Origin of the sequence: Cohnella thermotolerans DSM 17683, assembly GCF_000429825.1 — a bacterium.
GTDB lineage: Bacteria > Bacillota > Bacilli > Paenibacillales > Paenibacillaceae > Cohnella > Cohnella thermotolerans.
Map to the genome: position 1 here is coordinate 39,501 of NZ_KE386963.1, position 45,789 is coordinate 85,289.

38 protein-coding genes, 1 pseudogene and 1 riboswitch are annotated in these 45,789 nt (G+C 59.6%); of the genes and pseudogenes, 2 read left to right on the top strand and 37 right to left on the bottom strand.

Features of this window, described 5'->3' with window-relative positions; all coding sequences use genetic code 11:
• Positions 1 to 128: 128 nt before the first annotated feature.
• The 5 genes from G485_RS27890 to G485_RS0122810 form a co-directional block, all read right to left on the bottom strand.
• On the bottom strand, positions 129 to 1,649 hold the full coding sequence (locus tag G485_RS27890; protein ID WP_338027793.1) for a DEAD/DEAH box helicase: 1,521 nt from the start codon (positions 1,647 to 1,649) through the stop codon (positions 129 to 131).
• Between the two features lie 459 nt (positions 1,650 to 2,108).
• A complete protein-coding gene (locus G485_RS0122795; RefSeq protein ID WP_027094435.1) occupies positions 2,109 to 4,136 on the bottom strand; it encodes an ABC transporter ATP-binding protein in 2,028 nt (675 codons plus the stop codon).
• A 52-nt stretch (positions 4,137 to 4,188) separates the two neighbouring features.
• Positions 4,189 to 5,937 (bottom strand): ABC transporter ATP-binding protein, encoded by a 1,749-nt coding sequence (locus tag G485_RS0122800; protein WP_027094436.1) that lies wholly within the window; start codon positions 5,935 to 5,937, stop codon positions 4,189 to 4,191.
• Between the two features lie 544 nt (positions 5,938 to 6,481).
• Positions 6,482 to 6,649 carry a CxxH/CxxC protein gene (locus tag G485_RS29575; protein WP_084423460.1) on the bottom strand — a complete coding sequence of 56 codons (168 nt, stop codon included), beginning with the start codon at positions 6,647 to 6,649 and terminating at the stop codon, positions 6,482 to 6,484.
• A gap of 16 nt (positions 6,650 to 6,665) precedes the next feature.
• Positions 6,666 to 7,958 carry a S1C family serine protease gene (locus tag G485_RS0122810; RefSeq protein ID WP_027094437.1) on the bottom strand — a complete coding sequence of 431 codons (1,293 nt, stop codon included), beginning with the start codon at positions 7,956 to 7,958 and terminating at the stop codon, positions 6,666 to 6,668.
• Positions 7,959 to 8,135: 177 nt separating this feature from the next.
• Between G485_RS0122810 and G485_RS0122815 the strand changes: the two genes are divergently transcribed.
• Complete coding sequence (locus tag G485_RS0122815) at positions 8,136 to 8,336, top strand: hypothetical protein (RefSeq protein ID WP_027094438.1); 201 nt, start codon at positions 8,136 to 8,138, stop codon at positions 8,334 to 8,336.
• Here the strand turns inward: G485_RS0122815 and G485_RS0122820 are convergent.
• The 31 genes and pseudogenes from G485_RS0122820 to G485_RS0122970 all read right to left on the bottom strand — a co-directional run bounded on the left by G485_RS0122820 (position 8,331) and on the right by G485_RS0122970 (position 42,220).
• Positions 8,331 to 9,134 carry an MBL fold metallo-hydrolase gene (locus G485_RS0122820; protein ID WP_027094439.1) on the bottom strand — a complete coding sequence of 268 codons (804 nt, stop codon included), beginning with the start codon at positions 9,132 to 9,134 and terminating at the stop codon, positions 8,331 to 8,333. The two genes, G485_RS0122815 and G485_RS0122820, sit on opposite strands and share 6 nt — an antisense overlap.
• Before the next feature lie 117 nt (positions 9,135 to 9,251).
• A complete protein-coding gene (yycI, locus tag G485_RS0122825) occupies positions 9,252 to 10,046 on the bottom strand; it encodes a two-component system regulatory protein YycI (protein ID WP_027094440.1) in 795 nt (264 codons plus the stop codon).
• A gap of 64 nt (positions 10,047 to 10,110) precedes the next feature.
• On the bottom strand, positions 10,111 to 11,394 hold the full coding sequence (locus G485_RS0122830) for a YycH family regulatory protein (RefSeq protein ID WP_027094441.1): 1,284 nt from the start codon (positions 11,392 to 11,394) through the stop codon (positions 10,111 to 10,113).
• Positions 11,391 to 13,220, bottom strand: a complete 1,830-nt coding sequence (gene walK, locus G485_RS0122835; RefSeq protein WP_027094442.1) for a cell wall metabolism sensor histidine kinase WalK — start codon at positions 13,218 to 13,220, stop codon at positions 11,391 to 11,393. Before walK ends, G485_RS0122830 begins: the two co-directional genes overlap by 4 nt.
• On the bottom strand, positions 13,217 to 13,963 hold the full coding sequence (gene yycF, locus G485_RS0122840) for a response regulator YycF (protein ID WP_027094443.1): 747 nt from the start codon (positions 13,961 to 13,963) through the stop codon (positions 13,217 to 13,219). The genes walK and yycF overlap by 4 nt, the downstream gene beginning before the upstream one ends.
• A gap of 510 nt (positions 13,964 to 14,473) precedes the next feature.
• Positions 14,474 to 15,877: a peptidoglycan DD-metalloendopeptidase family protein gene (locus G485_RS0122845; RefSeq protein ID WP_169732356.1), complete on the bottom strand. Its 1,404-nt coding sequence runs from the start codon at positions 15,875 to 15,877 to the stop codon at positions 14,474 to 14,476.
• 320 nt (positions 15,878 to 16,197) lie between these two features.
• Entirely contained in the window at positions 16,198 to 16,962 is a 765-nt protein-coding gene (locus G485_RS28650; RefSeq protein ID WP_156922556.1) for a hypothetical protein, read from the bottom strand.
• A 97-nt stretch (positions 16,963 to 17,059) separates the two neighbouring features.
• Entirely contained in the window at positions 17,060 to 18,088 is a 1,029-nt protein-coding gene (locus G485_RS0122855) for an ABC transporter permease (RefSeq protein ID WP_027094446.1), read from the bottom strand.
• Positions 18,078 to 18,965: an ABC transporter ATP-binding protein gene (locus G485_RS0122860; protein ID WP_027094447.1), complete on the bottom strand. Its 888-nt coding sequence runs from the start codon at positions 18,963 to 18,965 to the stop codon at positions 18,078 to 18,080. Before G485_RS0122860 ends, G485_RS0122855 begins: the two co-directional genes overlap by 11 nt.
• Positions 18,940 to 19,101 (bottom strand): hypothetical protein, encoded by a 162-nt coding sequence (locus G485_RS31125; protein ID WP_240489251.1) that lies wholly within the window; start codon positions 19,099 to 19,101, stop codon positions 18,940 to 18,942. The genes G485_RS0122860 and G485_RS31125 overlap by 26 nt, the downstream gene beginning before the upstream one ends.
• Positions 19,102 to 19,186: 85 nt before the next feature.
• Positions 19,187 to 19,351 (bottom strand): annotated as a pseudogene (locus G485_RS31130) (GntR family transcriptional regulator); the annotation flags it as partial.
• A 339-nt stretch (positions 19,352 to 19,690) separates the two neighbouring features.
• The gene (locus G485_RS0122875; RefSeq protein ID WP_027094449.1) at positions 19,691 to 20,977 is read right to left on the bottom strand and encodes an adenylosuccinate synthase; all 1,287 of its coding nucleotides are present in this window, start codon (positions 20,975 to 20,977) and stop codon (positions 19,691 to 19,693) included.
• 297 nt (positions 20,978 to 21,274) lie between these two features.
• A complete protein-coding gene (locus G485_RS0122880) occupies positions 21,275 to 22,900 on the bottom strand; it encodes a PucR family transcriptional regulator (RefSeq protein WP_027094450.1) in 1,626 nt (541 codons plus the stop codon).
• Positions 22,901 to 22,944: 44 nt separating this feature from the next.
• On the bottom strand, positions 22,945 to 23,625 hold the full coding sequence (locus G485_RS0122885; protein ID WP_027094451.1) for a cysteine hydrolase family protein: 681 nt from the start codon (positions 23,623 to 23,625) through the stop codon (positions 22,945 to 22,947).
• 12 nt (positions 23,626 to 23,637) lie between these two features.
• Positions 23,638 to 24,324, bottom strand: coding sequence for a cupin domain-containing protein (locus G485_RS27905; protein ID WP_240489248.1), 687 nt, complete (start codon positions 24,322 to 24,324; stop codon positions 23,638 to 23,640).
• A gap of 18 nt (positions 24,325 to 24,342) precedes the next feature.
• Positions 24,343 to 24,576, bottom strand: coding sequence for a hypothetical protein (locus G485_RS30720; RefSeq protein WP_027094452.1), 234 nt, complete (start codon positions 24,574 to 24,576; stop codon positions 24,343 to 24,345).
• A gap of 24 nt (positions 24,577 to 24,600) precedes the next feature.
• Entirely contained in the window at positions 24,601 to 25,794 is a 1,194-nt protein-coding gene (locus G485_RS0122900; protein ID WP_051318503.1) for a BMP family ABC transporter substrate-binding protein, read from the bottom strand.
• Between the two features lie 54 nt (positions 25,795 to 25,848).
• Positions 25,849 to 26,763 carry an ABC transporter permease gene (locus tag G485_RS0122905; RefSeq protein WP_027094454.1) on the bottom strand — a complete coding sequence of 305 codons (915 nt, stop codon included), beginning with the start codon at positions 26,761 to 26,763 and terminating at the stop codon, positions 25,849 to 25,851.
• Positions 26,760 to 27,824, bottom strand: coding sequence for an ABC transporter permease (locus G485_RS0122910; RefSeq protein ID WP_051318504.1), 1,065 nt, complete (start codon positions 27,822 to 27,824; stop codon positions 26,760 to 26,762). Before G485_RS0122910 ends, G485_RS0122905 begins: the two co-directional genes overlap by 4 nt.
• Positions 27,821 to 29,359 carry an ABC transporter ATP-binding protein gene (locus tag G485_RS0122915; protein ID WP_027094456.1) on the bottom strand — a complete coding sequence of 513 codons (1,539 nt, stop codon included), beginning with the start codon at positions 29,357 to 29,359 and terminating at the stop codon, positions 27,821 to 27,823. Before G485_RS0122915 ends, G485_RS0122910 begins: the two co-directional genes overlap by 4 nt.
• 218 nt (positions 29,360 to 29,577) lie before the next feature.
• On the bottom strand, positions 29,578 to 31,338 hold the full coding sequence (gene atzF, locus G485_RS0122920; RefSeq protein ID WP_027094457.1) for an allophanate hydrolase: 1,761 nt from the start codon (positions 31,336 to 31,338) through the stop codon (positions 29,578 to 29,580).
• Positions 31,339 to 31,387: 49 nt separating this feature from the next.
• Entirely contained in the window at positions 31,388 to 32,074 is a 687-nt protein-coding gene (biuH, locus tag G485_RS0122925; RefSeq protein ID WP_027094458.1) for a biuret amidohydrolase, read from the bottom strand.
• A 302-nt stretch (positions 32,075 to 32,376) separates the two neighbouring features.
• A complete protein-coding gene (dnaB, locus tag G485_RS0122930; RefSeq protein ID WP_027094459.1) occupies positions 32,377 to 33,738 on the bottom strand; it encodes a replicative DNA helicase in 1,362 nt (453 codons plus the stop codon).
• A gap of 4 nt (positions 33,739 to 33,742) precedes the next feature.
• Positions 33,743 to 34,186 carry a 50S ribosomal protein L9 gene (gene rplI, locus G485_RS0122935; RefSeq protein ID WP_027094460.1) on the bottom strand — a complete coding sequence of 148 codons (444 nt, stop codon included), beginning with the start codon at positions 34,184 to 34,186 and terminating at the stop codon, positions 33,743 to 33,745.
• The gene (locus G485_RS0122940) at positions 34,183 to 36,153 is read right to left on the bottom strand and encodes a DHH family phosphoesterase (protein ID WP_027094461.1); all 1,971 of its coding nucleotides are present in this window, start codon (positions 36,151 to 36,153) and stop codon (positions 34,183 to 34,185) included. The genes rplI and G485_RS0122940 overlap by 4 nt, the downstream gene beginning before the upstream one ends.
• 94 nt (positions 36,154 to 36,247) lie before the next feature.
• The gene (locus tag G485_RS0122945; RefSeq protein ID WP_051318505.1) at positions 36,248 to 37,153 is read right to left on the bottom strand and encodes a DUF2232 domain-containing protein; all 906 of its coding nucleotides are present in this window, start codon (positions 37,151 to 37,153) and stop codon (positions 36,248 to 36,250) included.
• Between the two features lie 5 nt (positions 37,154 to 37,158).
• A complete protein-coding gene (locus tag G485_RS0122950) occupies positions 37,159 to 37,461 on the bottom strand; it encodes a MazG-like family protein (protein WP_027094463.1) in 303 nt (100 codons plus the stop codon).
• Positions 37,462 to 37,670: 209 nt separating this feature from the next.
• On the bottom strand, positions 37,671 to 39,665 hold the full coding sequence (locus G485_RS27910; RefSeq protein WP_051318506.1) for an amidohydrolase family protein: 1,995 nt from the start codon (positions 39,663 to 39,665) through the stop codon (positions 37,671 to 37,673).
• Between the two features lie 63 nt (positions 39,666 to 39,728).
• Complete coding sequence (locus G485_RS0122960) at positions 39,729 to 40,169, bottom strand: CBS domain-containing protein (RefSeq protein ID WP_027094464.1); 441 nt, start codon at positions 40,167 to 40,169, stop codon at positions 39,729 to 39,731.
• A gap of 120 nt (positions 40,170 to 40,289) precedes the next feature.
• Complete coding sequence (locus G485_RS27915; RefSeq protein ID WP_051318507.1) at positions 40,290 to 41,333, bottom strand: LCP family protein; 1,044 nt, start codon at positions 41,331 to 41,333, stop codon at positions 40,290 to 40,292.
• Positions 41,334 to 41,455: 122 nt separating this feature from the next.
• Positions 41,456 to 42,220, bottom strand: a complete 765-nt coding sequence (locus G485_RS0122970) for a helix-turn-helix transcriptional regulator (protein ID WP_240489249.1) — start codon at positions 42,218 to 42,220, stop codon at positions 41,456 to 41,458.
• A gap of 116 nt (positions 42,221 to 42,336) precedes the next feature.
• Between G485_RS0122970 and pyk the strand changes: the two genes are divergently transcribed.
• On the top strand, positions 42,337 to 43,755 hold the full coding sequence (gene pyk / locus G485_RS0122975) for a pyruvate kinase (protein ID WP_027094466.1): 1,419 nt from the start codon (positions 42,337 to 42,339) through the stop codon (positions 43,753 to 43,755).
• 154 nt (positions 43,756 to 43,909) lie between these two features.
• Here the strand turns inward: pyk and G485_RS0122980 are convergent, their stop codons facing one another.
• Complete coding sequence (locus tag G485_RS0122980) at positions 43,910 to 45,091, bottom strand: KamA family radical SAM protein (protein WP_027094467.1); 1,182 nt, start codon at positions 45,089 to 45,091, stop codon at positions 43,910 to 43,912.
• Positions 45,092 to 45,282: 191 nt separating this feature from the next.
• Positions 45,283 to 45,424, bottom strand: a riboswitch (cyclic di-AMP (ydaO/yuaA leader).
• Positions 45,425 to 45,789: the final 365 nt, after the last annotated feature.

Below are 45,789 nucleotides of genomic sequence, written 5' to 3' on the forward strand. Positions count from 1 at the left end.
GATGGGCGAATGTAGCTCAGAATCTGAGCCTCTTGGGCCGACGTTCGGCGGAATCGAGCAAGGGGCTGTCCCAGACGTCGATTTACACCTTCTGGGACAACCCCTTTGCTGCGCGCCCCACTATCGGACTAACGCGACCGCCTGCTTCTGCCGCCGCCGCGCAGGCCGCGGGAAGATGGCGCCGCACCGCGGCCCGCCTTGCTCTTGCCTCGCGGCGAGGCGAAGGCGCCGGGTCCCGGCGTCCTGCCGGCGCGGGCTTGCTGCCCGGTGCGCCCCTCCGGACGGCCCCCTTGCCGGCCCGCCGCAGGACCGGCGGCGCGGCCTCGGCCGTCCGCGCGCGAGCGGGGCGCCCCCGCTCCCGCTCCCTTCGCCGCCATTGCGCCCGCACTTCGCCCGGCCCCGGGCCGGCCCGCTTCGAAAGCGCGCCGGCTCTTGTCCGCGGCGGGCTTGCGCGGCGATACGCTCCCGCTCTTCCCACTAGAGCGGGAGCCGCCGCTCCGCCCGGAGGCCTCCTCTTCGCCTCCGCCGAGGCGCGAAACGCCGGTCGTCCGGCGTTCGATGCCCATGCCGATGCCGCTCTCGATCTTCGCCAGCTCCGGGCGGTCCTTCGGCGCCACGAACGTGATCGCCATGCCGGACTCGCCGGCGCGGCCGGTCCGCCCGATACGGTGGATGTAGCTCTCCACATCGTGCGGAATGTCGTAATTGTAGACGTGGGTGACGCCTTCCACGTCGAGGCCCCGCGCCGCGATGTCGGTCGCGACAAGCAACTGCAGCTTCGCTTCGCGGAACCGCTTCATGACCTGCTCCCGCTTCGCCTGCGACAAGTCGCCGTGCAGCTCGTCGCACGAATAGCCGGCCGCCTGCAGCGCTTCGTTCAACGTGCTGGCCCGCCTTTTCGTCCGGCAGAAAATCATGCCCAAATACGGCTGCGTCTCCTCGATCATCTGCTTCAACGCCGCCTGTTTGTTGCGATCTGTCGTCTCGACGACGAGTTGGCGGATTTCCTTCACCGTCACCTGCCGACCCCGTACGGTCACTTCCTCCGGCTTGCGCAGAATGCGGGACGCCAGCTGCCGGATCGGGCCCGGCATTGTCGCAGAGAACAGCAGCGTCTGCCGCTGCGACGGCGTGTTCCGCAAAATCTCCTCGACCTCGTTCAGGAAGCCCATATGCAGCATTTGATCCGCTTCGTCCAGCACGAGCGTCCGGACGCTGAACAGCTGCACCGTCTCGCGGCGCAAATGGTCGAGCAGCCGTCCCGGCGTCGCGATAATCAAATGCACGTTGCCCTTCAGCTTGGCCAGCTGCGCCTCGACATCCTGCCCGCCGTAGACGGCTAGCACGCGGATGCCCTCCTCCTTGCCGATGTACCGTTTGACCTCTTCCGTAATTTGGAGCGCCAGTTCGCGGGTCGGCGTCACGATCAGCCCCTGAACTTTATCCGAACGGACGTTGATTTCCTCCAGCATCGGCAGCACGAACGCGAGCGTCTTGCCCGTGCCCGTCTGCGCCTGCCCGATGACGTCCTTCCCCTGAAGGATGAACGGAATGGCCATCTCCTGCACCGGAGTCGGCTTCTTTATGCCTTGAGCGGACAGCATCGCCACGCGTTCCGCCGAAATTCCCAATTGAGCAAAGCCTGACACATCAGCACCTCATTCGCTTGATTACCCTGGATTCCCACTTATCGTACCATAATGGCGGCCGTTGGGAAATCGGGCGAACCGGGGCCCCTGAATTGTTCGTGGAGAACGATCTCGACTGAGCAGAGGGGATGAGCCTACAAATGAGGAGAAAAGAGGGGCTAGCGTCACGAACATGCCAAAACCTCCCGTCCCGCGAAGACGAGGGGCTTGCCATTTACCAAACAATCCTCAGCCGGCACCGGCCCGCTCCACTTCTCTTGCGTCCGTCGCCTGGGCCGGGAAGCGCGAGACCGCAGTTCGTTAAGCCGCTTGGAATCGCCAAAGAGGCTGCATCCCGCGGAACGTTCCGCTCGGGATGCAGCCTCTTTCTTGCCGATTCGGCGTCGGTGGCGCTTCTTCGGCACCCACGGACGCTGAAGAAGGCGTTGTTGCTTGCGCCCTCCTTGCCGCAAGCCGCGGTCACGCGGTCAGCACCGAAGCGGCGGCTCCGCCCTGCTGAAGCTGATACATGGCGTAGTATTTGCCCTTCAGCTCCATCAGTGTCTCGTGGTTGCCGCGCTCGACGATCTCGCCGTGGTCCAGCACGAGAATCTGATCCGCCTGACGGATCGTCGACAGCCGGTGCGCGATGACGAACGTCGTGCGCCCTTTCTTCAAGACGTCGAGCGCCGCCTGGATGATCGCCTCCGTCTCGGTGTCGATGCTGGCCGTCGCCTCGTCGAGGATAAGGATTGCCGGGTCGTAGGCGAGCGCCCGCGCGAACGAGATCAGCTGCCGCTGACCGGCCGACAGTGTGCTGCCCTTCTCGATGACCGGCTCGTCGATGCCGCCGGGCAAGCTGGCGAACATCTCGTAAGCGCCGACGTCGCGCAGCGCCTGCTCCACCTTCTCCCGGCTAATGGCCGGATTGTCCAGACTGACGTTCGAAGCGATCGTGCCCGTGAACAGGAACGGGTCCTGGAGCACGATGCCCATATGCTGGCGCAGAAGCTGCCTCGGAATGTCGCGGACGTCGGTGCCGTCGATCGTGATGCTGCCCTGTTCCACGTCGTAGAAGCGGAACAGCAGGTTGAGAATCGAGCTCTTGCCCGAGCCCGTATGGCCGACCAACGCGACGGTCTGGCCTTGGCGGGCTTCGAACGAGATGTTCTTCAACACGTACTCGTCGTTCTTGTAAGCGAAGGTGACGTTTTTGAACGCCACGTCGCCCTTGTACCGGTCCAGCTTGCCCGTCGCCACTTCGACGCCCGGCTCGTCGAGCAGCTTGAATACCCGCTCCGCGGATACCCGCGCCGTCTCCAGGTTGGCGAGCTGGTTGACGATGCCGACGATCGGCTGGAACATCCGGTTCATGTAATCGACGAAGGCGTACAGCACGCCGACGGTGACGACCGAGCCGAGCCAATCGCCCCAGAACAGCCAGATGACCGCGATAAAAATAATATTTCGGATGACGTTGACCAGATTGTGCGAGGTGATCGAGTTCAAGCTGAGCATCTTGTTCTGGTACGTGAACAGCTCCTTGTTGTGCTCCTCGAACTCCTGCATCGTCGCCTTTTGCCGGCGGAACGCCTGAATGATCGTCATCCCGTTGATCGATTCGTTGATCATCGCGTTGATGTCGCTCAGCTTCGTGCGGATGACGTCGTTATACCGGGCCGCGAAACGGCGGTACACGACGATCCAGGCGATGAGAATCGGCACGAGCGGTAGCGCGAACAGCGCGAGCTTCGGACTGAGCAGGAACAGCGCCCCGAGGATGGCGGCCATGTAGATGATGCCGGAGAAGAAGTTCGCGAGCACCGCGACGAAAAGCTCCCGTACCGCTTCCGTGTCGTTCGTGATCCGCGAGACGACTTTGCCGGCCGGCAAATTGTCGAAGTACTGCACCGGCAGCCGCTGCGTATGCGCGAACACGTCCTCGCGCATACGCTGCACGATGCGGTTGGCCGACGTCTGAAGCAGCAGCCGCTGCCCGTAGGTGAAGACGGCCGCCAACAGCAGCAGCCCGAAGTAGGCGGCCGCCAGCGTCAGCAGATCGGGAATTTCCGGCTTGTAGAAGCGGAACAGCTCCGCCCTGGTAAGTTTGACAGCAGGATAAGTTACCGTCTGGCCGTCCTTCGTCGTAATCGTCATCGTGCCGTCCGTCACCTGGCGGGAACCGTCCGGCACGTCCTTAACCTCCAGCCAGTAATAGCTCCGGCCGGCTTGCAGCACTCTCGCCGCGGCTCCTTTGCTCTCGTCCGCGGAGAAGCGGTCTTCCCGCTTGTAGGTTTTGCCCTTGTATTCGACCGTCCGGCTGCCCGAATCTTGCGTCTCGTACCAGACCTTCTCGATGCCGAGAATGTTCTGGTCGATCATCCGCTTGGCGATGAACGGCCCGATCAACTCCACGCACACCGCCAATGCCAGCAGCGCAAGCGCGAGCAGAATCGGTCTCTTGTAGATCATGGCATATCGAAATAGCCTCTTGCCCGTCGTTCCCATGGAGGTTGAGCACCTTCTTTCGTAATCGAATGGCTTCGGTCGGCTTCCGTTCTCAGGAGGCTTCGACCATCGCCTCCAGCTGCTGCCGGTCGAACTGCTCCTTGTACCAGCCGCCGGCCGCGAGCAGCTGCTCGTGCGTGCCTTGCTCGACGATCCGGCCTTCGTCCAGCACGAGAATCCAGTCCGCGTGCTGCACGGCGGACAGCCGGTGCGTCGTGATGAGCGTCGTCTTGCCCGCCCGCTCGGTGCGGATGCCCTCGATAATCTCGGCCTCCGTCTTGGCGTCGACGGCCGACAGCGCATCGTCGAGGATCAGAATTTCCGGGTCGGCGATGAGCGCCCGCGCGATGCTGACCCGCTGCTTCTGCCCGCCGGACAGCGCCACGCCCTTCTCCCCGACCAGCGTCTCCAGGCCGTCCGGGAGATAGCGGATGTCCTTCGCGAACGAAGCCCGCTCCAGCGCGCGCCGCATCTCCTCTTCGGTCGCGCCCTCGCGCCCGAACAGGATGTTCTCGCGAATCGTGCGCGAGAACAGAATCGGCTGCTGCGGCACGTAACCGATCCAGCTCAGCAACCGGTCGATCTCCATTTCTTCGAGCGGCACGCCGGAGACGGCGATCTCCCCGCTGCCCAGCGGATATTCGCGCAGCAGCTGCTTGAGCAGCGTCGTCTTGCCGCTTCCGGTCCGGCCGACGATGCCGAGCGTCTGTCCGCGCTTAAGCGCAAACGAGATGTCCACCAGATTGTCGATGGAAGAGCTCGGATAACGGAACGTGACGCTCTTGAATTCGATGGTCTCCGGCGTATCGACCCGGACGAGCTTGGCGCCGTCTTCGACGTCCGGCTTGTAGCCCAGCGTCTCGCTGACCCGGTCGAGCGACGCGTTGCCCCGCTGCATGACGTTGATCAGCTCGCCGATGGCGAACATCGGCCAGATGAGCATCCCGAGGAACACGTTGAACGACACCAGCTCGCCGAGCGTAATTTCGCTGCGGAACACAAGGTATCCGCCGTAACAAAGCCCGATGATATAGCTCAGGTTGACGAGCACCTTGTTCGTCGGCTCAAACAAGGCGTCGATTTTGGCCACCGCGATGTTCTTGTTCAGCACTTCGTTCGTCTTCGCATGGAACCGGCCGCGGTCCGCCTCCTCCTGCACGTAGGCACGAATGACGCGCACGCCGGATACCGACTCGAGCACCTGGTCGTTCAGCTCGCCGAACGCGTCCTGCGCGCTCATGAAGCGCTCGTGGATCCGCTTCCCGAACTTCGCCATGAGCACCGCCATGATCGGCAGCGGCAGCAGCGCCGCGAGCGTCAGCTTCCAGCTGATCAGCACGACCATCATGAACAGGATGGTGAGCATGAACAGCGACGAATCGATCAGCGTCAGAATGCCGAAGCCCGCCGTGTTCGAGATCGCCCACAGGTCGTTGGTCGAGCGGGCCATCAGATCGCCCGTCCGGTTGCGTTCGAAGAAGGTCGGCGTCATTCGCAGGAAGTGCCGCATGAGGCGCTTCCTTAGCAGCCGCTCCAGCAGGAAAGCCCCGCCGAACAGCTGATACATCCATACGTAGGTAATCACGTAGCTGGCGACCGTCAATCCGGCCCACAGCCAGATCGATTGGAAAAACCGTCCGTCCCCGAGCGTGCCCTGGTGAATGCCGTCAATCAAGTAGCCGATCAACTTGGGCGGAATGACCTCCACCACGCCGACCAGCGCAAGCAGCACGACCGCGATCGAATAACGGCGCCAATGCTGCTTGAAAAACCAGCCCAACTTGCTCAAAACGGTCAACATTCGTTTTCTTCACACCTTTCCTCGCCATACCCGCCGTAACCAAACAAAAAGCGTACCGCCGCAAGCGATACGCCTCTCTCCGCCGTCCAAGAACGTATGTTCTCTTCTTGCGGATAAGAAAGGCGCACGATTACGGGGACGTAATCATGCGCCTTGGGATGTTAGACCAAGTTAGTGTGGCGCAATCGGATTACGTCCGGACAGCCGGCGGCCGCGATCGTGAAACGTTGGAACCATCATCGAGATAAGCATCGGACGCAATCCTCCTTTCGATTTGTGAAATCTATTTGACACTTTACCATTGCCAGGAAATGCTGTCAATCGGTTTTGCGCGATTTTACAAGACTTTGATGTTGAGCCCGCTCCGCTTTTTTGGGATCGCCGCCGGACCGGTATATTCCCTTCAGACGCCATACCGGCAATCCCGCGTCCGGCTGGAACGGACGCCGGAATGCCGTACGCCTTGCCATCCGCCGGGAGATCGACGTCGATCCGCAAAATCTTGCCGAGCGGCGAATGCTTGTTCCGCCCGTTGCCGCGCAGCCTACACGACCAGAATTTCGGCCGGGCCCTCGCACCATTCGCAGCGCTCCGGCGGTGTCCAGGCGCTAAACTTGGTCTTGGACAAGTTCACCAGGTCCGGTGCATCTTCATACTCGTCGACAAACTTGTCGATCGCTAATTCGACATGTTCCTTGCAGACGCAATACATTCGAGGCGTTTCCTTCCTATTCTTCGTCTTCGCTCTTCTCGACGAGCTTCACGCTCAGGTCATGCGTCTTCCCGTCTCGGTAATACGTTACCGTAAGCGATTCCCCGATTTTTTTCGAATTATACAAGTACTTCCGCAGCTCCATCATGCTGCCGATCGGCTTGCCGTCCAGCTTGACGATAATGTCGTTCAGCTTCAGTCCCGCTTCCTTCGCCGGACCGACGGCTTCCAGCACGAGAACGCCCTTCTTCACGCCTTCAGGTACGACCAATGGCGGCGCGTCCGTCTCCGGCGCGGTGCCGGAATCCTCCCCGCCATCGGCGCTCTGCCCGACGTCGAGGCTGTCCAAATACGATGACAAATCCATCGCATAGACGCCGAGATACGGGCGCAGCACCTTCCCGTGCTCCATAAGCTGCTGCACGACCGGCATCGCGTCGTCGATCGGAATCGCGAAGCCGATTCCTTCGACGCCCATATCGGCCACCTTCATGCTGTTGATGCCGACCACTTCGCCGTCCAGATTGACAAGCGCTCCTCCGCTGTTGCCGGGGTTGATCGGCGCGGAGATCTGGATGACTTCCTCTTCCCAATCGTAATTGCCGTCTTGATTCAACGACACCGGGATGACCCTTCTCAGATTCGAGACGATACCGTCCGTCAGCGAATCGCTAAGCCCGAGCGGATTGCCGACGGCAATCACGGTCTCGCCTTCGCGCAATCGGTCCGACTCGCCGATGTCCGCGACCGTGTCGATGCCTTTGTCGTCGACCTCCAGCACCGCCAGATCGGTAATCGTGTCCTTGCCGACAATCTTCGCTTCCTTCTGGTCTCCGTTCACCGTCACGATCTGCAGACTGCCCGAATTTTCCACGACATGCGCATTCGTAATGATGCGGGCTTTGCCGTCTTGCTTCTCGAAAATAACGCCCGAACCGAGGCTGGCGTTCTCCGGCGTCTCTGCGTCCGACGAATCGCCGCTCTGCCCTTCCCGCTTGGGGCGGTTAATAATGCTGACGACCGCGGGGCGGATTTTCGCGGCGGCGGTAATGATCCTCTCGGACGTCTCCACGATCGGCTGCCCGCTCGCCATCGCCGGACGGCTGGCCGGTTCGGAATGGCGGTCGATCACGAAGCTGAAGAGGATCGCCACCAGCAGCGAGCTGGTCAACGATGAGACGAGCGCGACGCGGAGCATCGACCCCTGCCGGAAACTCCGCCCGCCGCCAAAGACCGGCCGAGAACCCGCGTCTCTGCGAACTCTCCGCTTTACCCGCGTGGAATAGAAATCGTCATCGAAGAAGCTCATGCGCTGCACCGCCCTTTTCCCCAAGAAACCCTGGATCCGCCGCCGCTATTCTCTATTGAATCGTCCAGAAAATCCGAATAGATTTGTCGGTTTTGACTAAAATACTAATAGAATTGCCAAAGGGAAGCAAGAGAATACTCCCGATCCACCGATATGTAAAGAAAGGAAGAGGTCCCAATGAATCCTTATCCGAATGGCAACCCGCTGCTCGATCTCGCCGCACGCTTCTCCGGCCTGAAGGAGGATAACTACCGCCAGATGCTGGCGCTGAGCGTCCTCATCGAATTGCTGGTGGAGAAGGGCATCGTAACGCCCGAGGAAATCCGCCGCAAAGCTGCCGAGATGGAAGCCGATCTGGAACGGGAGCTGCTTCTATGATTTGACGAGGTCCCATGGCGTCGGACGGTCGTAATAAGTTTCGCACAGGGCGAATTCGTGCTTGTGATAGAAAAATCCGTTGTCTTCCAATATTGTATTCACCGTCAGCTTAGCCAAATCCATCTGATTGTGCTCCTGGCTCAGATGAGCCAAATAAACGCGGCGCGTTCCGCCGTCCAGCAGCCGGCACAGCGCCTCGCCCGCCGCTTCGTTCGACAGATGGCCGGTGTCGCCCAGAATGCGCCGCTTGATGTTCCACGGATACCGGCCCATGCGCAGCATGTCGACGTCGTGGTTCGATTCCAGCACGAGCACGTCCGACTGCTGCAGCTGCTTCATCACCTTGTCGCTCACATACCCGAGATCGGTCGCCAGACTCAGCTTGACGCCGCCGGAATAGAAGCAGTAGCCGACAGGCTCGGCGGCATCGTGCGAGATGGCGTACGATTCGATCCGCAGATCGTAAAGCTCCATCGTGCTGTCGGTCGGCATGATCTTCCGCTGCTCTTCCGCCAGCTCCCCGATCCCTTTGTGCATCGCCGCCCACGTCTTCTCGTTCGCATAGACGGGCAACTCGAATTTGCGGGCGAGCGCCCCGAGCCCCTTGATATGATCGGAATGCTCGTGCGTCACGAAGATCGCGTCCAGATCCTGCCCGGACACGTCCCGTTCTTTCATTAATTCTTCGATTTTCTTGCCGCTCAGGCCTGCGTCGACCAGCACGGTCGCCGCGTCCGAAGACACGATCGTCGCATTGCCGGTCGATCCGCTCGCCAATACCGTAAATCGCAATCCCATGTTGTCAACCTCTCGTTTCTCCTGCTCTCCCAAGCAAAAACATCTTCGCCTTCTGACAAATACTGATCGATCCAGCATCGGCACGCCTGCCGCCGGGCCATTCTCTCCGGCTTATTTTCACGTGTGGCCGGCGTTCGCCGTCGCTTTGCCCGGCTTCTGCGCGCCCGAAGAGGCGTCTCCCTGATCGGTCACCGCTTCGCCGCTGATGGCGTGTACATAGAACACTTCGCCGTCTTCGAGCAAAACCCTCCACGAAGGCGCCGAAACCTGCGTCTCCGAATCGAAAATCTGCCCGTGGTAGCCGAGCTGGATCTCCTTGATGACCGAGCCCGCGGGCAAGTAGTTCCGGTCGATCAGGTTGGCCACCGCCTTCGTGGCCGGCAGCACCTTCTGCAGCTTCGCCTCTCCGTAAGGAAGAATCTCGATCCGGTCCTGGTGGTATGCGGTGATTTTCTGGTCCTTGTAGAACAGCTCGATCTTCACGTCGAAGATCGGCCAGCCGTCCACCATCCGGTTCAGCACGAACATCTTCTCGTTGCTTCCCAAATTGTCGAAGCGGTATTCGGACAGCTCGGGGATGGCTCCGCCCAGCGCCTGCTGAAGCTCTTCGGGGGCGAAGACGACCCTCGTGTTCGGCTGTGACTCGAGCGGGATCGGCGAACCGGACCCGCCGTCCGGGTTCTCCAGCAGCCGGTACGTAATCTCCCGCATCTCCGGCGTCTCGGTCGGAATCTCCGCGTCCACGCGGATTCCCTTATTCGTCATGATCTGCCGGGTCTCCGGCGGCAGCGAGGTCCAGTCGACGGACGAATCGATCCGCTCCTGCCATTCCAGCCACAGCTGATAGCCCAGAACGATATTCAGCAGCAGAAAAGCCAATATCAATACGTTTTTCGCCCGTCCCCAGTCCACCTGCTCACCTCCTATCGTCCGACGTTTGTGGAAATAGCCGCCGCTCCGATTTGCCGCCTTATTCTTATTCGACCTTGCGCACTTCGCCGTCCGTCAGGCGGATCGCCCATACCGGCTGCAGCTTCACGGCATCTTTCGTCAGAGTCGCCTGATACGCCGGGAAAACCGACTCGACGACCGACCCGCCGGCCGTCCGCCGGATCATCGCCCGAAGCGACTCGCCCGCGGGCAGCTTCACTTGCGTGGCGGATGTTTTGCTTTTCTCGTCCAACACGATCATCGAACGTTCGTACGAGGTGACGACGCCTTGCTGAATCGTAAGCTGCATATAGCCGAATTTGAAGCTTCCGCCGGACAGAATCGGCAGCCCCTTGTAATACTGCTGGAACCGGATGCCGCTGTCGTTCACCGATCCTTCGCCGCTGACGAGCCGATGCGTTCCGTTCCATCCCCCGTGCTGATTGACGAACTTGACCGCCGCCGAGATGTTGTCGCTCAAGTCGTTCTGGCTGTCGGTCGGCGCGACGAGGTCGGTATACGACAGCCAACCCGAATCCTGCTCGATCTTGAGCCCCCGCTTGCCGTCGGTATAAATCCGGGTTCCGTCCTGACGATCCTGAATCATGCGCGTCGTGCCGGGATCGATGAACAGATTCCGCTGGATCTGATCCGGCGTGTACCGGCTGAACGGAACCTGGACGGCATCGTACGGCCGGGTCTTCTCGGGAACGTAAACGCCGCCGTCCAAGTGCGCGAACGGGGTCCAGTATTGGCCGAAGCCAACGCACTGCTGGACGTCCTGAACCGTCAGGTCGGCGCGCAGCGCTTCGTAAACGTTGCGGCCGTCCGCGCTGAAGAAGAAGGTACGGACTTCCTCGCGGTCCTTGCTCGCGAAGATCCAGATCCGGCTGACCGAATCGGCGGAGAACAGGAAGTTCGAATCGATCTTGAACACCTGCTCCAGCAGTTCGAAAGGAACGGCTCGGCCGAAGCGCACCTCGACGCCGATATCCTCCTTGCGAACCTGCTCCCAGTCGACCGAATCGATCGTATCCTGCTGAAAGCCCTTGAATTCCCTCCCCTGCAGCTTGCCGAGAACCAAATCGTAGAACGAATCGTTCGGGTAGAAAACGGTATGCTTATCCGCGCCCAGATGCAGGACGAGCTGCTCGGGCAACAGCAGCTTGCCGACTTGCTCCTCCGGTCCGAGCGGGTCCGTCTTGACGTAATCCTGCTCCGTCCGGACCTTGGCTTCCATGCTGGGCATGCTGTACGCCAGGAAGTAGCTCTGCACCAGGCTGACGGCGATCAGCAGCGCCAGCAGCACCGATTTCGCTCTCTCCATCATGCGGATTCGCTCCCTTCCTGATCGATCGGCAGCGTCACCGTAGCCGTCGTGCCCTGGCCGGGCTCGGAATCGAGCGTGATGTGCCCGCCGTGGGCACGCACGATTTCCCGGGCAATGGACAGGCCGAGCCCGGTGCCGCCCATGCTGCGCGAACGCGCCTTGTCGACGCGGTAAAAGCGCTCGAAAATGCGTTCGAGATCTTTCTTCGGAATGCCGATCCCCGTATCCTTGACGTTAATCGTCAGCTTGCCGGCGTCGTCCAGCCGCGCGGACAATTGGACGGAGCCGCCGTCCATCGTGTATTTGATGGCGTTGGACACGAGATTGTCCAGCACCTGATCGATGCCGTCGCGGTCCAGCCATACCTTCTTCAGCTTCAGCTCCGGCTCCACCTGCACTTTGGCGGTAATCGCCTTCTGCCGCAGCTGAAGCGAGAAGCGGTCGACGACGTCCTCCATCATCTCCGCGACGTCGGTCATCTGCCGCCGAAGCTGCGACTGGCGCGAATCGAACCGCGACAGATGCAGCAGGTCGGTGACGAGGCGGATCATTCGCTCCGTCTCGCTGCGGATGACGCCGACGAAGCGTTCGGCGAGCGGAGGCTCCTCCAGCGCGCCGTCGTCCAGCGCCTCGGCGTAGCTCTTGATCGTCGTGAGCGGCGTCCGGAGCTCGTGGGAGACGTTGGCCACGAATTCGCGGCGGGATTGCTCCAGCTTCTCCATCTCCGTGACGTCCTGCAGCACGGCGATGGCGCCGACGACGCCCTTGTCCCGCCGGCGGATCGGCGTCAGCGTGACGCGGAACACCAAAGGCTCCTCGCCCTGCGGCCTCGGCCGCTGAAGGAGCAGCGTCGATTCCTTGCCCCGCAGCGTTTCGGCGATCGGCGCCTTGTCGATGTCCAGGCATTCGGACACCGTCAAGCCTTCGATCTCCTCGAGGTCCAGCATCGCCCGCGCCCGCCGGTTGGCGACGATGACGCGCCCGATCTCGTCGGTCGCGAGGACGCCGTCGCTCATGTTCGAGAGAATCGAGCTCAGCTTCTCCTTCTCTTCTTCGTTGACAGACAGAGCCTCGCTCAGCCGGTCGGTCATCTCGTTGAACGCGATGCTGAGCTGCCCGATCTCGTCGTTGCCGAGCACCGGCACCCGTTCCTCGAAGCGGCCTTCCGCCACCGCGGCCACCTGCCTCGTCAGCGCCTTGATCGGCTGCGTAATCGTGCCGGCGATCAGAATGCCGAGCAGCGCCGTCAAGCCGAGCGCCAGCAGACTGCCCGTGACGAAGATCCGGTTCACCCGTTCCATCGTCACGTACAAATCCTTCATCGACGCCACGATATAGACGGCCCCGATGATCTTGCCGCCGCTCACGACGGGCTTCGCGATCACTTTCTTGCGGACGCTGTCGGAGTCGATAATCTCCTCCGAGTTGTCGCTGATGCCCTGCAGCGCGCGGCTGACGAGCAGAGACGTGTTTTTGCGCCCCACGTAGGATTGATGCTCCTCGAGCGAAGTCGTCAGCACCTTGCCGCTCGCGTCGAGCACTTGAATTTCCCCGCTGATGCTTACCAGGCTGACCAGTTGGGCCAGCTCCGCGCTGGCGTCGTCTTCCGCGTTGCCGGCCTTGTCCTGCTTCGAGAGAGCCGAGCCCGCCAGCATGGTCAGCATCTGCGCCTGGCCGTCGAGGTTGGTCGTGAAGGAGTTGATGAGCGAGCTCTTCATCGTGCTGATAAAATAAACCCCGATCAGCTGCAAGGCGATCAGGATCAACAGCAACACCATGACGATGAACTTCGCTTGAATCGTGCGCAACGGCAGGAACGGCTTCATCCGCCGAAACCGCCCGTCGCCATCTTCGGGTTGCGCATCAAATACCCGAGCCCGCGGCGCGTCAGAATAATTTCCGGTTTGCTCGGATCGTCCTCGATCTTCTCGCGAAGCCGCCGGATCGTCACGTCCACCGTCCGCACGTCGCCGAAATATTCGAAGCCCCATACCGCTTGCAGCAAGTGTTCACGGGTCATTACCTTCCCGCTGTTGCGGGCCAGGTAATGGACGAGCTCGAACTCCCGATGCGTCAGGTCGAGCGGCTGGCCGTTCTTGTACACGACGTACATGTCCGTGTCGATGAACAGATTGAACAGCCTCAGCCCTTGCCGTTCGGCGTCTCCTCCGCCGTTCTCTTCCTCCGCGCGCGACGCTTCCAGCTTGCGCTGGCGGCGCAGATGCGCCTTCACGCGCGCCAGCAGCTCGCGGGTGCCGAACGGCTTCGTCACGTAGTCGTCCGCCCCGAGCTCCAGACCGAGCACCTTGTCCAGCTCCGTATCCTTCGCCGTCAGCATAATGATCGGCGTGGACAGGCGGGCTCGAACCTCGCGGCAGACGTCCATGCCGTCCTTCACGGGCAGCATCAGGTCGAGCAGGATCAGATCGGGATCCAGCTCGAACGCGAGGCGCACGGCCGTCTCGCCGTCGAATGCGCAGACGACCTCGTAGCCTTCCTTCTCCAGATTGAATTTCAGAATATCCGCAATGGGCCGCTCGTCGTCGACCACCAAGATTTTACCGGGCATCTTACCAAGCCTCCTGTTAGGGGGAAGCGATCTTAAGTTTCTCTTCTATTCTAACATAATGCCCGTCTTCCGCGAACCGAAGAACCGGACCCGGCCCGCCATACCCGATCGGCTTAACGGAAACAGAATCCAGCAAAACTCCGGAAGCGCAGCTAGTCCAAGTCGCTTGAACCGGTAATCTGATAAACGCCGCTCCACTTTTTTCAGATTCGATGTAATGAGCGGTCTTCGATTCACTCATTGTGCGGGGATGGTAATTCCATCCAAACTCCCTTTTTGCATGGGTACTCCAGGATTCAATCAGGATTTGCCGTGTCATTTACGGACCCTGAATCCGCTATATTTCACGCCTGGAAGCCTATTCAGCAATGGGAACGGACAGAGGATCCGTTTTCACTTCAAACTAATCCCAAAACAAGGTGGAACATGCTCTCCACCCCGGAGACTTTTAAATTCTATAATGTGAAAAACCGCCAAGCCCGATCGGCCCGGCGGTCTCTTCTATGCTTCCTACAAATAACTGGTCGGATTCCGAAGCTTCCCGTCCAGATAGATTTCAAAATGCAAGTGCGTGCCGGTCGAATGGCCGGTGCTGCCCATGATGCCGATGGCCTCGCCCTTGGAGACGACCTGGCCCTTCTTGACCGAGATGCTCTTCAAATGCCCGTACAGCGTCTTGAAGCCGTTGTTATGATTGATGATGATGGCATTGCCGTAGCCGCTCTTCCGGCCCGCGAATTCGACGGTGCCGTTGTCGGCCGACATGATCGTCTTGCCGCCGACCATGTCGATGCCCTTGTGCAGCCGGCCCCAACGTTCGCCCATATAGCTCGTAATGCGGTGGCCCGATACGGGCCAGGCGAAGCTGCCGGTGCCTTCGCTCGGGGTGACTTTCGTTCCTCTCAAAATGACGGTCGATACCGGCGCTTCCAGCACCTCGGAGGATACCTGCTCCTCCTCGATCATCGTTCCGTTGCGCTTGACCAGACGGTACGTCACTTGACGCTTGCCGTTCTTGCCCTCGCGAACCGTCTTCGACTTGCCGAGCTTGATGTCGTCGCTCTTGCGAATCTCGACGGGCGGGTCGATCGTCTCGATCTGGGTCACTTCTTCCTCCGACTTGACGTGCAGAACCGGATTGTTCTGAGTAATATCCAGCACGTCGCCCGGCTTGATCTCGTCGTCCTCAATCCACGGATTGTTCGCGTAGATGACGTCGGCGGACACCTTCATTTTCTGCGCGATGCATCCGATGCAATCGCCTTTGCGCACCGTATAGGTTCGCTTGACCGGGTTGCCGGTCGTCAGCTTCTTGAACACCTCGTCGGGGTCGGCCACTTGCGCCGGATCGTCGATGTCGACGGGGATCGTCGTCACCTCTTCCTCGATGCTCACCGACTTCACGACGCGGCTCGGCTGAGCCGTCCGCTTCGACGCGTTATAGGACAGCGCCTGAACCTTCGACTTATCCGAAGCGCCGGGCGCGAACTTGTCCTTGACCCGCTGCAGAATCGACTCCGCCGTCTCCTGATCCTTCACGACGGCGATCTCCTTGCCTCCGATGACCAGCTTGACGCCGACCGGATGCGTCTTCAACCCGGCTTCCAGCGCCTTCAAAGCCGCCTCGTCGTCCGGAAGTTTCTTGTAAGCACTTACATCCTCGAATGATACCTGATTGTCGTCAAGCTTGTAGCGGACCTCCGAATCGGCGTCGGCCAACTGCTCGGATTTCGCCTTGAGGGCGTTCTCTACAACTTGCTTGCTGCTCACTTCCCCGATCGGCTGCCCGTTCAACAGAACTCTATAGAATGAATTGGTATGCGCTTGGACGTATTGATTCGCTCCGATGAACACGCCGACGGCGGCAACGAGCGCTGCGCCGGTGACGACGATCGGAGTTCGATAGTTTCGCATTTGTCGGGCTGCAGGCTGAGTCTTTTGACGGACAACGGTCATTCCTTTCAAGCTCGAAGACCGGATTTGTCGAAAATGCCGGCGCCAACCGGCGAGCCATTCCCGAATCCGGTCCGTTTTCTTGAAAACGGCCATGATTTTCTCCTTTGCATCCCACCAGGTAAAGTTTTCCCTTTCTAGTCAAAGCCTGCTATAACTTTAGCATACCTTTAACGAGCCTATCAATAAAACGAAGATGAAGATTATCTCATAATAAGGGAAAAGCCGCTGGCGACCAGCGGCTTTAAGCAAGAGTCTATATTCCTATTTTCTGTCGAGGTTTAGGGCTCAGGGGAAGGGGTCGGCGGTTGGATGATGTCGAGCATTTGCTCGTATTCTTTGTCGCTTAGCGCATTTTTCAACAGCTTTTGCACTTCCGGCAGCTCCTCGGCCGTCACGCCGCCTTCCAGATAGGAGGACAGCTGCTGAAGCTGCTCGGCGCTCAGCTTCGAGACGACGATCGAATAGAGCCTCTGGCGCTCCTCGTCGGTCAGGGCTGAGCTCCCCGCGCCGGCGGCTTCGCCGTTCCATACCGGCACCGCATCTCCTCCGGCCTCCTGTTGCCCTTCCGGGCTGTCCTTCGTTGCCGGAGTGTCTTGCTGCTCGCCTGCCGCTTGCCCGCCTTCTCCGTCAATTGCAGCGCCTTCGTCCCCGCCGCCGGTTGCGCTCCCCTCGGCCCCGGTATCCGCGTCCGCCGAGGGGCTCGGGCTCGGACTCGGGCTTGGCTGCGCGGACGACGCTCCGCCCGCCTCCGGAGCCCCGGCGTCAGCCGGCGGTTCCGACGGCGCCTGATTGCCGCTCGCCGCCTGATTGCCGGGCGCAGGCGACGGGCTCGCTTCCGCCGCTTCCGGCTTGTCCGCCCCCCACAGCGTGCCCCAGACGCCGGACAGCGCGAAAGGCTGCACGTCCAGCGGAATGTCCATTTCTTTCAACACCGTCTGGATGTAGCTGTTGACGATATAGCCGGTCGTCCAGACGCACAAGAAGCTGAGAAGCAGCGCGCTCGCCAGCAGCTTGGCGCCCCATTCGATCCATTTCCACATCATGATGCCCTCCTGCCAAACTATGTTTTCATAGTTTTCAGTATGGGCAAACCTCGCGGCTCTCATTCTCGCAGGCCGTCGAAAAGAGAAACCCGGAGCGCTAAAATTTAAACCGCATCCCCGTCAGCTTGCGGATGACCAGCGCACTGAGAACGAAACCGACGAGCAGGCCGATGTCGTAGCCGATTTGCTCGTCGAACTCGACGAGGGCCGAGACGAAGAGCCCCGCGATCATGGAAAAGCAAAGCACGAACCCGACGCGCAGGACGATCTCCCAACCTCCGAAAATCATGATCTTGCCGTTATTCTCCGTCCGGTTCCGCTCGTACGCCAGCACGCCGCAAACGAAGCTCAGGAGAAGAAGCACGAAGAGCGCCGCGGCTTTTTCCCAGGACAATCGATCAAACGGAATCGTCACATAAGTAATGAGGTTGAGCCCGTCCTGCAACCGATCGTACCAAGCAGGCATTCCCACGTCGCCGTCCAATGGTCGTTGCAGCCGAACGCCCTGCACTTCCAGCGAGTTGGTCACCAAGGAGATGAAGCCCATAGGCACAATGAAGGTCAGCAGCGACAGGATCGTTTGGGACGCCACGGTCCCCGTAATCGTGCCTATGAACAAGACCAGCGAGTAGATGGCCGCAAGCGCCAGCCAGGAGTAGCCCATCTCCGCCATATGATAGGCGAAGCTGAAGTAGGGGGCGATCGGGGACCACAGCACGACGAGCATGTCTACGATCGTGTTGGCCACGAGCGTGCCGGTCAGAAGCGCAAGGCCGAACAGCCATTTATGGAGGAAAATTTGCCTCCGCGAGTAAGGCAGCGCGAACAGCAGCTCTTGCGTGCCGTTTTTCCGTTCGGTGCCGATCTGGACGAGCGCCAGCACGAACAGGGCGAGAAGCAGCCAGAGCCGCGCGGTGGTCTCGAAGCCTCCGTATTCATAGGCTTGCAGCACCGGTTGGCTGGAGATCTCGACCGCGTGCAGACGAACGTCCGCGACGTCCGGCTCGACAAACAGCCATTTGTTCATCCGCAGCAGGCCGAACGCGAGAAAATGAACGATCGGCACCGCCCACACGAACAGTCTGGCCTGGGCGTATTCGCGGCTCCACAGCGCTCTAACCCGCATCCCGGTCACCTCCGTCCAATTTCCACAAATACAGATCTTCCAGCTTGACCGGAAGCGGCTCCATGAGCAGCGGATTCAGGCGCCGAAGCTCCTCGTAAGCGGAGCCTTCCCCCTCCGTGCCGACCAGCAGCGTGTAGACGCGCCCGATATGATCCAGCACGCGCACCTCCGGCGAAGCCAGCCAATCGGCCGGCGGCTCCCCCGCGAAAGCCACTTGCAGCTTGATAACGCGCCCGCCGCCTACGTCTTCGGACGTATAGGCTTCGACCGAGCCGTCCTTCAGCAGCAGAATCGTATCCGTCATGCGCTCCAGCTCTTCCAGCAGATGCGAGGAGATGAGCAGCGCCGTTCCTTCCGAAGCCGCTTCCATCAGCAGGGACAGCACCTGCTTTTTGGCGATCGGATCGACGCCGTTCGTCGGCTCGTCGAGCAGCACGTAAGGCGCTTTGGTGGCGAGGCCGAGCGCGGTCGCGAACATCATTTTCATCCCTTTGGAGAAAAGCCGCACGTTGCGGCCAAGCGGCAGACCGAAGCGGTCGAGCGTCCGCTTGAAGTCATTCATATCGAACCGGGGATAAATTCGGGAATAAAAGTCGGCGCAGCCGTAAGGCGTATATCCGTGCCAGGGCTCGATATGATCGGGGACGAACACGACATTCTCCTTGGCGGACATGTCGCGGTGGATCGATCGGCCTTCGTATTCGACCGTTCCGAGATCGGGGGTCATCACGCCCGCCATCGTCTTGAGCAGCGTCGTTTTGCCCGCTCCGTTGCGGCCGATCAACCCGGCGACCTGGCCGGGCGCGAGCGTGAACCCGACTTCGCGAAGCACCGGCCGCCGGTCGATCGATTTATGAAGATTCCGGACCGTTAGCATCTTCTTCCCTCCCAAAGCGTTGGATGTCCTCCTGCAGCCATTCGGCCAGCCGCTTGCCGCCGACGCCCAGATGGTGCGCCTCCACGACGATGCGCTTCAGCTCTTCGCGCAATTGGCGCAACCTCTCCTTCTCCATGCCCGGGCCTCCCCCCCGTTCCCGACACATAGGCGCCTTTGCCCCTCTGCGTCACGATGACGCCCTGCCGCTCCAGCTCCTGATAAGCTTTGGCGACCGTATTGTGGTTGACGAGCAGTTGGGCGGACAGCTCGCGGACGGAAGGGATCTTATCCCCTTCCTTCAGAGCGCCCTTGGCGATCAGCTCTTTGACCTGCTGCACGATTTGCTCATAGATGGGGCTGAGGCTTCTTGCGTTGATGACAATCATAAGGCTTCCTTCAGCTCCTTTTCCGCCGGTCCGCCGCCTTGCCGCTTTGCCGACTTCGAAACCGTTAACCGGCAACTGTACTACTTTTACTAGTACACATTGTACACTACATATTTGGAAAATACAACTACTTTATGAAGTTGGAGGAAACGGATATTGGGCAGAAAACTAGGTGTAGGGTTTAAATGTGAGAAGCTCGGTTGCTCTCTTCGGCGATTTCCCAGCGTGGCACGCGAATGTGAGGAAGCCAGTTACTCTCTTCGACAACCCCTCGGTGCAAGACGCAAAAAAAGCCGCCTCCCGCGCGCGAACGCCGGGGGACGGCTCTTCTAGTTCTCTCTATACGTAAATCGGAGCGACCTGGTTCGTCTGATCGCGGTTGCGGCCGACGGAGAAGATGGCGATCGGAATGCCCGTCAGCTCGGAGACGCGCTCCACATAGCGGCGGGTGTTCGCCGGCAAGTCTTCCAGCGTCTTCGCGTTCGAGATATCCTCGGTCCAGCCCGGCAGCTCCTCGTACACCGCTTCGCATTCGGCCAGCGTCTTCAGATTCGCGGGATAGTGCTTGATGATCTCGCCGCGGTACCGGTAGGACGTGCAAATTTTCACCGTCTCCAGGCCGCTCAGCACGTCGAGCGAGTTGAGCGAGAGCCCGGTGATGCCGCTCACCCGGCGGGCGTGGCGGACGACGACCGTGTCGAACCAGCCGACGCGGCGCGGTCGGCCCGTTACGGTGCCGTATTCGTGACCCTTGTCGCGAATCCACTGGCCGAGCTCGTCATGCAGCTCGGTCGGGAACGGTCCGTCGCCGACGCGGGTCGTATACGCCTTCGCGACGCCGATTACTTGCCGAATCTTGGAGGGTCCGACGCCGGATCCGATGCAGACGCCGCCCGCAGACGGGTTGGAGCTCGTCACGAACGGGTATGTGCCTTGGTCGATGTCGAGCATGACGCCTTGCGCGCCCTCGAACAGAACCTTCTTCCCTTCGTCGATCGCTTCGTTGAGCACGACCGACGTATCGGTAACGTAAGGGCGCAGCTTCTCTGCCAGCGCCAAATATTCGCGTATGATCTGCTCTGCATCCAGCGGTTCCCCGCCGTACACCTGCTCGATGACTTGGTTTTTCTCGGCGACCAGACGGCGCGCTTTGGACGCGAATTCCTCGGGGTCCATCAGATCCGCGATGCGGATGCCGTTGCGCGCCGCTTTGTCCATGTAGCACGGACCGATACCTTTGCGCGTCGTGCCGATCTTGTCCTCGCCCTTGCGGTCTTCCTCCAGCCCGTCGAGCACAAGATGATAAGGCATAATAACGTGCGCGCGGTCGCTGATCCGCAAGTTGTCGACAGTAAAGCCGTTGTCGATAATATATTGAATCTCTTCCACCAGAGCAGCCGGGTTAATAACCATGCCATTGCCGATGACGCAGACTTTGTTCTCGTTGAAAATGCCGGACGGAATCATGGTAAGCTTGTATTTCTTGTTCTGAATGAGAATCGTGTGGCCGGCGTTGTTGCCGCCCTGATAACGGGCTACGACATCCGCCTTCTCCGCCAGGTAATCGGTAATTTTCCCCTTACCCTCGTCTCCCCATTGCGTTCCAACGACTACAACTGTAGACAAAGCAATCCCTCCATCCGGCTGATTTGCTCTTGCCGGCATGATAATGCCTCCCCCGAAGCGCGTCCCCCCGTTCGTCGAAGACGACGGTGGCGCGCACAAAAGCACCGGAGACCTGATTCGTCCCCGATGTACGGCCAAAAGGCCGCAAGGCGGCATGATTAGTGTAGCAAGCGCAGGAGGCGAAGTCAATCAAAAGGCGAACAATTGTTTAGGTGCCTATATGATCGTTCGGAAATTTTAACGAGTCTTTCCCAGTAGAGACCGAATCCAACCGCACATCGCATCAGAAACAATAAGCTAGGCCAACTCTTTCAGCTCGTTCAGCTTGATGGCGAACTGGAGAATGAGCTTCGTCTCAGGATCATCCAACCGCAAGCCCAGCTCGCCCTTGATCCGTTCCAGCCGGTAAATAATCGTATTGTAATGAACGAACAGGCGCTCGGCCGTTTCCTTGGCGTTGCAATTGCATTGGAAATATGTTTTCAGCGTTTTCAGCAACTCGCCTTGCTGCTTCTTGTCCATCTCAAGCAGAGGCCTCAAGTACATCTTGCGGAACTCCCCGAGCTCCTCGGTCCCCTGCAGCCGATAGAGCAGCAGATAGATGCCCATGTCGCCGTAATGAAGAACGGGGTCCTTCAGATCGCAGACACCCCGGATCTCGACAACCCGCTTCGCGTCCAGGTAGCTCTCCGCGACCTCTTCCTGGTCGAGAGCTTCTCTGCCGAGACATAACGACGGCTCAAGATCCGGAAGCAGCTGCGCCGTCATAGCCGCTGCCTGTTGAATCAGTTCCCCGCGAGACCCGCCGGTCTCGCCGCGATAGTGGGTCAGAAGGACGACCAGATCTCCTTCCAGCACCGTCCACTTCAGCTCCAGCTTGCGGATCGCGCTGTCCGAATTGAGACGCTTGGCAAGCTCTTGAAGTTCTCTCACCTTCGGCTTCCGATGGCGGAAACTGACGATCCCCGCGGTATAGTGTGCCTCCGGAGCCAACTTCAATCCGCAAGCTTCAGCCCGAAGCCGCAGATCGACGATCGAGACGATCCGGCCGGCCATCCAGTCCTGCAAGAACTGGTCGAAGTACTTCGCTTCGATATTCCGCCTAGCCTGCATGTTATTGATCTCGAAGCCCAGCAGCCGCGCGGCCCAGTTGACTGTCAAGGAATCGACGACGTCGTATTCGTTTCGGCGGTCCATCACGAGCAGAAGATAGGGCTGTATTTGTTCGTCCGCCACGGGAGCCACATGGACGCGGAGACTCTCTTCTCCGACCGTGATCACGTTCGTCTCTAGCGCCCTCTCCGCCCGCAGCCGTTCCCATTCCGCGCTCCCGATGCGCTCGCATAGAGCTTCCGCCCCCGGCGACGCCAGCTTCTCGTTCTCGGGATCCAGCAGCACGATCGGGCTGCGAATCATCAGCTCCAGATGCTGCATAAACGCAGGAAGCCCGTCCCCGTGCAGAAGCACGTGGGACAGGCGTTGAACCCTGCCTTGCAAGATCGTCAGATCCTTGAATTCGGAGACGAGCACCCGCTCCATCACTTCGCGCACGACGTCGGAGAACGTCGTTCCCGGCGGAAGCTCGATCAGGGGAAGCCGGTGCCGTTCGGCGGCCTCGATGGCGGCTTCCGGCACCTCGTCGAAGAACCGCTTCGGCTTCACTCCGAGCGCCACGACGCCCTTCTGGGCCAATTGCGGAATGAGTGTCACCAGAACTTCGGGATTGTGGCGGAACGGATACCCCGTCGTCATCAGGAATTCGCCCGGACGGACCCAGTCGATGACGTCGGGCACTTCCATGACGTTCACGCGGCTGATTATCCGGTCCACGTTCGAGCCGCCGCCGAGAAGCACCGCGTCCTTGAAATGCGGCAGCATAAACAGATCCTTCACCGCGAACCCCGTCTTCATCGGATTGTTCATTGATCGATTCCTCCCTTAGCTGCGGCGGATGCTCGACGATGCGGTTAATTGTCTTTGGCGTGCAGCGCCTCCATCCAGGAAGAAGAGAAAGCCGTCCATCCGAAAATGCCTCCTTGCTGCCGCACCATACGCACCGCCGCTTCGTGATCCGCGCGGTCGTAGGCGGCCGTCGCGTCCTCCAGTACGAGACAGCGGTAGCCGCGGTCGTTCGCTTCCCGCAAGGTCGTGTGGACGCATACGTGCGTCGTGACTCCGCACAATATCAAATATTCGATCCCGCGGTTTAGCAGCAACGAATCCAAATGAGTGGCATAAAAAGCGCCCTTACCCGGCTTGTCGATGACGATCTCGCCTTCGATCGGCCGAAGCTCCGGAACAATATCGTGACCTCGTTCCCCGCGCACGAGAATGCGCCCCATCGGTCCGGGGTCGCCGATTCCGGCTCCCTGCCTGCGGCTGCGTTCCAGCTTGGCCGGAGGGCAGTCGGATAAGTCGGGGAGATGGCCTTCCCTCGTATGCACAACGAGCAATCCCGCTTCGCGTGCGGCGTCAAGCAGGCCGGAGATGACCGGAATGATGGCGCGCGTCGGCGAGATGTCGTTGCCGAGCCGTTCCCCGAACCCCCCGGGCGAGCAAAAATCGTTCTGCATATCGATCACGATCAACGCCGTGCGGGATGCCTCGAATTCGAAAACGTAGGGCAGAGCCTCGCATACTGCCTTCATCTCGCTCCCTCCTTACTTGGCGCCTTTCGCGAGCGGGCGGTCGACCGGGACGGGTACCTGCACCGTCTCGAAGAAACGATTCGCAGGCATGTTCTCTTCTACCGGCAGGAAAATACTGATCTGCTCGGTCGGGACCGTATCGTCGTTCACGACCGAATGGACGACGCCCGCCGGCACGTGGAACGTGTCCCCCGCCCGGTAGGTCCTCCACTCCCCGTTGCAGAGCAGCCGCACTTGGCCTACCGTAATATGAATGATCTCGGCTACGTTGTGATAGTGAGGAAGGACGGCGCCGCCGACGCCGATCTTCTCCCACAAGACGGAACTCGCCCGCACCCCCATGCCGTCCGCATCCGCAGCGGAGACGATCTCGCGGTGGTACAGCTCGACGTGTTGGGGCATCAGCTCCCATTCCATCGACGTTGCTTCTATGACCTTCGTTCGCGCTTCTTCTGCCATTTCGCTAGACTCCTTTGTCACCAGATCCTTCATATAACTGTACGGGCAATCCCGCGCGCCTCCGTCCACCGCCACATACCCGCGGTGGCCGAACTGATAGATATTGTTCTCCACGCCCCACAGGCGTCGGGCTTCCCTCGCCAAGGACGGCCTTACCTCCCCGGCAACGATCTCGTCCGGACGTCCGCCGCCCCGAACGATCGGAACGCCGTCGAAGCCGACGATCATCGCTTCGCCCATCCAATCGAAGGCTTCCGCTCATGCATACCCAGGCGGTATACATGAGGTTGCTGAAGGCGTTCGCCTGGTTCGTAATGTCCCAACGGTCAGATCCAGGTTGCGCAGTCCGCGCTTTGCCTTGGCCGTCATCTCGAAGATCCGCTGCGTCTGTTCCGCAAGCTGGTCGGGCGTATCCACGACCGGAAGCTTCATTTGCGCGAGTTCGAACATCATTCCGTCCGGAGATTTGTTCAGTCCCCCCAATCCGCTCATTACCGGTTCCTTCCTAAGCATGTCTTAGCTCTTGATCGTTCCGATAACCCCTTCGACGAGGAAATCCATCGATTCCAGCTGCTCGATCGTCGGATTCTCGCCCTCTTTGTAACGAACCTTGCCGTTTTGATCTTTGACCGGTCCGGCGAACGGATGAAGCTCTCCGTTGATCAGCTTGGTCTTCGTCTCTTCCACAAGAGCCTTCACGTCGTCCGGGACGTTCTTCCCGAAGTCGGTGAGCTGAACCACATTATCCTTGAGCGTGCCGCGATATTTGCCGTCATAGATGCTGCCTTTGAATTTGCCTTCTTCGGCCGTCTTGACCATGTCGACGAACAGATCCGGCCAGTTCCATACGGAGCCTGTAATCCAGCCGTTCGGCGCCAGGGCGGAAGCGTCCGCATGATAGCCTACCGTCATGACGTTGTTCCTCTCGGCCGTCTCGATGACGGTCTTCGTGCAGTCTTGATGCTGGGTAAGCACGTCGGCGCCGCCGTCGATCAGAGAGTTCGCCGCGTTGGCTTGTTGGCCCGGGTCGCACCAGCTACCCGTGAATACGACGGTTGTCGTGGCTTTCGGATTGACGGACTTGGCACCTTGTTCGAACGCGTTGACGTTCAATAGAACTTGCGGAATCGGTACGGATACGATATAGCCCAGCTTGTTCGTCTTCGTCATCTTGCCTGCGGCTACGCCCGCCAGATAGACCGGCTCCCAGATCGTGCCGAAGTACGTGCCGAGATTCTCCGCCGTCTTCAGTCCGCCTTGATGGAAGAACACAACGTCCGGATGGCGTTTGGCTACGTTAAGCGCCGGATCGAGATGACCGTAGGAAGTCGGGAAAATAATTTTCGCCCCGTCCTTGATCATCTGCTCCATGACGCGCTCCGCTTCCGCCGTCTCCGGAACGTTCTCGGCCCGCAGCACCTTCAGGTTCGGGAAGGCTTTCTCCACGGCGACGCTTCCTTGATAAGCCGCTTGGTTGTAGCCGTAGTCGTCCTTCGTCCCTACGAAGATGAAGCCGACCGCCTTGCCTCCGGTGCCGATCGCCCCGGCGACCGCATCCGTATACGCCGATGCGGAAGGCTCTCCGTTGCTGCCGGCCGATTCGGCCGGGCCGCTATTGCCGCTCGGCTGGCTGCAACCCGTAATCAGCAATAGCATGGCCAGTACCCCGTACATCATTGCCTTCGATATTTTCCCCAATCGTTTGTCCATTGTGGTTCCCCTCCATCTTTATATTGAATTACTGACTATAGCTTGGCTTGACGTTCAACCGCCGCCTTCCCCGGCCAGCACTCTGCTTAACGCTTCCGGCGTGTTGCTATGCTTCCTTCGCTCCACAATCAGCAGGGCGACCAAAGTCAGCACGTACGGAACCATGAACAGGAAAAAGGGCGAGATGCCGAGTCCCTGCTGTTGAACGGTCAGCTGCAACGCTTGGGCGGCGCCGAACAGGTAGGCGCCGAGCATCGCCCGGGACGGCAGCCATGACGCAAAGATGACGAGCGCTACGGCGACGACTCCGCGCCCTTGGGCCATGTTCTCCACCCAGCTGTGCGTGAACGCAAGCGACAGTTGGGCTCCGCCGACTCCGGCCAGGAAGCCTCCCGCCAGAACGGCCAGGTAACGCACCAGCTTCGGGTTGATCCCGCTCGCGAAGAGCACTTCTTCCCGCTCTCCGGCGGAGCGGAGAATGACGCCGATTCGGGTGCGGAACAGCACGTACCACAGACAAGGCACGAGCAGAACGGATAAATAAGTGAGCGGATCGTGATTGAACAGAATGTCGCCAAGGAACGGAATATCGGAGAGCACCGGTATGGCGACCGGATTGAAGCCGACGATCTGCTCGCTGACGAAGTCGCGGCCGAGGAACGAAGTGGCGCCTATCCCCAGGAACATAATCGTCAAGCCGGTCGCGAGCTGATTCGCCCCGCGGCTGATGACGAGGAAGGCGTGGATCGCGGAGAGCAGAAGCCCGCACACTCCGCCGGCCAGCGCGCCGAGCCAGGGGCTGCCCGTCCATACCGTAGTCGCGAAAGCGCCCAATGCTCCAGCCAGAACCGAACCTTCCGTTCCGAGGTTGATGACGCCGGCTCTCTCGGATAGAAGCTCTCCCTGTGAGGCCAACATGACGGAGGTGCCCGACCGGATCGCTCCGGTCAAGATGTCTGCCGTTATCATCGCTTAGCCCTCCTTCTGCCACCGAGAATGAACAGCAAGACAAGTCCCATCAGAATGGTAGCCGACGAAGCCGGCAGCCCGGAGCCGATCTCCAGCGTGTTCCCCGCCACGCTGATCATGCCCAGCAGGAACGAGGTCCCGAGCAGCTTGAGCGGGTGATTCCAGGCCAGCATCGCCGCCAGAAATCCGAAGTAACCGTAGTTGACGCCGGTGGTCGGCCTTAGCCGCCCTTCGATCCCGGAAATCTCGATCATTCCCGCGATCCCGGCCAGAGCGCCGGCCGCGACGAGCACCCAGAAGTACGTCCGGTTGACGTTCATCCCGGCTCTCTCCGCCGCATGCCGGTTGCTGCCCAGCACCCGAATTCGGAAACCGAGCCGCGTCTTCGCCAACACGTACCAAACGACGATTGCCAGCACGATGGCGATGATGAACCCGACGTGCAGCCTCGTTCCGTCGAAGATCGGAAGCCTGAGCGTCCAAGCGATCTCGGGCGAGTAGGGCCAGTTGAACGATTCCGGGTCCTTCAGAATGCCGTGCACGAAGAAGGCGACCGTATAACCGGCCACGTAATTGAGCAGCACGCTTGTGATCGTCTCGTTCAGCCGGCCTTTGACCTTCAGCGCGGCGATCAGCATGCCCCACAGCGCTCCGCCAAGCGCTCCAGCCAGCAGCATAATCGGAATGCCCAGCCACGCGGGGAACCGTTCGAGCAGGAAGACCGCGGAGCCGGTTGCGAACAGCGCGCCGATGGCCAGTTGCCCTTCTCCCCCTACGTTGACGAGGCCCGCCTTCGCGGGAAGCGCGGCGGCCAGACCGGTTAGAATGAACGGCGTCGCCTTGAGCAGCACCTCGCCCAGGCCGTACAGATCGCCGAAGGTCGATTGAACCATCGAACCGTACAAGCGTAAAGGATTGACGTGATAGAAAAGCAAGAATACTCCAAACACGACGAACGGCGACAGCCAGACGAGAAGCTGCTTGAAAAGCGGCTTCCAGTTGCTGCGGAAGGGGCCGATTCCGCCAGACACCCCCACGGGAACGAATGTCGGTTGCTTCATGCGGATTCTCCTTTCAACATTCGTGCGCCGATCTGCGCCTTGTCCGTCTCGGATGGAAGATAGGGGCCCAACAACCGTTTGCCGGCCAAGACGACCAGCTTGTCGGACAGCTTGAACAATTCGTCCAAATCCTCGGAGAACAGGAGGATCGCCGTTCCCCGTTCGGCCAGCTCGATCAGCCTTTGCTGGATGGTGAGGGTCGTGCCGATATCGAGACCCCGGCTCGGATAACTGATGATGAGGATGTCCGGCTTGCGGATCAGCGCCCGGGAGAGCACCATTCTCTGCACGTTGCCTCCGGACAGTTGATCCGCCCTGCGGCCCGCATCGGCCAACGCCAGCGACTTCGCCTCTTCGCTGTTCTCCAATTCGCTTCGGATATGCCGCCAGTCTATGCCGACTCCCTTATTGCGAACCGGAATGCCGTCCAGCACCATATGCTCGAGGATCGTAAAACCCGGAATGACCGATTCCTTAATGGGATCTTCCGAGACGAAGCTGACGCCAGCTTCCATGAACGCTCTCACGTCACCGCCCCGAAGCGGCTTGCCGTGAACGGTCAGCGTTCCGGAAGCCAGCTTCCGCAGACCGAACAACGCTTCCGCCAGCTCGCGCTGCCCGCTTCCGGAGATGCCGGCCACTCCGACGATCTCTCCATGCCTCATGGACAATTGAAAATCCGCCAGCACTTCCTCCCCATGGTCTCCCCGAATCGTTCCGTTCTCGACACGCAGCACCTCGGGCCGCACTTCCGACGAATTCGGGGCCGGCTTCAGAACCGGCTTCAGCGCTTTGTCGCCCAACATGGCCGAGATCAGCGCATCGCCGTCCAGCCCCTCTTCCCTACTCATCTGATGCGAGACTCGCCCCGACCTCAGCACCGTAACCTGATCCGCGCATGCGAGAACTTCGTTAATTTTGTGCGTAATGAGCAAGATTCCGTAACCGTCCCTGCGCAGAAGATCGAGCATCTGAAGGAAGGACTCCACTTCCTGGGGAACCAGCACACTTGTCGGTTCGTCGAAAATAATGATTCGCGTCCCGGGGGCGAGCAGCACTTTCACGATCTCGAGCCGCTGCCGCTGACCCAGGTCAAGCTGCCAGACGAAGGCGTCCGGATCGACCGCCAAGCCGTACTTGGACGATACCTCCACGATTCGATTCCGCAACGATTTGCGCCGGATGCGCCATCCTTTCTCCACGCTGAGAGCGATATTGTCCAGCACGGTCATAGCAGGGATGACCCGGAAGTCCTGGAACACCATGCCGATGCCCTTCGCTCTCGCCCGAGTCGGCGGATGAAGCGAGACAGTTTCCCCATCCATCCAGATCTCGCCTTCGTCCGGTTCATAGACGCCGTACAGCATCTTCATCAACGTGCTTTTGCCCGCTCCATTCTCCCCGAGAATGGCGTGAATCGAACCGGGTTTGACTTCCAGTTGAATGGACTGGTTGGCCGTTAACGATCCGAACCGCTTGGTCAGTCCTTGCGCTTTTAAGAGATAGGGATAAGATTCAACATCGGGATGTACCATCGAAGCTACCCCCCTTTTTTTGCGTTAAAATTCATTACATCATAAATTAGGTTTTTTGACTTTAAACTATTATAAACGAAAAAATATCGTTAATCTTTATAAAATTCTAATATAATTGTTCGTTATTGATTGTATTTCGATCATAAATATTACATATATATAACATTAGAACATTAGCTTAGTACGTCCAGGGACCCTTGGGGCGTCTCCGTAGCGTCTTATCGCGCCATCACCGCATGCCAGCTCCCCAGCTCCGTTACGTTCTCGCCCATCGCTTCCGCGTACGACTCGCAGAGGAATCCCGGCACCTCCGTGCCGTCCTGAAGTTCCACCTTGCCAATTCCGAGCGGCGCGGCTATTCCCGCGACGAACGCGCCGAACGATTCGGACGGCATCTCCCACAGCTCGACGTGGATCGATGCGCCGCCCGCGCCTTTGCGAATCAGGCCCGGACGAGGAGGTGTCGTCGCCAGCTTGAACAATTCGTACGCCGGAGCCGTCTTATCTTCCCTAACGAAGCGGGCCCCGTAGGCCAGCATCTGCTTCTCCAACGGGTATCCGCGCATATGCAAGCCGCATACCGCCACCAAGGTGCTGGCGCTCTCGCCCTGATCTTCGTCCGGCCACGGCGCCGAATGCAGAAAGGTTTGAGCGCTGCCGTACGCAAGACCTTCATGGCCCGCCAGGGCGAAGAAGGTGATGCCGAACGGAAGATCCTCCCCGATCGGATCGGACGGCACCGCCACGGCGCACAGATCGAGCAGATTGCAATGGTTCGTATACAGCCCCATCTTGGCGTTCGTTCCGATCGGGTCCGCGCGCACCTGTTCGCGCGTCCAAGTCCCGCCTGCGGTCGGCATGACCAGCACGGCGTCCTTAAGCAGCTTCTCCGTCTCCAGTCGGAATCTTTGAAGCCGATGAAGCGCCCGGAACAAGTCTACTCCCTTGTAGTCCGCCGCTTGCCCCGATCTTAGAATCGTCTCGGTCACGGGCAGCGTGCTGCCCGGGTGGGTATCGACGAAGCCGCCCAGAGCGGCCCAGCGTTCATCCACGTACGGACCGTCATACAGGAGGGCGGCGGCCTCCGAGAACATCCCGGTATCGATCGCCTCGCACCTCACGCCCATCCCGTTCAACCGTTCGACGGCGCGATGCCAAGCTCTCTCGTACTCCGCCGCATGGGGACCGAAGTACTGCAGAGGCTCCTTCGGCACCAGCAAGACGGTCGGCTTCGCCGGTTTCAGCCTGGGAACTTCCTTGGACCAAGGGTCGTTCCCGTCTCTTCCCCGGACGACCGCGTCCACCGTCCTCGCGTCTTCCAGGCTGTTGACGAACACGGTTACGCAGTCCAGGCTGGCCGAAGCCGGAACGACTCCTTTGTTGGACCAGGCTCCGAGACTTGGCTTAAAGCCTACGATGCCGTTCAGAGCCGCCGGCACACGGCCGGAGCCGGCCGTATCGGTTCCCAAGGCGAAAGCCGCATGCCCCCTAGCCACGGCCACCGCCGAGCCCGAGCTGGAACCTCCGCTGATATACTCGCCCTTCAATGCGTTGTGCGTCTCGCCGTAGGGACTTCGGACGCCGACAAGACCGGTCGCGAACTGATCGAGATTCGTCTTCCCGAGCGGAATGCCCCCCGCGGCGATCAACCGTTCCACCACGGTCGCACTCTCCGTCGGCAAATATTGATAATCCGGACAACCGGCGGTCGTCGGAACGCCAGCGCAATCGATGTTGTCCTTGATCGCGAACGGAATGCCCCACAGGGGCAACTCCGACGGATCTACGGAATGAAGTCTGTCGAGGTAAGGGCGGATCCGCTCCATTCTCGGAGGGGTAATCCATATGTTCATAGCCGCGTCTTCTTCGGCTCGCCGGATCATCTCGTGGATGACGTCTTCCGGCGTCAGCGCTCCGTCGGCATAAGTCGCCCGAAGCCATTCAATCGTAACTCGGAGCGGCAGCTGCTTATACTCCATAGAATGAAATCTCCCTCCTTCCGCATGATGGACGCCTTATCGGCGCGAATTACGACAACGACCGAAGAGTGGCGATCACCGATTCCGAGTCGGACACGCTTCCGAACACGCCGCCTTGCATTTTCACCATATGAAGAGCGGCCCGATGATTGTCGGGATCCGTCGCCCCCGTGCAGTCTTCGAGAATCAGACATTCATAGCCTCGGTCGTTGGCTTCCCGCATCGTCGTATGGACGCACACGTCCGTCGTGATTCCCGTTAGAATCAGGTTGCGAATCCCTCTCGTCCGCAGAATGAGATCGAGGTCGGTAGCGTAGAAGCTTCCCTTGCCCGGCTTATCGATCACGACTTCCCCGGCGAGCGGCGCCAGCTCTTCGATAATTTGCCATCCCGGCTCCCCTCTAACCAGAATGCGGCCCGCCGGCCCTTCCGACCCGATCTCGGCGCCGATCTGTTTGCTGCGCCACCGCTTGTTGGCCGGAAGGTCGGACAGATCGGGACGATGCCCTTCCCGCGTATGAATGACGGTAAACCCGGGAATGGCCCTTACGGTGTCCAACAACCGCTTGATCGGCTCGATCGCCCGCCGGGTCAGCGAGAGATCGTATCCCATGCGGTCGACGTAACCGCCCGGCCCGCAGAAGTCGGTCTGCATGTCGATGACGATCAACGCCGTATTGTCGGCTCTGAGATCCCCGTCGTAGGGATATAAATAAGGATCTGCTTGAATAAACATGGCATTCACTCCTTTGATCATTAAATGTTACTTAAAGACCTCATTGTTGTCATATTATATAACACAAAATTCAGGAGATCACTGTAATATGCTAACATATAATTGAACTTACCTTTGTAATCTGCTTACAAAACGCCCGATTCCATTAGAAAACCTAACATGAACGAACACAAAAAGATCCCTTTCAAGGAGAAAACCGGATCTCGGCTTCGTTCTCCTTGAAGGGGATCTCTTCATTCTGATTTCTATATTCCCGCCCTTCAGGGGGCGACGGATGAAGGTTAATGATACGGATGATAGCTTTACGCGCTCTCTTCGTGAGTTCGATCCAAGCTGACGAATTTGTTGAAATTTTTGAGGAAGACCAGCTCCACCGTGCCGACCGGGCCGTTCCGCTGCTTGGCGATGATGATCTCGATAATATTCTTTTTCTCCGTATCCTGGTTGTAATAATCGTCCCGGTACAGGAAAGCGACGATATCGGCGTCCTGCTCGATCGAGCCCGATTCCCGAAGGTCGGACATCATCGGCCGCTTGTCCTGCCGCTGCTCGACGCCCCGCGACAGCTGGGACAGCGCGATGACCGGCACTTCCAACTCCCGCGCGATCTGCTTCAGCGTACGGGAAATCTCGGAGACTTCCTGCTGGCGGTTCTCCCCGGGCTTGCCGCGGCCTTGAATGAGCTGCAAATAATCGATGACGATCATCCCCAGCCCCTTCTCCTTCTTGAGCCGCCGGCACTTGGCCCGAATATCCGCAACCGTGATCCCCGGCGTGTCGTCGATGTACACTTCCGCCTCCGACAAAGCGCCGATGGCCATCGTCAGCTTCTCCCAGTCGTCGCCTTCCAGATAGCCCGTCCGCATCCGGCCGGCGTCCACGTTGGACTCGGCGCAAAGCATACGCTGCACGAGCTGGGCGGCCGACATTTCCAGGCTGAAGATCGCGACGGTCTCGCCGGCCCGAACGGCCACGTTCTGGGCGATGTTCAAGGCGAAGGCGGTTTTCCCGACGGAAGGACGGGCGGCGACGATAATGAGATCGCTCCGCTGAAAGCCGGACGTCATCTTGTCCAGATCGCGGAATCCGGACGGGATGCCCGTCGTGCCGCCTTTGTGGTTGAACAGGAACTCGACCCGCTCGAACACGTCCATCAGAACGTCGCGAATGCTGATAAAGCCGGACGACGATCGGCGGTTGGAAATTTCCATAATGCGCTGCTCGGCGTCGTTGATCAGGACGGCGACGTCGTCCTCGGCCGCGAAGCCGTTCGAGACGATTTGCGTCGCCGTCCGGATGAGGCGCCGGATCATCGATTTCTCTTCGACGATCTGCGCGTAATATTCGACGTTGGCCGCCGTCGGCACCGCGTTGGCCAGCTTCGCCAAGTAAGTGACGCCGCCGATTTCCTCAAGCTGCCCTTTGTCCTGCAGACGGGCCGTCAGCGTGACGAGATCGAGCGGCTGGTTGTCGTCGTTCAGATCGGTCATCGCTTCGAAAATCCGTTGATGCGCAACGCTGTAGAAGTCTTCCGCCCGAATGCGCTCCATCGCCGTAATCAGCGCTTCGGCCTCCAGCAGAATGGCGCCGAGCACCGCTTGCTCCGCCTCCAGGTTCTGGGGCGGGATGCGGCCTTCCAGGAACGGTTCCGCGCCGACGTTCATATCGTCATTCCTCCACGACTTGCACGCTTAATGTGCCCTTTACGTCAGGATATAATTTGATCGTTACCTTCGTGACGCCGAGCGTCCGGATCGGCTCGTCGAGCTCGATCTTCCGCTTGTCGATCGTGATCTTCTGCTTCTCCAGCGCTTCGGCGATTTGCTTGCTTGTAATGGCGCCGAACAAACGGCCGCCTTCGCCCGCTTTGGCTTTGATGACGACCGTCATCTCGCTCAGCTTGGCCGCGAGAGCCTGCGCCTCTTCCTTCTCCCGCTCCTTCTTCTTCTGTATGGACGCGTTGATTTGGTCGAGCGTTTTTTTTGCGCCTTCGGTAGCGATTTGGACGTATCCCTTCGGCAGCAGGAAATTGCGCGCGTAGCCTTCCGACACTTCCTTGACTTCGCCTTTCTTCCCTTGACCCTTCACGTCTTGCAGAAAAATGACCTTCATTCCGGATTCCCCTCTTCCCCTTCGATTTCTTTGAGCGCTTGCTTCAGCTGGGCGGCCGCTTCCTGCAAGGAGCAGCCCTGCAGCTGGGCGGCGGCGTTCGTCAGATGGCCTCCGCCTCCCATGCGTTCCATGACGACTTGCACGTTGATTTGGCCCAGCGACCGGGCGCTGATGCCGACCAGTCCATCCGGGCGCTGCCCGATAACGAACGAGGCGCGGATGCCCGTCATGTTGAGCAAAGTATCGGCCGCTTTCGCAATGAGCAGCTGAGGCACGGGTTTGCCGGCATCGGCGACGGCGATCGCGATATGCTCGCGATACTTCTCCGCGTGCTGGATAATTTCCGCCTTCTTAATGTATTCCTCCAGATCCTCCTTCAGCATCCGCTGAATGAGCGTCGGATCGGCTCCGTTGCGGCGGAGGAACGAAGCCGCTTCGAACGTCCGGGAGCCCGTGCGCAGCGCGAAGCTCTTCGTGTCGACGGTGATGCCGGCAAGCAGCGCCGTCGCTTCGCGAACGTCCAGGACGATCCGCTCATGAATGTACTGGAGCAGCTCGGTGACGAGCTCGCACGTGGACGACGCGTAAGGCTCCATATAGATCAGCACCGCGTCGTCGATGAACTCCTCGCTGCGGCGGTGGTGGTCGATGACGACGATCCGGTCGGTCTGCTGCAGAAGCTTGGGCTCCGCCACCATAGAAGCCCTGTGCGTATCGACGACGACGGCGAGAGACCGCTTGTTCGTGAGCGCGAGCGCTTGCTCCGGGTTGACGAACCGCTTCGCCAGCTTCTCGTCTTCACGAATCATCTCCATCATGCGCTGGATTCCCGGATTGACGCCTTCCAGCACGACGAAGGCTTCCTTGCCGAACTGGCACGCCGCCTTCACGATGCCGATGGCGGCGCCGACGGCATCCATGTCCGGCAACTTGTGGCCCATGATGACGATGTTGTCGCTCTCCTTCATCAGGTCGCGCAAGGCATGGGAGATAACCCGCGCCCGCACTCTCGTGCGCTTCTCCACCGCGTTGCTTTTCCCGCCGTAGAAGCTCTGCCGTTGCCCGAACTTCACGACCGCCTGGTCGCCTCCGCGGCCAAGCGCGATGTCCAGACTGCCCTGCGCGAGATGGCCGAGCTCGATGATATCGTCCGTGCCCGAAGCGAAGCCGATGGAGAGCGTCATCGGCAGCTTCAGGTTCATCGTAATCTCCCTGACGTCGTCCAGGAGGTCGAACCGCGACTGCTCCAGTTGGCGAAGCGCCAGCTGGTTCGCGACGACCATATATTTGTCCGAAGACAGGCGCCTCAGGAACAGGCCGTATTTCTGCGCCCATTCGTTGATTTCGCCGGTAACCTTCGACAGCATGATCGCCCGCTGCTGTTCGTCCATGCCCTGCGCGACTTCCTCGAGGTTGTCCATCATCACGATTCCGAGCGCCAGCTTCTCGTCTTCGTAGCGTTTGGAGAGCGTCCAACTCTCGGTAATGTCGGTTACATACAGCATCCGTTCCTGCGTTCGGAATACAAGCTCGTAGACGCGCCCGTTCAACGTCGTCTCCGCCTTGCTCGGCTCCTTCTCCTTGGACGGAATCTGCAGCGCCGGGAACAGCTCCGCGAGCGGGACGCCGACGACCGAAGGCCGGCCCGTCACGGTGGAGATGTACGCATTATGCCATTGAACTTCCTTGTCTTCGTTATAAAGAATGATGCCGAAGGGCAGCGTGCCGATAACGTCGTTGCCGACGCCCTTGATGCGATGCGAGAGCGTCAGCACGTAATCGTTCAATTCCTTGCGGAAAGCGCGCTCCGCCATCATCGCGTAGACGCCTACCGCCCCGCCGAGCACGAGACCGATCAGACCGAGCACCCATTGGTACCAGGCGAGCGCGATGGTCAGCAGCAGGATCAGAACCAGCGCCCATACATTATGCAAGCCATGCCATCGTTGAACGAGAAACTTGGGCATGTAAAGCTTCGCTCCCTTGTCTTGACCGCTCCGCGCCCGGCGCGTCGCGGCTGCGGTCTAGTTGTCACTATGCGATGCCGTTGTGGTGCAAAACTTACTTGACGAAGTACTTGCGCAATGGAAAGGCGGCGTCCAGCAGTCCGATCAGATAGAAAGGCGGATACAGCAGCAGCGGAATGGCGATCAGCACCGGGGCGATCCGGGGCCACCGCTTCGCGTCCGCCAGATAGAAGAAGAACGCGATGGCCTGCACGGTGAACGCGAAGCGGAGAATCGGCACGGCGTTGGCCGTCACCGTGCTCCAGAAGCCGTTGCTGTCCGCCGGAATGAAGTAACTGACAATCAAGGCCAGCAGGTAGTAGAAAATCAAGCTGCGCGGCAGCATCCAGTTCCGCAGCGGGGACATCGCCGGCGCGACGATGCCCATCAGCCCGAGCGCGCGCCTGGACAGCGCGTGCGTCACGATGGCGAACGCGAACGACGACAGCAGCAGCAAGGCCGGCAGCATATTCAGTACTGCGTCGCCAAGCGATACGGCGGTCGTCGAGGCCCAATCCGAAGGCAGCAGCGTGCCCGTCTGCATCTGCTTTAAGGCTTCCTCGAACAGACCCGATAATTGCGTGGACAAATCGAAATCGTATTGAATCGAGAAAATCGCAAGCTCGGCCAGAAATTGCGCGACCAGAATAACGATCGTCACCGTAACGACGGTTCTCGCGGACGCGTGCTTCTTATACATGTAGCCCATGACCGAAGATGGAATCAGAAAGAAAAAGCCGAACGTAAGCGGAACTAGCGAGTAAGACCCGAGCAGCACGTAAGCGGCGATTCCGATGCCGAGCAAATGCAGGACGTACGGAATCGGCTTCAGCAGCGTGCATAGAACAACCATCGGGACCATGAGCACGAACAGCGTGACGACGACCAGATTCGTCGGAATGCTAAGCAGCAGAAGCAGCGCCGCGGCGCTCCAGGCCACGGATTTCCAGCCGATCTTCAAAAGGGTCACCTCTTGCGTATATGTTCTTCCAAAGCCGACAGATCCCGGTACAGATCCTCGAGCTGATGTCCTTCTTGCTTCAGCTTGGCAAGCTTGTCGGTTACGGCCCCGTCCAGATCTTTGTACGAGATGCCCAAGCGGCGCCCCAGAATGTAAACGCCGGCGATCAGACCGGCCAAACTGTCCGTTATGCGAACCGCGCTTCCGTCCCACATCGCCTTGAACAATCGGGATACTTGATCGACGACTTCCGTCTTCAGCCACTCGATCGTCTTCGCCCGAGTGGCGACATCCACATCGCGTTCCATCGCTTGAAACCACCCTCTCCAAGCTAAACTTCGCGTGTCTGCCCAGAAAGCTGCAATCTTCATTATATCACACAATCGCCCAAGGTCCGCAATGCCGGCCCGCGAGAATCGCGGGTCCCGCCGGGGGCCGTACGCTTCCTGCAAAAAAAGGCGGGGAGCCCTCCGCGCGATAGGGGCTTCCCGCCTGTCCATTCGTTCCGTCCGCTTCCTCAAGCGGCTTGCGCCGTCCATTCCGTGCCGCTCCGGCTCAGCTTCCAGCCGAGCGCCTGCAGCGTGCCGAGCGACACGTACCGGCGGTCGCCGATCGACAGCAGCTCGGCGCCGCCGCCGTCCCATTCGAGACGGTACCCCCGCTCCAGCATCAGCTCCCCGACCGCCGGCTCCGTCACGCCGACCGAGCCGCTCTGGCCGCCTGCTATCGCCCCCGATCCGCCGAAGCCGAGCCGAAGCGTCCGGCTGGACCGGCTCCAACTGAGCGTATAGCCCGCGCTCCGCAAAATCTCCTCATCGACGTAGCTCGCCCCCCGGTACGTCGCGACCGGCGCCTTCGCCTTTCCGACCGTCAGCGTCCCGGCCTTTCCGCGGTAGCGGACGAACTCGCTGCGGATCGGCTGCCCGACCCGGACGTCCTTGTGCAGCCCTCGGCCATCGAGTGCTACCCGGCCGCCGACGAGCACGTACTTGATGCCCGCCGAAGGCAGATTCGGCTTCGCCACCGTCGAGCGGTCGCTAATCGTGCCGTAATCGAACACGACGATGTCGGCGTCCATGCCGCGGGCGATACGCCCCTTCTTCCTCAGCGCCGGCGCCTGCTTCTCCAGCCGCTTCGCGGGCATGAGCGTCATCTTGTCGATCGCATCCAGCAGCGAGAGAACCTTATGCTCCCGCACATACAGGCCGACCGTCCGGGCGAACGTGCCGGATGCGCGGGGATGATTGTTGTAGCCGGGCTCGAGAATGGCGTCGCTGCCGATCATGACGAACGGGGAGCGCAGCGAATCGCGAATGTCCGCTTCCGGAATGGCGTAGGCTACCGCCAGCTTGCCCTGCTTCTTGTACATGCGGAACGTCTCCTCCGTCAAGCGTTCGTCCGTGCCGGCGATTTGCAGATCCTTGTACGTAATGCGGAAGCGCTGCTGCCAGCCTTCGTCGAACCTCGCCGAATTCAAATACGTCCCCCAATAGTCGTACGGGTACGTGCACGCCGTCATGTCCAGCCCCTGCCTGCGGGCGGCTTCCAGCATCGCGAGCGACTGCTTCATCGAGAACGTGCCGCCCGTGCTGTTGATATGATCGACGTGAACCGACGCGCCGGTCGCCCTGGCGTAGCCGATCAGCTCGTTGACCGCGTCGATGTTCGTTCCCGGCTCCTCCATGTCCGAATACCGGGCGTGGAAGTACACCGGCACGTTGTACTTGTAGGCCAATCGCATGAGCGGCAAAATCTCCGGAGCTTGAATGCCCGGTACGTATTCGAGGCTGAACGAGATGCCGAGCGCGCCGTCGTTCAGCGCTTTCTCGGCCTGCGCAACCAATTTGTCGATCTGTTCCGGCGTTGCCGAATCGTAGCGGCTGAGCGAGAATTGATTGCGCGCTTGCGTGTAGAAGAAGGAAGCGCCGAAGTGAACCGGGGTTTTGTTGCTTATGTAATAGGGATACCATTTGTCCGGGGACGCCGTCCCGCCGTGCATGGCGATGTTGCTCGTGACGCCGTCCGCGAGCTTGGTCCAGACGCCGAGCGGGTTCGGATCGTAAGACAAATTGTCGATAAACCCGGGCGCCACGACGAGCCCGGTCGCGTCAATGACCCGCTTGCCCGCAAGGTCCCGATCGGTGACAAGCGCGATCTTGCCGCCTTGAATGGCGACGTTCAAGCCTTGCCGGTCCAGCTTCGTCTCGGGATTGACGACCCGGCCGTTCTTGATGACGATGTCGTACGTTCGGTTTAGTTCCGATGCGGCGGGCCGATCGACGCCGTCCGCCGATGCGTTCGCCGAACGGGCTGTAGTCGCCGTGCCGGAAGAGGAATTTGCCAGCGGGGGGAATGCCGCCCCCTTCGCTTGCGCGAGAGGGGCGGCATTCGGATGATGGAGGCGGGCGCCGCCCAGCCAGAGGGCGCCTGCCGCGATGAGACCGACCGCAACGCCGGAGACGGCCGCCCATCCTCTGCGGCCGATGCCGTTGCCATTTCGCTTCGTAGCCATCCTAGCCTCCAGTCATGTCGCCATGAATGATTGCCGCAAACCGATTGCCAATGTTTGCTAGGATCAGGCTTCCCTGCGAACCGCCTTTTCATCCATCGAGGATGGCACTAGCAGTCGCTCGCAATAATCGATAATATCGCTGCGCCGCACGATGCCGATAAAGCGGCCCATGTCGTCAATGACGGGCACGAAATTTTGCGTCTTCGCGAGCGAGATCAAATCTTCCATGTTCGCTTCGATCTGCACGGGCCGTATGGCGACGCGAAACGGTACTTCCGACAGGTTCACCCGGTGCGCGTTCTCGAACCCGATATCCGGCCGGCTCTTCATGAACCACAGCAAATCGCCTTCCGTGACGGTTCCGATGTATTTCCCGTCTTCGCTGAGAACGGGTACCGCCGTATACCGGTGGCGTTCCATCCGCTCCAGCGTCTGCCGCAACGTAGCGCTCTCGGGGAGACAGACAACCTCCTGCTTCGGCAGAAGGAAAAAAGCGATGTTCATCTTTTCCTCTCCTCTGTCCTTCATCGGTATCGCTAATTGCGCAAGAACGGCCCAAGCTGCGAGAGCTTCGACCGTCTCCATTATACCATGTGCCGTTGGCCTATAACCAACTTTACCAAATTATGACGCTTCGGCTCCCGACACGGCCGCTCCCGTCTGCCCGCCGGCGGCCGCCTTGCCGGGCACGGTCAATTCGGACTCCTGCGTGCTCGGGTCGAGCCATTTCTCAATCGTCTGCCGAACGTTAGCCAGATCGTTGTCGTCCAGGACGAAGTACCACAGGTTCTCCTTGCCCATTCTCGCGCCGGACCCTTTGAGCGTGTAGCTCTGAATGCGATGGTCGGTCTGCAAAAATTGCGCGGCGACATCGGTGAGCGACGACGGCGGAAGATCGGTGCGGAAGTTGTCCCCGACGATGCCGAGCAGATCGGGGATCTTGTCCCACTCCTGAAGCGAAGAAGCCTTGTGCAGGAGCGACTCCAGGAAGACGCGGTTGCGCTCCGTGCGGGCGACGTCTCCGCCTGCGTCCTCGCGGTACCGGACGTAATTCAGCGCCTCTTGGCCGGAATAGCTCTCTTTGTTCGCTTTTATCGTAAATTTCTCGTGATCCTTGCCTTTGTTGACGATATCCTTCGTAATCGGCAGCGAGATGCCTCCGAGCGTGTCGACGGCCTGAACGAAGCCTTCGAAGTTGATGGAGGCGTAATGATCGACTTTCGCGTTCAGCAGCTTCGCCACGCTGTTCACCGCCATCTCCGGACCGCCGAACGCGTAGGCATGCGTAATCTTATCCTTCTTGTTCTTCCCCACGATGTCGGCATACGAATCGCGCGGAATCGACACCATTAGCACGTTGCCGTCCTTCGGTCGGACAACCGTATAAATTAACGTATCGGAGCGCCCCCGCGTCTGTCCCGGACGGGCGTCCACGCCCATCAGAAGCAGCGAGAACGGCTCGGTTACGGCCGGCGCCTCGGATTCGGCGGGACGGTCCGCCAGCGGCTGATAGGAATCGGCCAGCTTGGCCTCTACCTTTTTGGCCAGAAACGTATCGAACCCCCAGGCGGCCAAAGCTCCCCGATTGACATAGCCGATGCCCGACGCGATCACCAGCACGGCCAAAATAGCAACGGCGACTCTCCAAAATCTGCGATGTTTATTCATGATGACGGATCCCCAATTCCTTTCTGTCTTGAATCGCTCTCCTGTTAAGACGAGAGAACGAACGGCGCGGTTTAATCGCGGGGACGGCTTCTTTCTGGAATCCCTAGGCGGGGATTTCCTCTCTATCCTTTTCGATCCTTCATATAATCGGACGGGTTTTTGCCCGTAGCTTTCTTAAACAAGCGATGAAAATAAGAGACGTCCCGGTAGCCCAGCATTTCCGAGATTTCCGCCACCGTAAGCATAGAATCGGAGAGCAGGTAGACGGCTTTCTTCACCCGGGTCGCATGCACGAACTCGCTGATCGTCTGTCCCGTCGCCCGACGGAACAAAGCCGCGGCATAGTTGGGGCTTCGGCCGATATGCTCGCCTAACGATTCTTTCGTAATTTTCTCGCGGTAATGTTCGAGAATGTAATCTTTCATCCGCTGCGCATGGTAATCGACCGGGGCCGACACCGGCTTATCGCACCATTGCCGGTTCCACAGCGCCAGCAGCTCCGTGACGATCGCCTGCGCGCGCACGGCCGCGAATGCCGTCCCCTCGGCCCACTCCTCCGCGAGCGTCCGAAGCCTCTCCGCCGACCATTCGAACATGGCGGGCTTCAGCTTGAACCACTGCCGGCCAGCCAGCCACGGAAGCCGCTGCGCGCCCGCTCCGGGCGAGAACCGGACCACATATTTCTCGTGGAAAACGGAAGGCACGCTCTTGGCGTAATAGCCGAGCCCCGCCGGGATGAGCAGCGTGTCGCCTTTCTCCAGGATGACCTTGTCCGCGCCGATCCAGTAGACGCACTTGCCGTAATTCATGAGCGCCAGCGTCCACGTTTCGGCTGCGCCCGCTTCCTCGAACCATTCCATGACCCGATCGAGTCTGACATCGTTCACCGTTAAAATCGTCCCGCACCGCCTACGTACTATATTACATTTAGCATACTATATTTCATATTTTATTGATACGTTTAGGGCTACAATAGAGGCAGCCATCTTCTGGAGGGATACACGTGAGAAAGACGAAAATCATCTGTACCATGGGGCCCGCCTGCGACTCCGTGGAAGTGCTGAAGCAAATGATCGAGGCCGGCATGAATGTCGCTCGCCTGAATATGGCCCACGGCGAGCTGAGCGACCATAGCGGCCGGATTGAGCGGATTCGCCAGGCGGCGCGCGAGACCGGAGCCATCGTCTCGATTCTGATGGATATTAAAGGACCGGAAGTGCGTATCGGCAAGCTAAAGGAAGCCTCCTACGAGCTCAAAGCCGGCAACGTTCTGACGCTGACGACCGAGACGATTCTAGGCGACGCCGACACGATCTCCGTCAACTACGGAGAATTGCCGCTGGTCGTGAAGCCGGGCAACACGATTCTGATCGACGACGGCTTGATCCAGCTGACGGTGGAGTCGGTGACGGAGAAGACGGTCGTCTGCCGGATCGTTAGCGGCGGCACGATCAAGCCGAACAAGGGCGTCAATCTGCCGGGCATCCGCACGACGCTGCCGGGCGTCACCGAGAGAGACGTGCGCCACATCGCGTTCGGCGTCGAGCAAGGCGTCGACATCATCGCCGCTTCGTTCGTGCGCAAGGCGGAAGATATTTTGCAAATCCGGGCTTTGCTGGAGGAGCAAAACGCCGGCCACATTCAGATCATCTCCAAGATCGAGAACGAGGAAGGCGTCGCCAACCTGGACGCGATCATCGAAGCGTCCGACGGCATTATGGTGGCGCGGGGCGATCTGGGCGTCGAGATTCCGGTCGAGGAAGTGCCGATGATCCAGCGGGAGATGATCGAGAAGTGCAACCTGGCCGGCAAACCGGTCATCGTCGCCACGCACATGCTGGATTCGATGCAGGTCAACCCGCGCCCGACGCGCGCCGAAGTGAGCGACACCGCGAACGCCGTGCTGCAAGGCTCCGATGCGATTATGCTGTCCGGGGAATCGGCGGCCGGCAAATATCCGATTCAGTCGGTCGCGACGATGGCGTCCATCGCGCTGCGGGCCGAATCGGTCTACGACTGCGGCAGCAGCGCCAGCAACCGGCTCCGCGACGACCTGTCCGCGTCCGTCACCGAGATTATTAGCCAGGCGGTCGTCTCCTCGTCCAGGAAGCTGAACGCCAAAGCGATTCTGACCCCGACCGTCAGCGGCTTCACCGCCCGGATGGTGTCCAAGTACCGTCCGAAAGCGCCGATCATCGCGATTACGCCGGACGAGCGCGTGCTGGCCCGCTTGACCTTGCTCTGGGGCGTCATTCCGGTCAAAGGCGAACCTACCAAATCGACCGACGAGATGATTCAGTCGGCGCTCGCGAGCGGCCGCAAAACCGGCCTGCTGCAGCCGGGCGACTACGCGGTCATCTCCGCCGGCACGCCGGCCGGCGTCTCGGGCGTCACCAACCTTATCAAGATCCAGCAGGTTTAACGGCGGAGCCGTCCGAGCACGGTTAGCCGCTGTAATATCCCGTCAGGTCTGGAATCGACCACAGGGATATCCCTCTTCTTTTAATGCCGAAAGCCAACTCGTCCCTCATCTCCTGCCGGAAGAACGAGGCGAAGGCGGCTTCCAGTTGCGGAGATCATTCGGCGAAAATCTTAGGCAAGGACCGCGACGGCATATCCGGCATCTCGTTGACGGAAGCGACGGCATCCGTCAGTTTCTTCGGCTTGCGCCAATATTGTTCGCTCCCGGGCAAATCGTCGAACCAGGCGGCGTCCGGAGGGCAATCCAGCGTCATAAATTTGCCGTATTCGCCATCCCGCGACTGGTGATATTTCAAATACGCTTTCCCGTTCTCTATCGCCAAAATTTCGATTTTGCCCGACGTGTGGCTCATCGACAAGCGTACCCGCTTGCCCAAGCCGGACGTGAGCGCTTTCGCTTCTTCCACCAGCCGGTAGACCCGCTCCAGCGGGAGCACGAAATCGCGATTGCCGGCTACCGGCCGGTTCACGAAAAAGTAGTAGGGCGTGACCCCTGCCCAGCTCAGCTTGTCGAGCAGTTCGCCGAGCACCTTCGGATCGTCGTTGATGCCTCTCAGAATAGGCGTCTGGTTCACAATGATGACGCCCGCGTTATGCAGAGCCTCGAATCCGCGCACGGCTTCGGGCGTAATTTCTCGTGGATGGTTGATATGAGCCATTACATAAATCCGTTTTTCCGGCGTAGAATAAGTTTTGAGCGTTTCCAACAGCGCTTCGTCTTCATAGATGCGCATCGGGTTGAATACCGGAATTTTGGAACCCAGGCGAATGATCTGAACATGCTCGATCTCCCGGAGGCGCGCCAATATAGCTCCTAATTTCGGCGTAGCGAGAATCAGACTGTCTCCTCCGGTTAACAGGACGTTGCTGATCTGCGGTTGACTTGCTATATATTTCAGCCCTGGCTCGACGTCGGTGGTCGCTTCCTTGACATCGTTGCGGAACAGCCGTTTGCGGAAGCAGTAGCGGCAATAAGCCCCGCATACCTCCGATACGATCAGCAACGCGGTCGAATCGTACTTGTGCTGGCAGCCGGGTACGACATAATTCGTATCTTCGTCGGAAGCGTCCCATCGTCCGTACTCGGCCAATTCCCCTTCGCTCGGGATCACCAGTTTGCGAATCGGATCGTTCGGATCGCTCCAGTCGATCAGATTCAAGTAATAATCGTTCACTCGGAAAACAAATTTGTTCGTAATCAGCTTCAGTTTTTCCCGTTCCGCCTCCGTCAGTTGCTCGATCTTCCCAATGTCGGTTCTATACTTGGGTTGGGGCATGCCAATTCCTCCTCAAGTTTTCTGGATCGATCTTCGGACTCGGTTCCCGGATCCTCTTTCTTGTCTCCCTCCTCTCTGCAAAATAAAAGACCCTTCGGCCGGCAGAAACGAAATCCCACCGGGAGAGGGCCCCTCTAGAACGCAAAAAGACCCTCGAAAGGGTCAAAAACGACGTGTAGGCGCATCCTGCGCTTTGACCCATCCAAAGCCGACGAGGTTAGCTGACGGGCTCGGGATAGATGGTTCCCTACATTCCAGCCGGAATGATACGCCCCAAAAACATTGGTTCCCCCGCTTCCCGGCTCAAGGCCGGAAACTAAGCTTAAGTAAAGCATAGTTTAATCCGTCCTAATTGTCAATTCGATGGAAACGAAAGAACAACCTGAATCCGTGACAAACTTAAGTCCACTCCGCCAGAGAGGGCAGTATATGGAAAAAAGTAATCGGAAATCCCCCCATCAGCTAAAGATTCGTGATGAAAACAAATCTACAAATGACAGAATCCATCAAGCAAGGCATGCTCAATAAGCCTTGCTGTTTACGGTAAGGCCGGAACAGGGAAGAGCAGTTTGGGTTGGTCTGGATGGCGAAAAATGGATTCAGGCAAACGCTTGGTACACTCGTCGTACGGTCTGAAACCAGGGACTGTATCGCCCAAAATTGAAAATCGTTTGACGAGCGTGTCGGCTGACTCTAGC

Coding starts and splice junctions, on each gene's coding strand:
- G485_RS0122795 (WP_027094435.1), bottom strand. CDS start 4,136: ATGGGAACGACGGGCAAGAGGCTATTTCGATATGCCATGATCTACAAG.
- G485_RS0122800 (WP_027094436.1), bottom strand. CDS start 5,937: ATGTTGACCGTTTTGAGCAAGTTGGGCTGGTTTTTCAAGCAGCATTGG.
- G485_RS29575 (WP_084423460.1), bottom strand. CDS start 6,649: ATGTATTGCGTCTGCAAGGAACATGTCGAATTAGCGATCGACAAGTTT.
- G485_RS0122810 (WP_027094437.1), bottom strand. CDS start 7,958: ATGAGCTTCTTCGATGACGATTTCTATTCCACGCGGGTAAAGCGGAGA.
- G485_RS0122815 (WP_027094438.1), top strand. CDS start 8,136: ATGAATCCTTATCCGAATGGCAACCCGCTGCTCGATCTCGCCGCACGC.
- G485_RS0122820 (WP_027094439.1), bottom strand. CDS start 9,134: ATGGGATTGCGATTTACGGTATTGGCGAGCGGATCGACCGGCAATGCG.
- G485_RS0122830 (WP_027094441.1), bottom strand. CDS start 11,394: ATGATGGAGAGAGCGAAATCGGTGCTGCTGGCGCTGCTGATCGCCGTC.
- walK (WP_027094442.1), bottom strand. CDS start 13,220: ATGAAGCCGTTCCTGCCGTTGCGCACGATTCAAGCGAAGTTCATCGTC.
- yycF (WP_027094443.1), bottom strand. CDS start 13,963: ATGCCCGGTAAAATCTTGGTGGTCGACGACGAGCGGCCCATTGCGGAT.
- G485_RS0122845 (WP_169732356.1), bottom strand. CDS start 15,877: ATGCGAAACTATCGAACTCCGATCGTCGTCACCGGCGCAGCGCTCGTT.
- G485_RS28650 (WP_156922556.1), bottom strand. CDS start 16,962: ATGATGTGGAAATGGATCGAATGGGGCGCCAAGCTGCTGGCGAGCGCG.
- G485_RS0122855 (WP_027094446.1), bottom strand. CDS start 18,088: ATGCGGGTTAGAGCGCTGTGGAGCCGCGAATACGCCCAGGCCAGACTG.
- G485_RS0122860 (WP_027094447.1), bottom strand. CDS start 18,965: ATGCTAACGGTCCGGAATCTTCATAAATCGATCGACCGGCGGCCGGTG.
- G485_RS31125 (WP_240489251.1), bottom strand. CDS start 19,101: ATGGAGAAGGAGAGGTTGCGCCAATTGCGCGAAGAGCTGAAGCGCATC.
- G485_RS0122880 (WP_027094450.1), bottom strand. CDS start 22,900: ATGAACAATCCGATGAAGACGGGGTTCGCGGTGAAGGATCTGTTTATG.
- G485_RS0122885 (WP_027094451.1), bottom strand. CDS start 23,625: ATGAAGGCAGTATGCGAGGCTCTGCCCTACGTTTTCGAATTCGAGGCA.
- G485_RS27905 (WP_240489248.1), bottom strand. CDS start 24,324: ATGGGCGAAGCGATGATCGTCGGCTTCGACGGCGTTCCGATCGTTCGG.
- G485_RS30720 (WP_027094452.1), bottom strand. CDS start 24,576: ATGAGCGGATTGGGGGGACTGAACAAATCTCCGGACGGAATGATGTTC.
- G485_RS0122900 (WP_051318503.1), bottom strand. CDS start 25,794: ATGGACAAACGATTGGGGAAAATATCGAAGGCAATGATGTACGGGGTA.
- G485_RS0122905 (WP_027094454.1), bottom strand. CDS start 26,763: ATGATAACGGCAGACATCTTGACCGGAGCGATCCGGTCGGGCACCTCC.
- G485_RS0122910 (WP_051318504.1), bottom strand. CDS start 27,824: ATGAAGCAACCGACATTCGTTCCCGTGGGGGTGTCTGGCGGAATCGGC.
- G485_RS0122915 (WP_027094456.1), bottom strand. CDS start 29,359: ATGGTACATCCCGATGTTGAATCTTATCCCTATCTCTTAAAAGCGCAA.
- atzF (WP_027094457.1), bottom strand. CDS start 31,338: ATGGAGTATAAGCAGCTGCCGCTCCGAGTTACGATTGAATGGCTTCGG.
- biuH (WP_027094458.1), bottom strand. CDS start 32,074: ATGTTTATTCAAGCAGATCCTTATTTATATCCCTACGACGGGGATCTC.
- dnaB (WP_027094459.1), bottom strand. CDS start 33,738: ATGAACGTCGGCGCGGAACCGTTCCTGGAAGGCCGCATCCCGCCCCAG.
- rplI (WP_027094460.1), bottom strand. CDS start 34,186: ATGAAGGTCATTTTTCTGCAAGACGTGAAGGGTCAAGGGAAGAAAGGC.
- G485_RS0122940 (WP_027094461.1), bottom strand. CDS start 36,153: ATGCCCAAGTTTCTCGTTCAACGATGGCATGGCTTGCATAATGTATGG.
- G485_RS0122950 (WP_027094463.1), bottom strand. CDS start 37,461: ATGGAACGCGATGTGGATGTCGCCACTCGGGCGAAGACGATCGAGTGG.
- G485_RS27910 (WP_051318506.1), bottom strand. CDS start 39,665: ATGGCTACGAAGCGAAATGGCAACGGCATCGGCCGCAGAGGATGGGCG.
- G485_RS0122960 (WP_027094464.1), bottom strand. CDS start 40,169: ATGAACATCGCTTTTTTCCTTCTGCCGAAGCAGGAGGTTGTCTGTCTC.
- G485_RS27915 (WP_051318507.1), bottom strand. CDS start 41,333: ATGAATAAACATCGCAGATTTTGGAGAGTCGCCGTTGCTATTTTGGCC.
- G485_RS0122980 (WP_027094467.1), bottom strand. CDS start 45,091: ATGCCCCAACCCAAGTATAGAACCGACATTGGGAAGATCGAGCAACTG.